Origin of the sequence: Epilithonimonas tenax DSM 16811, from assembly GCF_000428485.1 — a bacterium.
GTDB lineage: Bacteria > Bacteroidota > Bacteroidia > Flavobacteriales > Weeksellaceae > Epilithonimonas > Epilithonimonas tenax.
The window spans coordinates 1-57,671 of record NZ_AUAA01000020.1 but is presented as its reverse complement, the minus strand read 5'-3'; the positions used below and the strand labels follow the sequence as shown (position 1 = coordinate 57,671).

Sequence of the window (57,671 nt, the reverse complement as noted above, 5' to 3'; positions counted from 1 at the left end):
TAAAAGATCCGGGTGCAATTCTAGTCATTCTTTTATTAAGTATGATCCTGTGTTTCAGTTTATTAAAATCAAAATATTTCTGGGCAGTTTTGTTTATGACCATCTATATCTTTTTGTCTTTCAATTTTTTACGACCAGGAAATGTCAATGTCATTTTTAAAGACAGAATTCTTGATACTCTGATTGGTGGCGCCGTAACATTTTTAGTCGCCTACTTTATCTTGCCGGTTTGGGAACATACGCAGAATCTGGATCTGATGAAAAAATCGTCCAAAAGCAATCTGGATTATTTCCGGGCAATCATGGATCATTTCCTGAAAAAACACATGCAGGATCAAGACTTCCGAATGCACAGAAAAAATGCAATCATCGATCTGGCCAATCTTTCGGATAACTTTCAAAGGATGATTTCTGACCCCAAAAATCAGCAAAGAAAGCTGGAAACCGTTCATCAGTTTGTCACCACAACGCACCTCATCACCGCTTACACTGCATCATTATCGCAATACGCAAAATCCGGTCACGACTTCCCGGAAATTGATTTTCAGAATTGGAAGATTAAGATCTCTGCAGAATTATTAAGAACATCGTCCTTACTCTTTCAAAAAGATCTGGACGAACAAACAAGGATTGAAAGTCACATCAAACCGGAAGATCACGTTTCCGATTTATTGGAAAAAAGAAAAGCAGAGCTGGAAAATCAGGCGATTTCTGACGACAGAATTTTCACAGTCAGTCATTTAACTGAAATCAAAAATATCAAGGAACTTTTGGAATTAATTTATGACGTCGCAAAAGATCAAAGAAAAATCATAGAAGAATATCTCATCTATCAATCTACGACTGCAAAACAGTAATGATCAAAGAAGCTGATCTTCGCATTGAAGAAATCTTCATTCTCATCATCGTAAACTCTGCATTTCACAGATAGTTCTTCTTTCAGACTGAAAGGCAAAACGTCATAATGCTTTTTCAGTGACCAATGTTTGCTGTGATGGATTTTGTAGAGCGCTTCTTTCACGCACCAGATTGCAGTCAGAAAATCAACTTCCTCAGCATCATCAATGAAATGATTCTCGTGAAGAATGAATTTGTGACGTATATTTTTGATCTTATCTTTGCGTTTTTCAATGTCAATTCCAATTTTATTTTTTGAAATTGCCAAACCTGCCAGCGGAAAAGAATGACTCACAGAGATCTGCAGATCATTCGGAAAAAGATAAGGTTCGCCGTCTTCTTTATATAAAATCTTATAATTGGGCATGATCGATTTCAGCATTTTTCTGACCATCAGCACTTCCGCTATTTTGTTGGGATGATAACCCAAAATCTTGTTCTGATTTTCCGGCTCCAACAGAAGTTCAGGATTCAGATCTTCATCCCTATCGTACTCCCAGATAAGAATGGTGGCAACATCGTCGGAAAGATCTTTGTAAAGTGGCATCACATAGTATTGTTCTGCTAATGTAATAAAAACAAAGCGATTTCGAAAAATTAAAGAAAATAAGTGTGAACTTAAAAATTCCTTAAATTTTCATATTTAAGATCTTGTTAACAGATAACAAAGTAAATTTGCAGTACCAAAATGAAAAAAGGAATTGTATATTTATTGATGGGTATTTTTCTGCTGTTTACAGTAGAGAACAGGCAGACTCTTGATTTTCAGCAAGATTTCGGAAGTCAGAATATATCTTTTCAATTCTTTTCATTTGCCAAAAAGCACCACCGCAATCATGCTTTGGAGAGAAATTCTTTGCAGCAGATCAGCGATTCTCTGGATGCTCCGGAAGAATTTGACCTTGGCCTTTCCAACGCCTTCAGTGCTATTGCAGTTCTCGCTGTTTTCGGCTTTGGTTATCTTTTGCATTGGTATTTCAGACGCACAAAACAGAAATTCCACGAGCCGGCAACGATTATATACGCGATAAAAAGGTTCATTCTGCTGCGTTCTATACGTATTTAAATTTCACTTTTTCAAAAACAAAATTTACCCTTATTCCAAAGTGGTAACATCCCTTCTTGTTTTTGAAATTTTCCCGTATTCAATGTTTTACTGTACTGATGGTCTTTTTGGTCATTAATTCAATCCTCAATTAAAAAAATAAAAATTATTCAAAATGAAAATTATGAACAATAGAGTCACAATTTCTGTTGCTCTCAGCGCACTGCTGACGATCTTGAGCTGTAAAGATAAAAAAGAAGAGAAAGAAGAAAAAGTCGTTTATCCTGTTACCACAGTTGTACAAATGGACACCGTCATCACAAAAGATTATGTGGCGCAGATCCAATCCCTGAAAAACATAGAGATCCGTGCTCAGGAAAAAGGTTTCCTGGAAAAAATAGATGTTGATGAAGGCCAATTTGTACAAGCAGGACAAACGCTTTTCAGAATTATGCCTCAGATCTACCAAGCCGAACTTCTGAAAGCGCAGGCCGAAGTAGAACAGGCAAAGATAGAATTGCAGAACTCCAGCACATTGGCCAGCAACAACATTGTTTCCAAAAACGAAAGAGCGATGTCAAAAGCAAAACTGGACGCAGCCAACGCAGAAATGAAACTGGCTCAGATCCACCTCAACTTTACGAATGTGAAAGCGCCTTTTTCAGGATTTATTAATAGGATTCCGTTGAAAGTGGGAAGTTTGGTTGACGAAGGTGATCTGTTGACAAGCCTTTCCGACAACACCGGAATCTATGCATACTTCAACGTTTCCGAACCGGAATATCTCAATTATCAGACGCATTCTGCAGAAAGAGGAAATGACCAGGTTTCTCTCCTGATGGCCAATGGCGAACTGCTTCCAAACAAGGGAACGATTGCCAACATCGAAGGTGAGTTTGATAATGAAACCGGAAACATCGCTTTCCGAGCCAAATTCCCTAATCCACACCAATTACTGAGAAATGGCGAGACCGGAAAAGTACAGATGACTGTCCCACTGAAAAATGCGCTCATCATTCCTCAAAAAGCAACTTACGAAATCCAAGATCAGATCTATGTTTTCCTGGTTGATAAGACTGGAAAAGTGCATTCTAAAAACATAAAAGTAGCTTACAATCTTCCAGATCTCTACGTGGTTTCTGAAGGATTGACGGCCAATGACCAATTCCTACTGGAAGGTGTTCAAAAAGTGAAAGACGATCAGAAAGTGGAAACCAAATTACAAGATCCGAAGAAAGTCTTACAATCATTAAAATTAAAAGCAGACTAAATGCATTAATGATAAGCGATGATTGATAAATGATTTCAGCTTAATGTCTATAATCTTTTTGTCTCCCATCTATGATCTCAAAAAATAATTCTTTATGTTTAAGAAATTCATACGCAGACCAGTTCTGTCCATCGTGATCTCTTTGATCATCGTATTTCTGGGGATTTTATCTTTGGTAAAATTACCCGTCACCCAGTTCCCATCGATCTCTCCGCCAAAAGTAAACATCACGGCAGAATATCCGGGAGCAAACAACGAATTGCTCATCAAATCCGTGGTAATCCCAATGGAAAGAGCACTCAACGGAATTCCCGGAATGAAGTATATGACGTCCGACGCAGGCAATGACGGTGAAGCTTCCATCCAAGTGGTTTTCGATTTGGGAACAGACCCGAATGTTGCGGCAATCAACGTTCAGAATCACATCTCTTCTGCCATCAACAAATTACCGCCTTTGGTAGTTCGTGAAGGTGTGAAAATCACCCGCGAAGAACCGAATATGCTAATGTACATCAACCTTTACAGTGATGATCCGAAAGCGAATCAGAAATTCCTTTTCAACTTTGCAGATATCAATCTACTTTCTGAACTCAAAAGAGTTAAAGGTGTAGGAGAAGCTGATATCCTCGGAACCCGTGAATACGCCATGCGTGTTTGGCTAAAACCCGATAGAATGACGGCTTACAACATCTCAGCCGATGAAGTAATGGAGGCTTTGAACTCTCAAAGTTTGGAAGCTTCGCCGGGAAAAACAGGTGAAAGTTCCGGAAAACGTTCCCAGTCTTTTGAGTATATTCTCAAATATCCAGGCCGTTACAGCAACGAAAAAGATTACGGAAATATCATTTTAAAATCAAGTTCTAATGGCGAATTTGTAAGACTGAAAGACGTTGCTGATGTAGAATTCGGAAGTTCAATGTACGACATCTACTCTACGTTGAACGGAAAACCATCGGCCGCTGTTACCATAAAACAATCTTATGGCTCCAATGCCAGCGACGTTATCAAAAACGTGAAAGCATTGATGGCTGACCTCGAAAAAAATAACTTCCCAAAAGGAATGCATTACGAGATCAGTTATGACGTTTCCAGATTCTTGGATGCTTCGATAGAAAAGGTAATCCATACCTTATTTGAAGCCTTTATCCTGGTGGCGATTGTGGTTTTCCTATTCTTGGGCGACTGGCGCTCAACATTGATTCCCACCATTGCCGTTCCGGTATCTTTGATAGGAACCTTTGCCATCATGTCCGCTTTCGGAATTACATTAAATTTAATTTCACTCTTTGCTTTGGTCATGGCTATAGGGATTGTCGTGGATGATGCGATTGTTGTGATAGAAGCTGTCCACGCCAAGATGGAAGAGAAACATCTCTCGCCGCTCAAGGCAACAGAGGAAGCGATGCACGAGATCAGCGGTGCAATTATCGCAATCACTTTGGTAATGGCTTCGGTCTTTATTCCGGTGGCATTCATGTCTGGTCCAGTCGGTGTTTTCTACCGTCAATTCTCTATTACGATGGTTTCATCTATTATTTTGTCAGGTGTTGTGGCTTTGACTTTAACGCCGGCTTTATGTGCATTGATCCTGAAAAACAACCACGGAAAAGAGAAAAAGAAAACACCGGTTACGAGATTCCTGGATGGATTCAATAACATTTTTACTGTGGGCGCAGGCAAATACCACCACCTCCTGAATAAAGTTGTAACGAAAAAAATGATCACGCTTCCTTTGCTGCTTCTTTTCTGTCTTGGAACGTTCTTTTTGAGTAACAAACTACCGACAGGATTTATCCCAAGTGAAGATCAGGGAATGATTTACGCCATTATCCAAACACCTCCGGGATCAACGCTTGAGCGAACCAATCAAATTGCATTACAATTACAAAAAGCTTCTGAGGATATTGATGGCGTTTCATCTGTTTCGTCTTTGGCTGGTTATGAGATTTTGACGGAAGGAACAGGCTCTAATGCAGGAACTTGTCTAATTAATCTAAAAAGCTGGGACGAAAGAAAAGAATCTGCTAGCGAAATTATCGAACAATTAGAACAAAAAGCGAAAGAAATCCCCGGAGCAAACATCGAGTTCTTCCAACCACCATCAATTCCTGGTTATGGGGCAGCCGGTGGTTTTGAATTAAGACTTTTGGACAAAGCCGGAAGTGGCGATTATCACAAAATGGAAACCGTAAGTAATGACTTTGTGAAAGAATTGAAAAAACGTCCGGAACTTGGTTCTGCGTTCAGTTTCTACTCCGCGAGTTTCCCTCAGTATATGCTGAAAATAGATAATGATCTGGCTGAGCAAAAAGGCGTGACTATTGAAAAAGCAATGGATAATCTTTCCACCTTGATCGGTTCCAATTATGAAACCAGTTTTATCCGATTCGATAGACCTTACAAAGTGATCGTGCAGGCAAGTCCGCAATACCGTGCACTGCCAAGTGACATTCTGAAACTTTATGTCAAAAATAACAAAGACCAAATGGTGCCTTACTCGGACTTTATGCATCTGGAAAAAGTATACGGATTGTCTGAAATCACAAGACACAATATGTACAACTCTTCTGAGGTCAGCGGAACGCCGGCGCTTGGTTACAGTTCGGGAGATGCAATCAAAGCAATTCAGGAAGTGGCAGACAAAACCTTGCCCAGAGGTTTCGGAATCGATTGGGCAGGAATTTCTAAGGATGAAGTTTCCAGAGGAAATGAAGCCATCTATATTTTCCTGGTTTGTCTTGGATTTGTTTACCTGATTCTTTCCGCACAATACGAAAGTTTTATTTTGCCGTTACCTATTATTTTGTCTTTGCCAACGGGAATCTTCGGAGCATTTTTATGTTTAAGTCTCTTCGGATTGGAGAATAATATTTATGCGCAGGTGGCGATGGTAATGCTCATCGGACTACTAGGTAAGAATGCCGTTTTGATTGTGGAATTTGCGGTTCAGAAAAAAGCGGAAGAAGGACTTTCTACAAAAGAAGCGGCTTTGCAAGGTGCATCTCTCAGATTCCGTCCGATTTTGATGACGTCATTTGCGTTCATCGCAGGATTGATTCCATTGGCTTTGGCAACTGGACCGGGAGCCGTTGGAAACAGAACAATCGGAACAGCTGCAGCTGGCGGAATGCTGATCGGGACCATTTTCGGATTGATGATTATTCCTGGATTGTACTACATCTTCGCCAACATTGCTGCGAAATCCAAACTGACTTATTATGAAGAGGAAAATCCTCTCACAGAAAACACAGAACCTTACCAACACGATGGAAAATTTGAAGACAAATAAAAATATAATAGCTGCTGCATTCATTTCATTAGCATTGATTGGATGTAAAGCACCAATAGCAACCCAAATCCAGGATCAGGTGAAAGAAACGATTCCTGAAAATTTTAGCAATCAGACAACTGCTGGAAACAATTCCGGGATCACACCCTGGAAACAGTTTTTTACAGATCCTAATCTTGTCAATTTAATAGATGAAGCGCTGAAAAACAATCAGGAATTGATGATCACATTGCAGGAAATCGAAATTGCGAAAAGCAATGTGCTTTACAAAAACGGAAAACGGAGTCCCACAGTTGCTGCAAGATTAGGAGCTGGCATGGAAAAAGTTGGAAGATATACAAGTACCGGAGCAGGAGACGCTTCCACAGAGATCACCGACGGAAAAGAAGTTCCCGAGAATTTGGAGAACTTTGAAGGTGGATTGGTCGCGCATTGGGAAATCGATATCTGGCATAAATTGAGAACCGAAAAGAAAGCGGCCGTCGCCCATTATCTCTCCACGGTGGAAGGCAAAAACTTTGTTCTTTCTAGTTTGATCGCTGAAGTTGCCAATCATTATTATGAATTACTATCACTTGATAATCAGCTCGATATCATCCACCAATATATGGATCTACAGAAAAAAGCTCTCGAAGTGGCAAAGATCCAAAAGCAAGCAATGGCTGCAACGGAATTGGCGGTTAAGAAATTCGAGGCCGAACTAGCAAAATCCAACGCTACGGAATATGACTTGAAACAACAAATCACAGAAAAGGAAAACGAGATCAATGCTTTGCTAGGACGTTATCCACAACCTATCGTAAGAGCGAAAGAGAGCTTTATGTCCATCATTCCTCAAACGGTTTACACGGGAATTCCGTCCCAATTGTTGGCCAATCGTCCGGACATCAAACAAGCCGAACTGGAACTGGAAGCGGCAAAACTGGATGTGGAAGCGGCAAGAAAAGAATTCTATCCAAATCTTGAGATCAATGCGGCTCTTGGTTTGGACGCTTTCAATCCTTCCTATTTGGTAAAATTGCCAGAATCTATTGCCTATAATCTAGTTGGAGAATTGGCTGGTCCGCTGATTAACAAAACTGCAATCCAGGCGCAATTCAAATCCGCAGATGCGAAACAGATCCAGGCTTTGTATGAATATGACAAAACCATCCTGAGCGCCTATATCGATGTCGCCAACCAAATGTCTAAAATCAAAAACCTGGATCAATATTACGAGATGAAAGCCCAGGAATCGAAAGCTTTGGATGACGGTATTGGGATCGCCAATCAATTATTCCGAAACTCCAGAGCAGATTATCTGGAAGTTCTGATGAATCAGCGTGACGCACTGGACGCCAAAATGGAACTCCTTGAAGCTAAGGAAAGACAGCTGAGCACGGTGGTGAACATTTACAAAAGCTTAGGTGGCGGTTGGAAATAAGAAGCTAATGGCAGCTAGATCAGCTTTTTTAAAATCCATTTTACACCATTTATTTATAGTTGCAATGCTCTCAGAATTGTTTAGGGAGCATTTTTTCATTTGTTGTGGCCTTGATAAGAGTACTTCACAAAGCATGAAAAAGAACATCCAACCGATTTAAAACTGAAATTAGAAAATCAAATTCTTAAATTTGGAAATTATTATTCCTTACATAACTTTAGGAATAAAGAATACAGCAGGATCTACGAAGATGATTATTCTTCAATTAAAACCTGCTTCAAATATTTTAAAAATTAAAAATAGCTAAATGAAACGAGTTGTAATAACCGGAATGGGAGCCGTAACACCATTGGGAAATGATGTTGATACTTTTTGGAACAATTGTATTGCAGGAGAAAGTGGCGCTGCAACCATCACGCATTTTGATCCGGAAAAATTCAAAGTGAAGTTTGCCTGTGAGGTCAAAGATTTTGCTCCGGAAAAGCATCTGGACAGAAACGAGATCAAACGCAGTGACCTTTTCACCCAGTTCGCCATCTATGCTTCTGCAGAAGCGATGGAAGATTCAGGTTTGGATCTTAGCAGCATCGATCCGTTCGACATCGGTGTCATCTGGGGAACAGGACAAGGTGGCATGCAAACTTTTGAAGATGAGGTGACGAACTATGTTTCGGGCGACGGAACGCCTAGATTCAGTCCCTTTTTCGTTCCGAAATTGATTGCCAATATGGCTTCCGGAATGATCTCTATGAAATATGGACTTCGTGGGATCAATTACACAACGGTTTCCGCCTGTGCCACGGCAAACACAGCCTTTATGGATGCTTTTAATTACATCCGTTGGGGGAAAGCCAAGATCATCGTAAGCGGAGGATCAGAAGCGCCAATTACACCAGCTTCGGTCGGCGGATTTTCATCTATGAAAGCTATGTCCACCAGAAATGATGATCCCAAAGCAGCCAGCCGACCTTACGATACAGGACGCGATGGATTCATCATGGGAGAAGGCGCAGGCGCACTGATCCTGGAAGAATACGAACACGCCAAAGCCAGAGGTGCCAAGATCTATGCAGAATTGGCAGGTGCCGCAATGACCGCCGACGCTTATCACATGACAGCGCCACACCCAGAAGGCATTGGTGCGGCAAAATCTATGGAATTGGCTCTCCAAGATGCAGAAATCAATCCCGAAGATGTGGATTACCTGAATCCTCATGCGACCTCTACACCACTTGGAGACTTAGCAGAGCTAAATGCCATTACTAAGGTTTTCAGAGGCAGTAAAAATCTCGATATCAGCGCAACCAAATCTATGACGGGACATCTGTTGGGAGCCGCAGGAGCTGTTGAAGCGATATTATGCATCAAGGCAATGCAAAACAATATCATCCCGCCAACGATCAATATTTCAAATCTTGATACAAACATCCCGGAAGGCATCAATATCGTGACTGGCGCCAAAGAAAAAATGATTAATATCACAATGAGCAATGCCTTCGGTTTTGGCGGTCATAATGCCACACTGGTTTTTAGGAAAATAGAGGGTTTTAAAAACCAAAATTAAGGCCTTCCTCAAGTTTTGATCTCATCATCATATTTTTATATCTTAATTATATATCGTAATTTTGCACTTTAGTTTTAAAGAACTGATTTTTAAATTTATTTAATTATAAATATGAGTACAACAACACAATACGTTCCTTATCAAGTTAAGGATATTTCCTTGGCAGAATGGGGAAGAAAAGAAATCACTTTGGCTGAAGCTGAGATGCCAGGTTTGATGTCTATCCGTGAAGAATTCGGACCATCGCAACCTCTTAAAGGCGCAAGAATCGCAGGATGTCTTCACATGACAATCCAGACTGCCGTTTTGATCGAAACTTTGGTAGCGCTAGGCGCTGAGGTGACTTGGTCCTCTTGTAATATCTTCTCTACTCAGGATCATGCTGCTGCTGCGATTGCTGCTGCAGGCATCCAAGTTTATGCGTGGAAAGGCCTTAACGAAGAAGATTTTGACTGGTGTATCGAGCAAACCCTATTCTTTGGTGAAGACAGAAAACCATTGAATATGATCCTGGATGACGGTGGCGATTTGACCAACATGGTTTTTGACAGATATCCGGAATTAACAAAGGACATCAAAGGACTTTCTGAAGAAACCACCACCGGTGTTCACAGATTGTACGAAAGAATGAAAAACGGAACTTTGGTAATGCCTGCAATCAACGTTAATGATTCGGTTACCAAGTCTAAATTCGATAACAAATACGGCTGTAAAGAATCTGCAGTAGATGCTGTAAGAAGAGCGACAGACCTTATGTTGGCTGGAAAAAGAGTGGTTGTTTGCGGATACGGAGACGTTGGAAAAGGAACTGCTGCTTCTTTCAGAGGTGCTGGTTCTATCGTTACGGTAACGGAGATTGACCCAATCTGTGCGCTTCAGGCTGCAATGGACGGTTATGAAGTAAAAAGACTGGACACTGTTGTTGACAATGCAGATATCATCATCACGACGACTGGAAACTTCAACATCGTGAAAGGAAACCACTTCCTTAAAATGAAAGATAAAGCAGTCGTTTGTAACATCGGTCACTTCGATAACGAAATCGATATGGCTTGGCTGAACGAAAACTACGGTCACACAAAATCTGAAGTGAAGCCTCAGGTGGACATCTACACCATTGAAGGTAAAGAAGTCATTATCCTTGCAGAAGGCAGATTGGTAAACCTTGGTTGCGCAACTGGTCACCCAAGTTTTGTAATGTCTAACTCATTCTCCAACCAGACTTTGGCTCAGATCGAACTTTGGACCAACTCTGCAGCTTACGGAAACGAAGTTTATATGTTGCCTAAACATTTGGACGAGAAAGTAGCTGAATTGCACCTTAAGAAATTAAGCGTGGAATTGGAAATCCTTACACCAGAACAGGCAGATTACATCGGCGTTGACGTGAAAGGACCTTTCAAACCAGAATACTACCGTTACTAGCCAATGGCTTTTAACTTATAGCATATTTGAACGCTTCAGAATTTTTCTGGAGCGTTTTTTATTAATATTTAGGAGCTATTTCCCGCTATCCGCTATTACTCCTCGCAAACCCGCCTGCCCTGAGCCCGCCGCAGGGCTTGCTGTGGGGTAACCGCTACTATCGGGGCTATTCAGAAGTTTTGACATTGATAACCACATTCAACACAAAACCTCAATAACCCCTACCCATTTGCCAAAAAACGAATATGTTTGATCCAGGTAAACATCAAAAAACATTAAGCAATCACCAAACAAAGAGCTTCCCTGCCTTCCTAGCAGCATCGGACGTGGCTCTGGGAGCAGGTGTGATCAGCTTCATCACAGGACTTGCAAGAGCATAAATGGGAACTCAATGAAAAACGATACTACTTCACCATCCTACTCTACGGTTTGTTTACAGTAATATCTCTTCGGAAAGCCGCTTGTGACAAATTGGAAAACATCAAAGTCACCGGTATCTATTATGGACTTTGCTGGTGTGTGATTTTATCCTCCATTGTTTTGCTCGTGATCGGACTTTGGAACGCTATGATCCTGCCAAGTGAAAAAGGTTTTTATACATTTGCATTTCTTCTCCAACTTTTCGGAGCCATTGCCTTTCAGAAAAATGCGCGTGATAATATGATGGAAGAATCATTTAACATCCATATAAAAATACCGACCTCTCAATATTTGATAGGTTTTGCTTTTTAGAGTCACCAGATTACACTAAATTGCCGATTCAAAAATTTCAAAAAAAATGGAATATTCTCAACTGGAACCCCAAGTGATCTGGAAGAACTTCGCAGCACTTAATTCTGTTCCAAGACCTTCAAAAAAAGAAGAAAAAGTCATCAAATTCATAAAAGAATTCGGAGAAAATCTGGGATTACCAACAACAGTTGATGAAGCAGGAAATGTCATCATCACAAAACCGGCAACGCCAGGAATGGAAAACAGACAGCCGATTGTGATGCAATCCCATTTGGATATGGTGTGCCAAAAAAACAACGATGTCGATTTTGATTTCGAAACACAAGGAATCCAGATGTTTGTAGATGGTGATTGGGTAAAAGCAAAAGGAACAACATTGGGCGCAGACAACGGTTTGGGCGTGGCCACAATCATGTCTATCCTAGAAAACAATGACATTGCCCACCCGGATCTGGAAGCACTCTTCACCATCGATGAAGAAACCGGAATGACTGGTGCTTTGGCCTTGAAACCAGGACAGTTGAAAGGCGAAATATTATTAAATCTTGACACAGAAGAAGATGATGAGATCGACATCGGCTGTGCCGGCGGTGTGGATGTCACTGCTAGCGCCAAATTTAACTTAGCAGAAGCGCAAGGCGACATTTTCAAGATCGAGATCAAAGGTCTGCAAGGCGGACATTCCGGAATGGACATTATAAAAGGACTCGGTAATTCTAATAAATTGTTGGGAAGAATGCTGTTCCCCGGTTTAGAACATCAGATTCAGCTCATATCTATTGACGGCGGAAGTCTTAGAAATGCCATCCCGAGAGAAGCGATTGCTACCTTTTCCGTAGAAAATGCAGCTGAGTTTTTGAAAAATGCAGAACAGTTGAAATCCGATATTTTGGAAGAATTTGCTTCCTTAGAAAAAGACCTCGTGATCAACATCGAGACAACTACTTCTTCCGAAAAAGGAATTTCGAATAATGATTCAAAGAAAATCATTTTTGCAATCACCGCCGCACACAATGGCGTTTCCCGAATGAGTCCAGATGTGGAAGGTTTGGTAGAAGCCAGTAACAACCTGGCAAGAGTCGAACTGAAACACGGCGAAATCAAAATCCTTAATCTTACGAGATCCTCGGTAGAATCTACCAAATGGGAAGTGGCCAATCAGCTGAAATCTGCCTTTGATAGCAACGGTTTGAAAACAGAATTTGGCGGCTCATATCCAGGCTGGAAACCAAAACCAGATGCGGAGATCATCCAAGTAATGATAGATCTATATGAAGACAACTTTGGTGAAAAACCAATGGTTGTGGCTTGCCACGCGGGCCTAGAGTGTGGGATCATTGGCGCCAACTATCCCAAAATGGAGATGGTGAGTTTTGGACCAACCATCAAAGGTGCACATTCGCCAGACGAAAGAGCCCATATCGCATCGGTGCAAAAGTTCTGGAAATACACGCAGGATATCTTAAAGAACATTCCGATCAGAAAATAGTGATACAACCTGTTAAACTATCATAGTGATTTCCCAGATACCAAAGTGGGTAATTTTGACGAAATTCGCAAGGCATTTTTCCGCCCCTTAGGGTTGGGAATAAGAAAAATGTCCAGAACATTTTATTATTTAGACTCTAATAACAACAGCAATCAGCCAATTTACTGATTGTTGTTTTTTTTTGATATTTTAGCACAAAATACAACCAAAACACATTTATCTTTAAGATATATTTAAAACATCAAATACTTTAGCATATCATTTAATCAATTTAAATAAAATAAAACAATTACTCTGTATTGGGATACTGGGTTTGTTATTAAGATCTACGGCTGATTACACGGCTTAGAACTACATTTTAAAAAAAAATTAGAGATGATTGGGGAAAATCTGAGTTTGGTCACCTTCAACCCCAACAGCAATCTGACGTCATCTTCTGCAAAATCTATCTTTTCTGAAGACGGAAAATTCTCTGATGAAAAATACAAAATGTTTTTCAATCCTATTCCTGTAGAATTTGGCGGTTATTTTATTTTAAAACCGGTATTTTATTATTGATTTCGCTTCTCAGAAAGAAAATAAAAATAAATTGCATCAATCCTACGCTGGTCGTGACAGGCTCAAATTCAATAAAAAAAGTACCCAAATAATTGAGTACTTTTTATACTTTTCAACAATAAATATGATTAATGTCCAGAATGACCATCTTCTCCGTGAGCGTGACCGTGCGCCAGTTCTTCCTCTGTTGCAGGACGCGCGTTCAGGATTTCCACATCAAAAAACAGACTTTTGCCTGCCATTGGATGATTAAGATCTACCACAACAGCTTCTGTTGTTACTTCTACAACCATTGCCTGAAAATTATTGCCGTGATTATCAGAAAGTGGCAAAACAGCGCCTACTGGAGGCATCTCCTGACCTTCAAACATATCCAGAGGCAACTGGGTAACCGCTTCCGGATCTCTTTCTCCATAACCTTCGCTCGGCGCAATTTCAAAGGAGGCTTTCTCTCCAATAGCCAGATTTTTGATTTCTTCTTCAAATTTCGGAATCATCATTCCCACGCCATAAAGAAATGTTAAAGCATTTTCAGCAGAAGTTTCTTCTACAAACACTTTCTCTCCATTTTCATCATTAGTATGCAGAACGTATTTTACGGTTACTACATGATTTTTGTCTAATGCCATTTTTAATTATTTAATATTACAATTTTTTGAAGATAACATTCTTGATGTATCCTTAAGCAAAATTAAGCTTTTGAAACTGAAGTGCAGAAAATTTCGAAAATAAAACTTCTTTTGATTTTTTTTCTTTTCCGAAATTTTTCTTGAACTTAGCAGAATGGCAAAACTCAAAACCCTCTATTTCTGTCAGAACTGTGGCGCACAGTACTCGCAATGGCACGGGCAATGCAAAACCTGTGGCGAATGGAACACCCTGGTGGAAGAAATCGTTGAAAAAACCACCAAATCAATGGCTGTAAAATCAAAGTCGTCTATCATTAATATTATTGAGGTAGAAGCCATTGAGGAACCAAGAATCATCACACCTTCCGAAGAACTCAACCGCGTTTTGGGCGGAGGCATCGTGCTCGGATCCGTTACTTTGATTGGTGGCGAACCAGGCATTGGAAAATCCACACTGCTTCTTCAATTGGCTTTGAAGATGAAGAAAAAAATCCTGTATGTGTCCGGCGAAGAAAGTGCTTCCCAGATCAAGATGCGTGCAGACCGTTTGGCTGAAGCCAAAAATCCAAATTGCTTTCTCTTTACAGAAACTTCTTTGGAAAAAATCATTCATGAAGCTACGAAACTCCTGCCGGATTTTATGATTATCGACTCTATCCAGACTTTGCAATCCCAGTTGATAGAAAGTTCGCCGGGAACCGTTTCCCAGATCCGGGAATGTTCTAACGAGATCATCAAATTTGCGAAAGAAAACAACATTCCGGTTTTTCTAGTAGGCCACATTACCAAGGACGGCCAGATTGCCGGACCTAAGGTTCTGGAACATATGGTAGATGTTGTTCTTAATTTTGATGGCGACAGAAACCACCTTTTCAGATTACTGCGAGCCAACAAAAACCGTTTTGGCTCTACATCGGAAATTGGCATCTATGAGATGATATCGAGTGGCCTTAAAGAAATTAAAAATCCATCAGAAATCCTGATTACTAAAAAATTTGAAGAACTCTCCGGAAATTCTGTAGCGGTGACTTTGGAAGGCAATCGCCCGATGCTTTTGGAAATCCAGGCTTTGGTTTCCACCGCGGTTTACGGAACGCCACAGAGGAGTTCTACGGGATTCGATTCCAAAAGACTGAATATGCTGTTGGCTGTTTTGGAAAAAAGAGCAGGTTTCCAACTCGGGTCCAAAGATGTCTTTCTTAATATCACAGGCGGAATCAAAACCGATGATCCGGCTTTGGATCTGGCAGTTGTTGCCTCCATCCTATCCAGTAATGAAGATATTGCAATCTCAGAACATTATTGTTTTGCAGGAGAAATTGGTTTGAGTGGTGAGATACGGCCTATTGCGCAAGTGGAACAACGTATTACTGAAGCCGAAAAATTGGGTTATGAAAAAATCTTCATTTCCAACCTCAACAAGCTTCCAAAGAAAAAATTCGGGATCAAAGTGGAAGAAATTAGCAAGATTGAGGATTTTGTGGAATCATTATTCTAAATTAATTCTGTAAATTTAATTTAGATCTAAATTAAAAACATGAAAAAAAACATTAATATTATAATGTCGATCATTGCGGCTGGAGGTCTTATTTATGATTCTTATTTGGGGATCACAACACATTTCACTAATGGATTTATTGGAATTATAAGTTTTTTCTTATTCAGTATTTTATTCCTGAGCAAATTTACGAAGTATCCTTTATAAAAAATGAACTATCTGGCCCATTCTATACTCTCATTTACTGACGGACAACTCGTTGGCAATATGATTGCGGATTTCATAAAAAACAATGAGCGGGAAAAATTCCCTTTAAAAATTCAGGAAGGGATCAAATTGCACCGTGCCATTGATACTTTTACCGACTCGCACCCGGCAGTATCGGAAGCCAAAAAGATATTCAGTCCTTTGGTAAGGCTGTATTCCGGTGCTTTTATAGATGTGGCCTTCGATTATTTTGTGGCGCAACTGTATACAGCATCCGAATTAAAAATACATTCTTCCAAGGTCTATAAGATCTTGTGGGAAAATGAACAATGGCTTCCCGAAAACTACAAAAAAATACTTGTAAGAATGGAACAAGATGACTGGCTTTCCAATTACAAAAAGGATCAGGGCATCCAATTCAGTATGCATAATGTTCTGCATAAAGCAAAATATCTGGAAAAAGATCTACCTGTTTTTGACTTATTTCTTCAGAATAAAGACAAACTTCAATTTTATTTTGACCAATTCTTCCCAGATATCCTGTCGGATTGTGAAAGCACATACACACGGATTGGGTAAGCATTGTTAAATCGATAAATAATCATTATTAATACCCGATTATCTTTGATTTTTTAATAGTTTTGCAATGACTTAAAAGCCGTGGGACTACAACATAAATTATTACTACTCATTCTATTCATTTCGTGTATAACCAAAACGAAATCTCAGGCATACACTCCTGAAAAAATAGACCAAATGATTGCTGGCACCTTCCAACTTGCCGACAGAAATCAGGCTTTAAAAACAGGATTAGACACCTATAAGATCTCTGACAATGAGAGCTATTATCTTGGTAAAGCCAAATCACTGAAGGTGATCATCAATGCTTATCTTGGACTTGGGGAACAGCAAAAAGCTTTAGAAGCTGCAGACAAACTGCTAGAATTGGCTACCAATGAAAATGACGAATACCACTCTGTTCAGGCTCTAATAGCCAAAGCTTTGGCCTATTCTTACCTTGGTTTTTTTGACAAAGCATCCGAAACGAGTAAAAATGCAGAACAACTTTGCAAAAAAGTCAAAGACAATGACGACTATTACAGCTCTATGGGTCAAATCTATGCTGGAAGAGCAGAAATCCTGAACCTTCAGTACATTACGCCACAAAAGACCATCATTTATGACCTCAAAAGTGTGGACTATTACAAAAAAATAAAAGATCAGACAAAAAGGAACGGTTGGCTGGCCATCCAGTATTCCAGCGTTGGTTCTACTTACATAGATCTGGACCAGCATCAAGAAGCACTGTTCTACAGTCGCAAAGCATACCAGTTAGCCAAGGCTGAAAACGACTCTATCAATCAAGCTTTTGGGATGTACGGTATTGGCAATACGTATTTGCAAATGAACAAGACGGACAGTTCTTCCTATTACTATAAAAAAGCACTTCCTATTTTTGAAAAAGCCCAGGACATTTACAGATTACAGTATATTTATAATGATCTGGCAACCATTTATGAGAAAATGGGTGAAGACAAACTGTATAATTACTACTCAAAAAAATCTAAGGAACTCTACGATATCATCAGGAAAAAAGAAAAGATAGAGACCGATAAAATTTCCACCAATATCATCCACGACGAAAAAACAATCTGGTACAAAAACCTGTATTTTATCATCATAGGGCTTGTCATCTTTTTCGTTGTTAAAATGTATTTTACAGTGAAGTATTTCAAAAGATACCAGAGAGAAAAGAGAAAAAGAGAAAAGACGAAAATCCATCTTCTTGAAAAAGAAAAGGTCCTTAATCAATTGGAATCAAAAGTAAATGACTCTTTTGCAGAATTAGTAGAATTAGCAAAGTCCAATGACTCTTCTTTCCTTAGTCGTTTCCAGGAAATCTATCCTAATTTTTACAATAAATTAACTTCCTATTATCCAGAAATGACGAGTGGACAAGTAAAATTCTGCGCACTTCTAAAGCTGAATTTTTCCACAAAAGAAATCGCACAATTCAGTAATATCTCCGTAAGGAGTGTAGAAATGAAAAAAAGCAGACTGAGGAAACAGCTCAGTATCCCTTCCGATATAGATCTTAATAATTGGATGATGAATTTTTAACAAGACCGATGTTCTTTTTAACACCTAAAAATCAACACCTTACCTATTTGTAGTATATTTGTAGTAGCCGTTTTGTTGTTTGGTATGCAATAAAATAGCAATATTTACATCAGATTGAAAAACAGTACTGAGTACTGAGAAATTGATTTGTTAAGAACAATTCAAAAAGATTCTAAAAACACAAGAAACGTAAGATGAACAGATTAACTTGATTAATTTGTTCGTGATGAAAAGCGGCTCATTTTAATGAACTAATCTTCAAGAAAATAGCTTACACAAAAAAGTTTCGGATTACTTAATCTGAAGCTTTTTTAAATTAAAAACAAAAACCAATCGCACCATAGGTGTTTCTGCAAGGACAGATTCTATATTACAGATCGATGGTGTCACATTTTTTTATCCGAATTAGAATTGCTGATAAAGGTAACGATCCGGATAAGCCAGTCTTTCACTTTTCCTTTCGCCACTGATGACAATATGAATGATATTCATCTGATCATCGAACAAGTTGTAGAGCAGGCTGACTGCGGTTTCGACTTTTTTCGGCATAGCAAGAGGATCGGACTCCAGGTAGACATTCACGCTTTCGTGGTCTTCCTCGTATCCCACATAATTCATCTTGATCAACTTGTTATCTGATTTGAGTTTGAGATATTCTGCTGCGTACAGCTCCAATTCTTGATTGATCTCAGCTTTGTATTTCGGATCAAGAAAATGGACAGACTTTCTATACTTCTTATTGAGCGCATTCTCCAGATCGTCCATAAAAAAACGGCCTGTAACCTCGAATGTCTTTGATTTTGTATTGTAATTAAACTCGACAGACCCAACGTGGTAAGGATGCCAACGAAAAGAAACAAGAGAAAAGAACAAAGAACAAAGAATTAGCACTACGAGCGATTTTTTCATCATCAAAACTTAATTGGAAATCAAAATTAATGATTATTTTCGTACAGTTTTCAGAAATTAAACAATGAAGGATTTTCTATTTTATTTGCAGCTGGGTTGGGATCATATTATTTCTCTGGATGCACTTGATCATCAGCTTTTTATTTTGGCGTTGATTGCAGCTTACAGTTTCAAAGATTTTAAACGATTGTTGATTCTGATCACGGCTTTTACTATTGGGCATTGTATTACGCTGGCTTTAGCAAGTTTTGATATGATGCGTGTCAAAAGCAGCTGGATAGAGTTTCTCATTCCCTGTACCATTGTCATTACAGCTTTGGATAACATTTTGTTTAGAGGGAAACGTCCTTACCAATATTACTTTGCCTTATTTTTCGGATTGATACACGGGATGGGATTTGCGAATACGGCGCGGATGATGCTGGCCAAAGAGCAGAGTATTACGGTTCCGTTATTGGGATTCAATGTGGGATTGGAATTGGGACAAATTGTGATGGTTTTGCTCATCCTGGTGATCTTGACGCTAGTCACAAAATTCACGAAACTGAACGAAAGAGATTGGCTTCTGATCACCTCATCTGCTGCAGGAGCATTGGCGTTGCAAATGGCGCTGGAAAGAGTGCCGTTTTAATTAATAACTGATTGTTGATAAACGATAATTGATCTAAAAATTACCGATTGATCATAGAATCATCTTTTTCAGTAAAAACTTGACCTGTCTATCATCTGTGCAGCCCGACTTGAACGGAGCTCATTTTTTCGGCGTTGGCAAAAGACTGGGCAAAAAATAGCGGGAGTGGAAGGCGGAAAAGCTGCCCAAATTGAAACCGTTATTTACTTCAATACCTTCCAACGTGGGATGATGGCCAATAATCCAAGTCCGATGTACAGAAACAGAACTGTAACGTCCGAATATAAGAAGGTGCTGAGAAAATAGTTGTGAAGCGCGAAATGGATGGCTACAAACAGCGGAAAAAGAATGACGCCTGCCTTTCTGTAAAGCAAGATCAAAATCCAGCTCACCACCACCAAAATATCTACACCAAAAGTATAGTAGAAAAAATGACCCGGAATATTGATCTTCTCATGAAGTGTATATTCTGCGTAATCCGTATTGATACTGAGGAAATACACCAAGATAATCAATCCGAAAAACAGGTAATAATCTTTGTTGGTTTTGAAACTTTTGTCCACTGAATTCATCTGATAAAAATATAAAAAAAGAGCTTAATAAATAAGCCCTTTCTATAGAAATTTCTATTACTAACTATATACTAACCGCGTTGATCAAACGGTTCTTATCACTGATGTACTCTTCCATAGAGATCATACTTTCTGTTCTCATAACATCCTGGATATCATCTATCTGATAGATGATTTTTTTAGCATCTTCTGTATTTTTCGCTTTCATTTTGCAGAAGATATTGTATTTTCCTGAGGTGACACTCGCTTCTACCACATTAGGAATGAGCGCCAACTGCTTCAACACCTCTTGTGTGTGGTTTGATTTTGTAAGCAAAATACCGATGAATGCAGTGAAGTTGTAATCCAACTTGCTGTAATCTATGCTAAGAGAAGATCCTAGGATGATGCCTGCGTCTTCCATTTTTTTTACTCTTACGTGGATCGTTCCTGCAGAAACATCCATTTGCTTAGCAATTTCTGTAAAAGGCATTCTGGTATTTTCTACTAAGAAATCAAGGATTTTTTTATCGATATCGTCTAATTGATAGTTCATTATAATATTGTTATTTATTTAAAATATATCTAATTTTTTTGCAAATTTAGAAAAAATTAATTTAACTAAAAACAAATATTAAAACATTAACAGCTTTTAACAAAAGCATCAAAAATGCTGATAATTATCATTTTATTGCCTTCTTTTTTAAAGAATCTTCTTTATTTACCTCCGTCTCTGCAGAGTCTCTTTTTATCCTTTCGCGTCTTTTAAAGATATATTTGAGAGAATTAAAACTTTTACTGTACACAACCCCAATGCCATAACTCTGGTTAAGTCCATTGCCTGTTCCCAAACCTAGATTGGATGGTTTGGAGTAAGCCCTTAGCAATCTGCTGCCATTATTAAGGCGGCTCCAGTCATACTCAATCGTTCCTTCTGCCGACAACAAATTGTTACCTGTATTATCTACCCTTGTGACCGGAACTCCCAGTCCTGTTTTCAATTTGATCCGTGGCGACAATGCCAGACTGACGCTTGTATTGGCACGATCGGCCGTATTAGAGTTGATGTCGCCGCTGATATAATCCAGATTAACCTGGAATGCACTACTGATCGTATTAAGAACAGAGCCCAATTGTTTGAACAACATATTGTAACCGGTGTTGATCGCAGTATTCTGCAAATTAAAATCCAATCCACCGTTATTCACCACATTGAAGCTGTTAAGAACCAGCACAGATCCAAACTGAATGGTTCGCTCGTCCTGATTACTCATTTTTGTAGCCAGCGTTTCCCTTACCTCCGATGAGCTATCTGGAGCAGACACCCCAAATTCTATTTCGGGTTTTGTAAGTGTATTGGTAATCTTGGTGGTCAGCACCACATTTATTGGTTGCGTAAGAGACATTCCGAGGTACTCACCGGCATTTGTAATAGGTCTTGCATAGTTTGCGGTAATATCTAGATCAGGAGTCATTGGGCTTCCACTCCACCGTATAATACTGTTTTTTGCAATTTGAAAGGTCCTGTCCAGGATGGCTTTGGAGACAAACGTTCCGTTATCAACAGTGTAAGTACCGTTCATTGAAATGTTTCCACTTCTTTCCATTCTGAATTTCAAATGATTCGCATCACCTTTTACAGCAATACTTCCAACATCATCTCCTACCAGAACATTCACCAATGTTCCTTTATCTACTGATATATCAAAGTCCATCAACATATTAGCGCCGGATTTTTTCTTTTTCTCCACAGAAATACCGCCTTCACCATCTCGTTTCAAAAATCTAAGAATTTTAAACTCGTCCACATTCGCCTTGGATGCACTATTGAATGTAAATGTGCTGTTGTTAAGAACTTTGAGCCCGTCATTCGGTGTACTGATCTCCAGTCCTGAAACTGGTCCACTCACATAGACATCGCCCTGACCGTATACCCGGCCCCAAAAGAGATCATTGTCATCCTGGCTATTATTGATCACCAACAGATTATCTGCACGCATAATTAAGTTGATGCCTAAGGATGCCAGGGTTTCGAACTGTATAGATCCGGAGATATTCCCTTTAGAATTAGCTCTCCCGTCTTTTATTCCAATATTATTAAGCAAAGCCAGGCCTCTCGACAGATTGATCACCGTATCATCAAACGAATAATCTACACCTGTGAATAATAATTTGAGCCCAAATCCCTTCAAGGCGATATCACCACTGTAATCTATATCATTCAAAGCACCAGAAATCTTCAGGTCGCCTGTTGCTTTTCCACGGAAATTGCCAAAGATCTCTTTCACAAATTGCTGGGCAAAGGCAAGATCAAATTCATTCATTTTAGCATCCACGTCCAGCACTGGCGACGATGGATTATTATCAATCGTTCCTGTGACATCCAATGTGTTCTGACCCAAAAATTCTGAAGACAAAGCTTTGATACTGACATCAAAAACATTAGGCTTTTCACTTTTAGTGATATTGGCGTCCAAATTCCCCATCGCTTTGCCATTCATAAAAATATCATTTACCGTCAGCGCGACCAAGGGCTCCAGGTTATTTTCAGATTTTTTGATTTGGATGGTTCCGTTGGCAGTTCCTTTTATATCTAATGCATTCTTGTTGTTTCCAAGAGCAAGCAGTTTGGAAATATCAAGATTTTTGACTTCGGCATCCGCTGTGAAATCCTTTGCGGATTTGAAATCTGCATTCTTGACAAGAAGTTCACTTTCGTCAGAATAAACCCGGAGATTCTGGATCACAAAATCCTTTTCTTTTTTACGATACGTAACAGAGTGATTCAGCTCCGGACTGGTATCAATACTCCATGCCACATTGTTTAAGTTAACAGTAGTCGGCTCAAACCGCAATACATAATCTCCCGCCACATTAGTAGTTTGATTGATATTGACTGCATATGCTTTCATTTGTTTTGCAGCCTCGTCCTCCAAGCTTCCTAATTTGAAAACCGTTCCGATATGAAGAACCTGAGAATTTTCATTATTGGCAGTCAGCGTTACATCCTGCAGTACATTTTTTCCGTATTGTGCTCTCTTGACGCTGGCGAGCAATTGTTGTGTCAGATCTCCGGTATTGACCCTCAAACTGATACTATCCACCATTGCACTGTCTTTTACCTTATCAAGGTCCGGCTGGTAAGTCGCATCGGTCTCTGCAAGAAACTTTTCAGCTTCGCTAAGTTCTTTCTTGTTTGTGATGACATATTTGATTTGAGAAGCATCTGCATTCAGCACCAAATCATTCGTATTTCCCACATAACTTCCTGCAACTCTGGCACCGTCTTTCAGTTCCAGATCTGGCACGAAGAAAGAAACCAAACCTTGCTTCACATCAAAATCAAAATCAAAACTCTGGCCGTTGTAAGTTTTCTTCGGCGGATTGCCTACAAGGATTTTATTAAGACTATTGGTGATCATATTCCCGATATCCTCCAGATCAAATCTTCCGGAAATCTTGCCTGTAACAGCTCCCGGCGCATCTACAGAAACAATCCGGTTTCTGTTTTCAAAAAATGCTTTCAGTTTGGAATCAGGAATATGAAGTTTTTGCTTGCTTGAGTTGAGTGTCAGTCCTCTTATATCTGCGTCAAGATTGAGATCATTTAGATTCGTCATAGACCATTTTCCGTTCACAAGTCCGCTTACCGAATTGGTATCGCCTGCATTGATCCCGAAATATTTTAGATTGACATACTTGATGTCCGCTGCAAAATCTGCAAACAGTCTTTTGGTAGAGAAATCTACAATACCCTTGAAGGTTCCTTTTGCATTAGGATCATTGGCATCCAGATTCCCCGTAAATCGTTTTTTATTAAGAACACCATCTATGGCGATATTATTGAGGTTTTTTCCCATCAATTCGATATGTGCAACGTCAGATTTGGTTTTGACATACATCGTATTGACATCGAAACCCTCACCCTGCATATTGAATTTTCCGGAGATCAATCCTACTTGTTTATTCTTGGTCAATGCCGTTACATTGAGATCTTTCACATCTACATAACCTCTGTACTTAGGACGTTTTGTGCTGTAATCTGCCAGATTGAAATCCTTCATCTTCGCCTGACCAATTCCTGTAATGACCTGTCCGCTGGCATAGATCTGTTTTGGATTCACCTTTACAGAACCGTTGTATTTCATTCTTCCGAAGTCATCCGCAATATTCCCAAGTTTTGCAGCAATGAATTTTGGTAAAGAAGCCTTCAGCGCTTTGTAGGTAAAATCAGCAGAAACATTCTTACTTTCGATAAAGAATTTCTTATCAATAACGCCTGTCAATTTCAGATTCTTGGTATTAAGATTCACATCCTGCGAACGGATCAGAAAATGATTCAGGGCAAAATCATTCAATGGCCCAACCATCGTCCCGGAAATATTGATGGGCGTGTAATTATCCCAATCTGTCATAAAATAACTGAGGTCATAACCACTGATCTGACTCCCGGGATTTATGGTCATATCCCAACTCACTTTTCTACCGAAATCGGCAAATCTCGTTTTTGGATCCAGGTTCATCACAGCTTCACCTTGCAACAAAGAATGGTTTGTATTGATGGTCAGATTCCCGAATTTCAAATGTTTGTTTGTAATCTCAAAATTGGTAGAAAATGTATCCACGAGGTGCTCTTTGCCGTAACGTTTTGTAATGAGACTGAAGTTTCTGATATCAGCAAAAACATCTGCGCCTTCTACTTTAAGAGAACTGACGTGCATATTGATCTTTTTTGCATCCAGCCATCTTCCTGCTTCCCCGGGACTGTTTTCGTTGACGATTGTGGAGACGCCGTTGATCAGATCAATCTTCATCCCCATTTTGAAAGGCTTTTTTTTCGGATCACGCGGTTGACCGTCATTGAAGTTATCCACGTACCTTATAAAATTACTGATGCTGTCTCCTTTATAAGTAATCACGCGAATCACAGGATCAATAATCGTTGCCTGATTGAATTTGATATCTCTCGTATTGAAAGCCAACGCAAACCAATCAGAATCAACACGCAATTCTCTGGCTTTTACGAATTCATAGTTTTTGTAATCTTTCAGTGTCAGACCTTTGATCGTGACATCGCCAAAGAAATTAACGTCTATATCATGCAAAGACATTCTCATTTTCAAATCTTTATTGAGAAAACCAATGGCCTGATCAGCAATGTAACGTTTGGTAACAGGAAGATTGATGGCAATGAAAAGAACAACCACCAGTCCGATGATTCCGAAAAATATAAAGTTGAGGATTCTCCAGAAAAGCGGTGTTCTTTTCTTCTTGACGGGCTGGTCAAGAGTTGGATCTTCGTTTGTTGTGTTTTTATTTTCTAAATTTGCCATCTATTATGAGTGCATCTATTATTTTAGGTATCGAGTCTTCTTGTGACGACACTTCTGCGGCCATCATCAGCGGTAGCAAAATCCTGTCCAACATTGCTGCCAATCAGGCTATCCATAACGAGTATGGCGGTGTGGTACCCGAGTTGGCGTCCAGAGCGCATCAGCAAAACATCATCCCTGTTGTGGAAAAAGCATTTTCCAAAGCAAATATACAACAAAATGACATTTGCGCGATTGGTTTCACGCGCGGCCCTGGACTTTTGGGATCTCTTCTGGTTGGAACTTCATTTGCCAAATCTCTGGCGATGAGCCTGGACGTTCCTTTGATAGAAGTCAACCATTTGCAGGCCCACATTCTCGCTCATTTTATTGATGATGCCAATCCAAAGCCACCCACTTTTCCTTTCCTTTGCCTGACGGTTTCCGGCGGCCATACAATGATTGTTTTGGTTAAAGATTATTTCGAAATGGAAATCATCGGCAAAACGATAGATGATGCAGCGGGCGAAGCTTTTGACAAAATTGGAAAGATCTTCGACCTCGATTATCCTGCCGGCCCCATCATCGATAAGTTGGCTAAGGAAGGAAATCCCGATGCTTTCCAGTTCAACAAACCGAGGATGGAGAATTATGATTACTCATTTAGTGGGATCAAGACTTCGGTGTTGTATTTTATTCAGAAGGAAGTGCGGAAGAATCCGGATTTCATCAAGGAAAATCTGAATGATCTTTGTGCATCTGTCCAAAGATCCATCATTGAGATATTAATGAATAAATTAGAAAAAGCTTCCGTTGACCTTCATATCAAAGATGTTGCAATTGCCGGCGGTGTTTCTGCCAACTCAGCGTTGAGAAAAGCAATGGAACTTAATCAAGAAAAATTGGGCTGGAATATCTTCATCCCAAAATTTGAATATACAACAGACAATGCAGCGATGATTGCCATCGTTGCCAAACTGAAATATGAGCGTGGCGAGTTTACGGATATCAGGACTACGGCGACTGCGAAGTATGATTTGTAGGAAAGTTGGAAGCTGGAAGTCAGAAGATTTCAATTCAATATTTTAACAAAGTTAATATGATGAAAAAGATTTTTGTTTTAATTCTATTCCTTCAATTTGTCACATTGTTTTCGCAGAAAGTTGAAATTAATAATTGTAACCTCAAATACGAAATTGATACGATTGGACTTTCGAAAACTGGTATATTAAAACTAAACATTACAAATAAAGAATCTCAAAAATTAAAAATCTCCGACGTCTTTCACGAAGTATATATACAGCCAATCGAAGTGGAAAAATTTGAAGCTAGCTTAAATAATTTTGATAAAATTCAAAAATCAATTATAGATGTAAATTGTTTGGATTGTTTTGGTAAATTCAAGAATTTAAAACCAAATAATTCAATCTCTTATTCTATTAACATCAATGAATCCAAATTTTTCAAAAAAGTTTTGAAACAATCAAAAACTACTTATCGATTTAATATTTGGTTTGATACAATTGATCTGATAAAATATTCCAAGTCTCAAAAATGCTTTGCTCAAAATTTTACCTCTGAAAAAATCATTTACACAACAAAATAGACACAACGTTACAGTAGAAATAGCTTTGGCTAAATATAACTTATGAAAATATTACTAGAAGAAAAACAACTCGGAACACATTCCAAAAAGAATTCAAAATATTACTGGATTTTAGAAACGATTACGGGAAAAAATGAAAATGCAGAAGAATCTGACGATTATGAACTGACAAGCTCTGAGACCGGTTATATTCAAAATATCAAAGAAGAAATTCTGGAAACCATCAATTCCGAAAATGTTTTCAGCTTTCCTTACGAACCAAAAGAAGGCGACTTTTTATCCATTAAAAACAACTTGAGAAAATTTGAATACTTGAATCTCATTTTCATCAATGGCAGCTGGAAAGAAGAGGTTTATAGGTGTTCTCTGCGGGAGTGTGATATCGATATTTATACGACTATGAAAACAGGTGTTGCATTTCTGAGTGAAAATGAAATCTCGTTTTAAAAACTTCAATTACAAAATCTTCGCTACCATAATTTTTCGCATTGAATTTTAAACTTTAAAACTTATTTTTGTATCAAAATAAAAAGTTATGGCTTCAGGATTCTTCGCAATCTTAGATGATATTGGCGCATTGATGGATGACATCGCAGTCACCAGTAAACTCGCAACAAAAAAAACAGCCGGAATCCTCGGCGATGATCTTGCGGTAAATGCAGAGAAAGCAACCGGTTTCCTATCCTCCCGTGAACTTCCCGTGCTGTGGGCAATCACCAAGGGTTCTTTCATCAACAAAGTGATTATCCTTCCTGTGATCTTCCTGCTCAATTATTTCTTCCCGGAAGCCATCAAAGTAATTTTGGTTCTTGGCGGGATTTATCTGGCTTACGAAGGAATGGAGAAGATTGTAGAATTCCTTTTCCACAGGAACAAAACAAGCGAGGAAGTGATGGCAGAAAGCACTCTGGAAGAGGAAGAAGTCAATTCCGAGAAGTCGAAGATCAGCTCTGCGATCAAAACAGATTTTATCCTTTCTCTGGAGATCGTCATCATCGCATTAGGAACGGTGATTGAAAAAAAGCATCCGCTTCTGACGCAGATCCTCAGCGTATCTTTTGTTGCTATCATCGCAACAGTAGGCGTTTACGGGATCGTAGCACTGATTGTAAGGATGGATGACGCGGGATTTTTCCTGATGAAAAAGTCCAACAACAAAGGGTTTATCTCAGGTCTTGGACATTTTTTGGTAAAAGCCTTACCTATTGTAATCAAGGTTTTGGGCGTAGTGGGAACCATCGCTTTACTTTTGGTTTCAGGTGGGATCTTCCATCATAATATTGAATACATCCACCATTTGATACTAAACTATATTCCGGAAAACTTCCCATCCACCGTTACAGAATTTGGCTTGGGCGTTGTGTTTGGGTTGGCAGCAGTTCTGGTGATGACCGTTGGGAAGAAAATATTGCAACTGGTAAAACCGATGAATCGTTGATTCGTGAAACGGTTTATAAAAGGTAGAATATGTATCAATTTTATTTTGAGAAATTAGAAGTCTGGCAAAATTCAAGAAAATTGGTAAAAGAAATTTACCTGATCATATCTCACTTTCCTGAAAATGAAAAATTTGGAATTACCAATCAAATAAGACGAGCGTCCACAAGTATTTCAGCGAATATTGCAGAAGGCTTTTCGAGACAATCCACTAAAGAAAAATCCAGATTTTTAAACATCGCATTTGGATCAACAATGGAAGTTATCAATTTTTTAATTCTATCAAAAGATTTAGATTTTATAACAAGTGAAAGTTATGATCAATTACGGGAAAGAGCAGAATTTATTACCAATCAAATTAATTCTTTGCATAAATCCATCAGTAAATAGTAAAGTGATTGACATCTTAAATTAATTTTTGATTGAAATACTTTACAAATAACAATTTTACAAATTAACGATTTAACGATTTAGCGACTTAACGATATAACGATTTAGCGATTTTACCAATAAATAATTTAACTATACAACGACAAACCACATGAAACTTTTCTTTGGACAGGTCTTTCCCGAAATTTTAATCGATATTGATGAGCAACAGCACATCGTAAAAGTCCTGAGAATGCGTGAAGGTGAAGAGATTTTCTTAACTGACGGAAAAGGCAATCTTGCCAAAGGAACTTTAATTTTCGAAGGGAAAAAAGTAACGCTCAATGTGTCCCAAGTTCTGGAACATCTTCCTGATTTCTCACCAAAACTGCACATCGCGATTGCACCCACAAAAAACATCGACAGGATAGAATTCTTTCTGGAAAAAGCCGTAGAAATGGGAATTTCTGAAGTCAGTTTCATCCTCACAGAGCAAACCGAGCGTAAAAATATCAGCATCGATAAACTGAGAAAACAAGCCATCGGTGCTTCCAAACAAAGTCTGCGTTCGCATTTTCCTAAAATCAACGACCTTCAGAAATTTTCTGAGTTTATGAAAACGCTTGACCCGAAAACGACTTTTGTAGCACATTGCAATGAGAATTTGGAAAGAATTAATTTGAATCATATACCGAATCTTGATCACTACACTTTTCTGATTGGCCCGGAAGGCGACTTTTCTGACAGGGAAATCCAGCTTCTGGCAGAGAAAGGCATCAAAGCAGTTTCATTAGGAAATCAAAGGTTGAGAACAGAAACAGCAGGCATCTTTGTCGCAGCTTGGAATTACGATAAAATGTTTTAAATTTTACTAAATTTCCCCAATGAAAAACCTAGCAACAAGCATTTGGGAAGTCGAAACTTTTTACAGAAAACGGGATGTCATCATCATTGGTTCGGGATTCACCGGACTTTGGACCGCTATTGCTATCAAGGAAAAGCATCCTAAAAAATCGGTATTGATGATTGAGAGACATCCGATTGCAGCGGGCGCTTCCACACGAAATGCTGGTTTTGCGTGCTTTGGAAGTTTGACAGAAATCACCGCTGACTCCAAGAAAATGGGTTGGAAGAAGACCTTGGAATTGGTAAAAATGCGATATGAAGGCTTGCAGAAAATCCAACACTATTTTTCTTCTGACGAAATTGATTTTGAGCTTTGCGGTGGTTATGAAATCTTAAATGATAAATCTACTTTGGAAAAATTAGTTGAAGTCAACCAACATCTTTTTCCGATTACAAAAACGGAAAACACTTTTAGCATCGCCAATGAAAAGATTAAAGAATTTGGATTGAGAAAATCCGAATTTTTGGTTGAGAATCTTTGTGAAGGAAGTCTGCATTCCGGAAAATTACTGAGCAAATTGGTAGAAAAATGCCACCAACTGAAGGTGGAATTTCTCTGCGGAACCGAAGTAGAATCCGTTTCAGAAAATGAGAATGAACTTGAAATTAAAATGGATGAAAATCTTAGTCTCAAATCTGATAAAGTCATTTTCTGCACAAATGCTTTCAGTTCGAAATTTCTTAAATCTGAAGAAATCATTCCTGCAAGAGGACAAATCATCTTAACAGAACCGATTGAAAATCTGAAACTAAAAGGAACATTCCATTACGACGAAGGCTATTACTATTTCAGAAACTTAGGAAACCGAATTCTTCTTGGTGGCGCAAGAAATCAGGATTTCGAAAAGGAAGAAACAACCGATTTTGAAACGACAGAATTTCTACAAAACCATCTGGAACAATTTCTAAAAGAAGTGATTTTACCCAATCAGGACTTCAAAATTGCAATGCGATGGTCGGGAATTATGGCAATGGGAAATGAGAAAACGCCGATTGTAAAACAGCTTTCCGAGAGACAATTCTGTGCTGTTAGACTTTCCGGAATGGGTGTTGCGCTGGCGCCGAAGATTGGAGAGATGGTTTGTGAGTTGGTTTTTTAAAACTCATTTTCTCTTTCAAACTTTTCCAAAATCTCTTTTCCGCTTTTGATAGAATTGACTGCCCAACGAATCCTTAATTGAAGTAATTTTTCTTCTGATAATTTATAGTCGATGTTTGAGCTTAGGAGTTTTTGCTTGAGCTCGTACATACAGATGGCGGCCGCTACAGAAACGTTGAAGCTTCTCGTGAATCCGAACATTGGGATGGCCAAGGTTTCATCTGCAAAGTCCAGCAATTCATCTGTAGTTCCTTCCCACTCTGTCCCGAAGACCAGTGCCAATGGTTGATCCACTTGATAATCCGGAAGCATTTTCGCATTGTTTTCTGCGGAAACTGCGACAATCTTGTAACCTCGATTTTTGATATTCTGTAAGGATTCTATCGTTCTTGGCATTTTCTCTACCTCCACCCAAGTGTCTGCGCCTTTAGTGACTTTGAGATTGGGTTCAAAGAAGTTTTCTTTTTCCATTGCCACGACTTTATGAAATCCGCAAGCTTCTACCGAACGGACGATGGCTGCTGCATTCCGGAACTGGTAAATGTCTTCCATCACAGGCAACACGAAGTCTGAGCTTTCCTGAGCAAAGTGCTCGATTTTCTGAAGACGTTCTGGTGTGAGGAATTGCTGGAGATATTCGTAGGTGGAATTTGGGTTCAAGGTTTTGGGTTTAAAGTTCAAAGTTGAGTGGGTAAATTTCGGGAATTTTATTTTTATAAATTGTAAATTTTAAATGCAAAGTTCGCAAAGATTTTTTGACAATATTGAAAATATTTTCAAGGCTAGCAAAGGTACTTCGACAGGCTCAGTATCAACTTCAAACTCAGCAAAGAATCAAAAGTACATTTATAAGATAAGTAACATTTGGATAACGAAACGCCTAGCCCCGATGGGAACGGCATCCTTTTTTGGCTTGCAGAAATTTGTTTTGGTGATCAAACTTCGAAGCCAAAAAAGATATAGTGGACAGCGGGAAGCAGCTCCAAATAAAAATATTAAGTAACTGTTCGACGTAGTCAATAAGCTCCTAAAAAACTTTCAATATTTAAGTAAATTCCATAAAAAAAAGCGGTAAAAAATTACCGCTTTCAAAAATTATTTCTTTTTGTTGGATTGCTGCACTTTCTGTTGTTCCTGCGCTTTCTCCATCATCTCTCTCATTCTCTGTTGGAATTTACCTTCTTTCTTCGGTTCCTTCTGTTTGTTGGCTTGGATCTGTGCGTGGATCTTTTTCTCATCCAGGATAAAATATTTGATGACCAAAATAATCACGATATTAATCGCATTGGAAACAAAATAATACCAAGACAGACCAGAAGCTGAGCTGTTTAGGAAGAACAGGAATGTGATTGGGAAGATGTACATCAACACTTTCATATTCGGCATCCCTTCCTGCTGTGGTTGTTGGATATTTCCGGAAGTCATTACGGTATAGATCAGGATCACCACGGTACAGGCCAAAGCGAAAATACTCAAATGCTCGCCCAGTAACGGTACGTTGAAACCAAATTTGATTACATCATCGTAAGCCGTCAGATCCGGTGCGAACCAGAAGCTCTTGCCACGAAGGTCTATCATATTCGGGAAGAATCGGAATAGTGCATAGAACAATGGGATCTGAACCAATGCCGGCAAACAACCTGCCATTTGATTCACGCCGGCTTTTCTGTAAACGGCCATTGTTTCCTGCTGTTTTTTCATTGGATCTGCATCCTTGAATTTGGCATTCACCTCATCGATTTCCGGACGGATTACCTTCATCATTGCACTTAGTTTGTGCTGTTTGAACATCACCGGTGATAAGATCAATTTGATAATAATTGTCATCCAGAAAATTGCCCAACCTGCAGCGATGCCCCAGCCGGAAAGCAAATTGTACATCGGCATAAACACGTGACGGTTCAGCGATCCGATGAAAGACCAGCCTAATGGAAGAATCTCGTCGAAGTTTTTGTCATAAGATTTCAGCAAATCCATATCCAACGGCATAAAATACCAAGTGAATTCCTGATTCAACTCATTTCCGGCAAGGTTCACCTGACCGTCAAAATTGAATTTCTTAAGAAAATCGCCTTCCGCAATAGCTTCCTGACTTCCTTTTGATTTTGTAAATCCGTTCTTGGCCTCAATCACGGCTGAGAAAAACTGCTGTTTTACACCAATCCAGTTAAGGGTTTCGTCCGGCTCGTCCATCTCAGAACGCGCGTCGTAATCGTAGTCTTTATAATTGTTGAAAGAGTAGGCAAACTCTGTGTGAGTCTCCTCCTGCGATCTTCCTTTTTCTGCACCTTTCACCGTGTAATCCCAAACAAAATCGGCTTTGCCATCGTTTACCAATGTAGCCAAACCTTGTGTTTTCACCTGGAAATCTACCGTGTATTTTGCTTTGAGTGTATAAACAAACTGGATCACGGCCGTTCCTATTTTTGAACTTAAGGTGACTGAATTGCCCGCCACCGTGGGTACAAATACCAAATCTTTGGTATTGAAAACCTTGTTGGTTTTGTCTTTGAACTGGAAACCATAGCTTGCATTGTTGTTATTGAAAAGATACAACGGTTTTCCGCCAAATGCTTCATATTTATTCAGTTTTACAGAACTCAACTGTCCGCCAATGCTGGAGAATTCAAGCGATAGCTCATCATTCTGAAGATTAACTTTCTGAACTGATGCCGGCGTAACCGTTGCTGCGTTCAGATTGGTCGCAACCGGTTTTGCTTTGGTTGTCTGTTCTGTTTTTTTGGCATCAACTGCCAGTTTTTCCTGTTCGGCCTGTGCGTTTCTGTTTTGGAAGTAAAACATAAAACCGATAAGAATCATAGAAAAAACACCGAAGCTAATGAGCTGGCTTTTATCTAATCCGTTGTTTTGCTGCATTATAGAATTTAGTTTAAAGTTTAAGATCTGAAGTTTGATGTGATCCTTCGACTCCGCTCAGGATGACATTTCATCAATTCAAAATCTACATCATTTTGGTCTGCAAAAATAGGATTTATTTTTCAGATTCTGTTATAAAGACGGTTAAGGAACGGAATTACTTTTGTGATCTTTCATTATTAAAATGATAAACTGATTTATTTTATTTAAATTAGAATCTTAATCATAAAAAAAACTAACCATTAAAAGAACTCAATGAAAAACATCACTTTACTATTATTCCTAATTAGCGGACTATTTTACAGTCAAAAAACACATCGTTTTTTTTATGAAGTCCATTTTAAAAGAGATGCTTTAGGAGCTTATCCTGCAAAAGATGTTGTGGTTTTGGAAGTAAATAAGGATTCGAATATTTTTCTCAGCAATTCTTATCTCGTAACAGATTCTATTAATAAAATTCATAAGGACACTATGGAATTTGCTGATCCTGATTTCACACAAGTTATTAAATATAACAAAAACGACAACAGTTTTGACCTTCTTTATGTTCTTTCTATGGCTTGTTATCAGATCAATAGCAAACGGAAAATAAACTGGTTAATTTCTAATGAAAAGAAGAAAATTGGCAATTTTGAAGTCACGAAAGCAACTGCAGAATATGGCGGAAGAAATTGGACTGCTTGGTTTTCACCGGACATTCCTTTTCCATATGGACCTTATGTATTCTACGGTTTGCCAGGACTGATTCTCGATATTTCGGATGATAAATACAATTACCATTTTGCCTTTATTCAAAACAAAAAATACGAATCCGAACTTAATTCCGAACAAATCATAAAGGACTTATTTGGAAATTCGATAATTAATATTAAAGAAAAAGACTGGGGAAAAGTTCAGGTAAATTACTATAACAATCCGCTTGCTGAATACAAAAACGGTACTGCTTTTATTACAAAAGAATCCGGGGAAAAGTTTACTGCTAATGATTATCGGGATTATGAAAAGCAACTTCAAAAACAAATCAGGCAATTAAATAATCCGATAGAATTGAACGAAAAAATTATTTACAAATAATTAAAAAAACAGCTGCGAAAATTAATTCACAGCTGTTTTATTTTTATTAAAAAAGTATTATTTTCCTTTTACTGCGGCGCTGATAAACGCTTTGAACAAAGGATGCGGCGTCGCCACCGTACTTTTATATTCCGGGTGATACTGGACTCCAATATAAAATGGATGATCTTTCATTTCCAAAGTCTCAACCAATTCTGTTTCCGGATTGAAGCCTGTTGGCACCAATCCTTTTTCCTCAAAATCTTTTTTGTAATCACTGTTGAACTCGTATCTGTGACGGTGACGTTCCGAGATGGTTTTTGCACCGTAGATTTCTGCCAATTTGGAACCAGTTTTCAATGTACATTTCCAAGCGCCAAGACGCATCGTTCCACCTTTATCCACTACATTTTTCTGTTCTTCCATCAAAGAAATCACTGGATCTGGCGTGGAAGTATCGAATTCCATACTATTGGCTTTGCTGAGTTCCAAGACATTTCTAGCGAATTCTATGGTCATAATTTGCATTCCCAGACAAATTCCCAACAATGGAACTTTGTTCTCTCTTGCATATTTGGCTGCTTGAATTTTACCTTCGATTCCTCTGTCTCCAAAACCTGGTGCAATGAGGATTCCGTCTACGCCAGATAATAATTGTTCAGCACCTTCTTGCTCGATATCACCACTGTAAACCCATTTGATCTTGACTTCGGTTTCCATATCGGATCCTGCGTGAATAAAGGCTTCGGCAATCGATTTGTAAGAATCCTGAAGAGAAACATATTTTCCAACCAACGCAATTTCGACGGTTTTTTTTGGGTTTTTATATTTCTTAAGGAAGGTTTTCCAGTCTTTCAGGTTGGGTTCTTTTCCCACAGGAAGATTTAACTCATTTAAAACAACCTCGTCGAAATTTTGTTTCTGAAGATACAATGGCACTTCGTAGATCGTATCCATATCGATACACTCGATCACGTTTCCTAAGCCGACGTTACAAAATTGCGCCAGTTTTGCTTTCTGCTCTTTTGGAATGGTGTGCTCTGTTCTGCAAACCAAAACGTCTGCCTGGATGCCACTTTCCATTAATTGACGAACGGAATGTTGGGAAGGTTTTGTTTTCAACTCTCCACTTGAAGCCAAATAAGGCAACAATGTCAAATGGATCACCATCGAATTGTTCTTACCTAATTCCCACTGCAACTGGCGAACACTTTCTATGTAAGGAAGAGACTCTATATCACCCACGGTTCCGCCGATCTCTGTGATGATGATGTCATAATCCTTTTTGGAAAGCATCTTGATCCTGCGTTTGATCTCATTGGTAATGTGAGGAATGACCTGAACGGTTTTTCCCAGAAAATCACCTTTACGTTCTTTTTCGATAACGGTTTGGTAGATCTTACCTGTTGTTACGTTGTTGTTTTGGGAAGTTGGACTGTCTAGGAATCGCTCGTAATGTCCAAGATCAAGATCTGTCTCTGCGCCGTCTTCGGTCACATAACATTCGCCGTGTTCATAAGGATTAAGTGTTCCCGGATCGATATTGATATAAGGGTCAAGTTTTTGGATAGTCACTTTAAAACCTCTCGATTTTAATAAAAGTCCCAAAGAAGCGGAGACTATTCCTTTACCCAGTGACGATGTCACACCTCCTGTCACAAAGATGTATTTCGTTTCTTTTTTACTCATTAGATTAGGTTTGTGCAAAGTTAAACTATCTGAGGTGAAAAAGCAATTCTGAGCCAAAAAAATAACATCTGCGGGTCGACGTCTAACCGCTCACGCCTTACAAATAGATGAAAAATAAGGACTATTCTTTCACAAATTGGAAAAATTTGATCAAACCATTCAAAATCCTTTATTTTGAATGAATTCTGACATAAGGAATTTCTGAATTTTCTAAAAAATACAGGAGAACCACGCATGGACATTAGAAGAATTCCTAACCGCTTTGGATGACATCAAAAAAGTCAGTCATTACGAACACTGCTAAGCATTCTAGCGTTTGAAAAATCTGTCAATCTGTCCAAAAAAGTCGGCGACCTTGTCCCGAGTGAAGAAATTTAGTCAAGTTTTTCGGACAATTATATCGCACTTCAAGATTGGAACAATTATGAAGCGAACAACCAAATGGACACCGAGACCAGATTTGCAAGAGAACAAAGCGAACTCGAGAAACGCAACCAATTATTAATTGAAAATCTGAATCCAATAAACAAAATCACCAATTAAGAAATGAAGAATATTTTCGACCAAAACGACACAAGCCATTTCATCAAGCGGATCAATGCACTTACGGAAGACTCTTTTCCAAAATGGGGATTGATGTCTGTTGACAAAATGCTTGCCCACTGCAACGTGACCTATGAACTGATCTACGAATCAGAAAAACACAAGAAACCCACTTTTATCACAAAATGGATTCTGAAGAACTTTGTAAAACCAAAGGTAACAAACGAGATTGCCTACAAACAAAATCTTCCTACCGCAGCAATGTTTGTGATTACAGACAGTAAAAACTTCGAGGACGAGCGCAAACGCATCATTGGTTTTATTCAGAAAACACAACAGTTGGGAGCAGATGCTTTTGAGGGCAAAGAAAGTTTCAGCTTCGGAAAACTGACTGCCAAAGAATGGAATAATATGATGGCAAAACACCTGGATCACCACCTGAATCAGTTTGGGGTTTAAAATCACTAGACTTCCCCAGACTACTTTGCCTGATTTGGGCAGCTTATCCGCCTTCCACTCCCGCTTTTTCTTTTCCGTCACCTTCGACTTCGCTCAGGCAACGGAAAAGAAAAGAGCTCCGTTCAAGTCGGGCTGCGGATTCCACATCAAAACAAGATTGGTCAACCATTTCAACGTTTGTTGTCATTAGAAAATTAATGCAACAAAGACAAAGCCAGTCATCAACCTTATTATAAATTCATCAAAAAAAAAATGAAACTTTTCACACCCATCACATTCAGAAATATAGAACTGAAAAACCGAATCGTAATGTCGCCAATGTGTATGTACTCTGCGGAAGACGGTCTGGCAAATGACTTCCATTTTGTACATTATGGCAGCCGTGCACAGGGCGGCGCCGGATTAATCATCACAGAAGCCACCGCAGTAGAACCACGCGGCAGGATCACCAACCAATGTCTCGGCATCTGGAATGACGAGCAAGCTTTGGCTTTGAAAAAAATAGTAGATTTTGTCCACCAGAATTCAGAAAGCAAAATCGGTATCCAGCTGGCTCACGCTGGCAGAAAAGGCTCTACTTGGGAAAACCGACAAATCAGTATAGAAGAAGGCTGGGAAACCATCGCCCCAAGTCCGATTCCTTTCCATCATTCCGAAAGAATCCCGCATGTCTTGACTATCGAAGAAATTAAAGAACTTGTAGAAAATTTCCGAAAAGCAGCTAGAAGATCTGTTGAAGCAGGTTTTGATGTCATAGAGATTCACGGCGCACACGGTTATCTGATCCATCAATTCCTTTCACCACTTTCCAACACCAGAACGGATGAATACGGTGGAAATCCTGAAAACAGGGCGCGATTCTTAATGGAAATTGTAGACGCTGTGAATGCTGAAATCACAGAAGACGTTGCACTTTTCGTCAGAATCTCCGGAACAGAATATGCAGAAAATGGTTGGGACATCAAAGACAGCGCAGAACTTGCAAAAGTTTTGAAAACCAAAAATGTAGATTTGATAGACGTTTCCAGCGGCGGCAATATCAACGGTGTCATCATTCCTTTGAGTCCTGGTTATCAGGTTCCATTAGCAGAAGATGTCAAAAAAATGGCCGAAATAGATACCGCAGCAGTTGGCCTTATTACCACAGCAGCGCAAGCAGAAGACATTTTGGAAAGTGGAAAGGCAGATCTTATTTTCGTAGCAAGAGAGATTTTGAGAAATCCTTATTTTGCTGTTCAGGCAGCTTGGGAAAACAATGAAGACAATTTCTATCCGCATCAGTACCTGAGAGCGAAACCTGTGAAGTAATTATTGCTTCAAAAGTTTTATAAACAAGCCTCAAAAGGTAAATAAAAAAAACGGCTTAACATATTTTGTGAAGCCGTTTTTGATATCGTTAATACTGAAAATTCCTAAAAGCTTCCAGCGTTTTGTCAATCTCTGTATCCCCAATTGCTGACGAGATAAACCAAGTCTCATAGCCACTTGGCGGAAGATAGATCCCTTGTTGCAAAACCTGATGGAACAGGTTATTGAACAAACCAATATTGGAATTATTAACTTCAGTAAAATTGCTTGCAGAAGTTACATCAAAGAAAATAGACATCATACTTCCTTTTCTATTGATCCTGTGTTTTATCCCTTTTTCATTCAGGATTTTACCAATTTCGAAATCTAAGGTTTCTGTTGTTTTATCTAATTTTTTATAGAAATCTGGATCCTGTTTGATCAATTGCAAAGTTTTGAGTCCAGCTCTCATTGCTAATGGATTTCCGCTCAAAGTTCCTGCCTGATAAACGTTTCCTCTTGGTGAGAGACAATTCATAATCTCATTAGGTCCCGCAAAAGCACCTACCGGCAATCCGCCGCCTATCACTTTTCCGAAAGTCACCAGATCGGCTTTTACATTCAATGCTTCCTGAGCACCGCCAAAAGCCAATCGGAAACCCGTCATCACCTCATCAAAGATCAAAACAGTTCCGTTCGCATCGCAAATTTTTCTAAGGTTTTGCAGGAATTGATTTTCTGGCAAGATGCAACCCATATTTCCGGCAATTGGTTCTACGATGATGGCCGCAATTTCACCTGGATTATTTTTAAAAAGATCTTCTACTTGTTCGAAATTATTATATTCGGCCAGCAATGTATCTTTCGCTGTACCTTGCGTGACGCCAGGAGAATTCGGGCTTCCAAAAGTTGCCATTCCACTTCCCGCCTGAATCAAAAATGAATCCGAATGCCCGTGATAACAACCTTCGAATTTGATAATCTTTTCTCTATTTGTATAACCTCTGGCCAATCGTACTGCGCTCATACAGGCTTCGGTTCCGGAAGAGACCATTCTGACCTGGTCTATATTCGGGACATTTTCCACAATGTATTTCGCAATCTCGGTTTCCAGTTCTGTTGGCGCTCCAAAGGAGAACCCTTTCTCAGCCTGCAGTTTCAAGGCTTCCAAAACTTCAGGATGCGTGTGACCCAAAATCGCAGGTCCCCAGGAATTGATGTAATCGATATAAGTGCTGTCGTCTTCGTCTGTAAGATAAGCGCCTTTCGCAGACTTCATAAAAAGTGGAACACCGCCCACAGATTTGAAGGCACGAACTGGCGAATTCACGCCGCCTGGAATATATTTGTACGCTTCTTCAAAAAGCGCTGAACTTCTTTGGTATAACATTTTGTTGAAAGTTTTTGGTTGATAGTTGTCAGTTTTACATCTCATTTCTGACATCTAAAGTCGAATTTCTATTTAGTTTCTCGGTTTTTTACTTTGCAGATAGATCAGTTGCCCGGATCTTGGTTCTTGTCCTTCATCCATTCTGTTTTTCGAATATAATTTTTTCAGTTTGATCCCAAATTTCTGAGCAATATCGTGCATCGTTTCACCAGTTCCGGCTTTGTACGTTTGTTTGTTTCCGGATGAATTTTTACTTTCTAAGAAAACAATATCATTTTTCGCCAACTTAGAACTTTCCAGCTCATTGTACTTCATCAGGCGTTTTTCGCTGATCCCGAATTTTTTAGAAATTTCGGAAACATCTGCATCTACAGGCATTACGAAAAATTTCAGTCCATCATTCGGATGATTCTTCACCAGGATATTTTTAAGAAGCGCTGCTCTTGTTTTGGAATCTACAATATCAGAAACTTTCGATTGTTGATTCGCATAAGAACCCTGCGTATAATCCACTTTAATAGTTGGCGGCGTCACTCTATCATTTTGCTTTTCCTGACTTAGCTGAGCCATAAAAACCGCATCATTGTTGAGAGACGGATACAATTTCAGGATCGCATAATAGACCTCATCTTTGCTCGTATTATCGAATTCATACAGCTTATAACGCTCGATCTTATCAATTAAAATATATGCATATCTAGGATTGGTAGCGTAACCTGCTTTTTTCAGGCCGTGCGCCCAAGCTTTGTAATCTTTCGGATTCAGGTCAAAGAGTTTGGTGTAATACTTTCTGGTCGCCAAAAACACCGAGTGGTCTTCGTAAGACTGCTTAGGATCTTCGTACACACGAAAACATTCGTTTGGTGCATCATCCGTATGGCTCATGGTTTTGCCGGTCCAGTCTTCCTTACATTTGATCCCGAAATGGTTTTTTCCCAACTGTGCCAATCGGCTTTGTCCGCCTCCTGTTTCCAAAAGCCCCTGCGCCAAAGTGATGCTTGCCGGGATTTTGTATTTTTCCATTTCTTCTACCGCGTACGGTGCAAATTTCTGGATGTACTGGTCTTCCGTTTTCCAGGTTTGCGCTTTCACCAAGCCTAAAACACTCACAAAACCAATCACTAATAACTTTCTCATATTTATTTTTTACAAAATACTTTTATTTTTCAGGAGCTTAATCCCGCTTGCAGTTTATCCTGAGCTTGTCGAAGGGCTATATCTTTTTTGTCTTCGAGGTTTTGTCAATCATACAGCCTTTACAGAAAGACAAAAAAGGATGCCACTGCAATCGGGGCTATGGGATTCTACCAATTTTGAACTTTTTATCAGAATTGAAACTTTCCAAAATCTATTAAATTTCTTCCTTTACTTTTTAATAATTGATTTACTCCTTTAATTCCTTGCAATCCGCCGGTATGAAAAGCCAGAATTTTTGAACCTTTCGGGAAAAATCCTTTTTCTGCCAATTCAAAGATGGTTTGCATCATCTTTCCTGTATAAATTGGATCCAAAGGAATCTGATATTCTTTATAAAACCAATTGATAAAACGGACATTCTCATCTGATATTTTACCGTAGCGGTTTTCATCGGCATCTTTCAACTCAAAGTTTTCTTTTCCGCTCCATGGGAAAATAGTTGTCTCTAAAGAATCATCTCTTACCACCTTGATGCCTAAAACCTTCTGATGCGCTTCCGCAAATTTGGAAATCCCGGCAATTGTTCCGCCAGTTCCAACAGCAGTGCAAAGATAATCAAAATCTTTGGTGTCATTTCCCAATATATATTGCATACCTTGTACGGCCGATCCATTGCTTCCACCTTCTGGAATAATCAGTGCATTTGGATATCGATTTGAAAATTTTCCCGTGACTTTTTCTTTATTTTGATAATCTGCTCTTGAGACAAAATAAAATTGCATTCCGTTTTTGGAAGCTTCGGAAAGTGTTGGGTTTTCTTGCCAGTTATTTTTTAACTCGTCTCCTCGGATGATTCCGATTGTTGAGATTGCAAACTCTTTTCCGAAAGCAGAGACTGAGGCAATGTGATTGGAATAGGCGCCTCCAAAGGTGATTAACAAAGGATTGACCGGATGTGTTTCCAGATATTGATTGACATTAAAAAAGAGTTTCCAGAATTTGTTTCCGGAAATTTTGGGATGGATAAGGTCTTCTCTTTTGATGAAAATCCGGACATCAAAATTGGTTTTCAATTCTGTGATGGGGATTTTATGTTCCGGGATCTTAAGCATCTTCAAAATTACTTAAGTTTTTGTTTAGAACCCTTATTACCCAATAAAAAATAAAAATTCATTGACAGGCCGCTCCTAATGTAGCTATATTAAATCCTATCGGGATCTAATGTTAACAAAAAAGTAAATAGGCCGCTCCTCTGGAGCTCCACTTCTAATAACAACTAATTTCCTATTAACAATCCGCTCCCAATGGAGCTGTAATTAATCCTATCAGGATTTACTGTTAATAGAAAAAATGGATTTAATAAGCGTAAAGCTCCAGAGGAGTGGCCTGTCTATTCATCTCATCAGCATTGAGTTCTTTTTGATTAGACAACAAGGGTTGAGAAAGAAAGATTTGAAGTAGAGTAAGATCTAGTTAATTCTAGTTTCTTTAAGGTCAAAAAATGGGTTTTTATAAATTCACTAAATTATAAAAATCTAATACCTAATCATTTAACAGTTTATTTTTCTTTCCTAAGGAATCTCAAACTCTTAAAATCAAATAGTTTATTTCTACGGAATGACAAAAAAATCGCTGATTCTAGCGTTGTGATTAAAAATGAATTTTCATAATTGATTGTTTTATCTCTCGCAGATTTTTTAGAATTTGAAAATGAACTGAAAAACTTGAGATAAAACCCATAGCCCCGATTGCAGTGGAAATCCTTTTTTGCGTGGACTTCGCTGAATCGTGATTACAGAACGTGATGCAAAAAAGATTGCAGCGGAAAGCGGGATCAAGCTTCTAAAAATTTTGCAAACAAAAAATCCACCGATAATGGTGGACTTTGTGCGATATAGTTGCTGAGAATTATTTTGTTCTCTCGATGATTTTTTTCACTGCTTTTACGACAGCTTCTGCATCAATTTGATATTTTTTCATTAGTTCTGCAGGTGTTCCTGACTCGCCGAAAGTGTCGTGAACTGCCACAAATTCCTGAGGTGTAGGCCGTCTTCTGGCCAAAACGCCAGCGATAGATTCGCCCAATCCGCCAAGGAAATTATGTTCTTCCGCAGAAACCAGTTTTCCGGTTTTTTCTACAGACTTGAGGATGATTTCCTCGTCCAAAGGTTTGATTGTGTGGATATTGATGATCTCACAAGAGATGCCTTCTTTCTCCAACTCTTCTGCTGCTAGCAATGATTCCCAAACCAAATGTCCTGTTGCAACGATGGTCACGTCTGTTCCTTCCTGAAGCAAAATTCCTTTTCCGATCTCGAAAGGCATATCTTCCGGAATGAAAACGGGCACTACTGGACGTCCGAATCTCAAATAAACCGGGCCTTCGTGTGCTGCTGCGGCCAGAGTTGCTGCTTTGGTCTGGTTGTAATCGCAAGGATTGATCACGGTCATCCCAGGGAGCATTTTCATCATTCCGATGTCTTCTAAAACCTGGTGTGTTGCGCCATCTTCTCCCAAAGTAACGCCGGCGTGGGAAGCGGCAATTTTCACATTCTTGTTGGAATAAGCGATGGACTGACGGATCTGATCGTACACTCTGGATGTTGCAAAATTGGCAAAGGTCCCAGCAAAAGGAATCTTGCCATTGATCGTCAATCCAGCTGCCAAGCCCATCATATTAGCCTCGGCAATACCAGTCTGGAAAAATCTTTCCGGTGCTTTTTCTATGAATTTCTCCATCTTCAGAGAGCCGATCAAATCTGCGCAGAGCGCGACAACATTGGGGTTGGTGTCAGCCAATTCTGCCAAGCCAGCTCCGAAGCCTGAACGTGTATCTTTTTTTTCTGTGTATGTATATTTCATTTGATTGTAGGAATAATAGATTAATAATCAGCTGGTGCTTCAAGGTATAATTGTTTGAAAGCGGTGTCCAACTGCTCGTCGTTCGGTGCTTTTCCGTGCCAAGCGTGACTTCCCACCATATAATCTACACCACTTCCCATTTCTGTATGAAGTAAAATAACGACAGGTTTTCCGTTTCCGGTTTCTGATTTTGCTTTGTTCAAAATAGCAATCACAGCTTCCAGATCGTTACCGTTTTTCTCTTCTAAAACCAACCAACCAAATGCTTCCAACTTGGCATGCAAATCTCCTAGTGACAGTACATCATCTGTATCACCATCAATTTGTCTCCCGTTATAATCTATGGTTGCAATCACGTTATCCACTTTTTTTGCAGCGGCATACATCAATGCTTCCCAGTTCTGTCCTTCCTGTAATTCACCATCGCCGTGAAGTGTGTAAACTAAAGAGTTGTCGCCATCCAGTTTTTTACCCTGAGCAGCGCCTAAGGCCACAGAAAGGCCTTGTCCCAAAGAGCCAGAAGCGACCCTGATTCCTGGTAATCCCTCGTGTGTTGTTGGGTGACCTTGTAGTCTGGAATTCAGTTTTCTGAAAGTTGCCAATTCTGCAACCGGGAAAAATCCGAATCTTGCCAAAGTACTGTAAAATACGGGCGAAATATGACCATTGGAAAGGAAAAACAAATCCTCATCCTTGCCTGCCATTGTGAACGGCAGTTTGTAGTCCAAAATTTCCCCATAAAGTGCTACGAAATATTCTGTACAGCCAAGAGAACCTCCTGGGTGACCGCTGTTTACAGCATGAACCATTCTAAGAATGTCTCTTCTGATCTGCGTTGAAAGGCTTTTCAACTCTTCAATAGATTTACTCATTATATAAGATTTACTTTGATTGCGAAAATACATTTTTTTTACGAGTAAAACCAATTTGAAAACAACTTATGCCGTGAGAATGATTCATAAATAACAGATTTTAATCTTTAAATTTTAGACAAAAAAAACTCCAATGCGAACATTGGAGTTGGGATATTTTTTGATAGCAATTATTTCAAATTGAAATTAAAACCTACAATTACAGCGCCTACTGATTCTTTTCCAATAACAGGTCTGTCATTGTAATATCTTCTGTTATCTCCTGAAATACTTTGGTACCCTACATACAATTCACCAGCCGGCATATTATACATAAATTTTGGCACCGCATACAAACCTCCATCGACGTTATCAGCAGTAGATATGGCATACCCTAAATCTAAGCCAACCGCTATTGGCGCTCCAGAGAAAGAGTATTTACCAGACACCGCAACAGGAATGAATCCAAAATCATCAGTTTTTACTGATCCTCCTGGATAATCATAACTTTTACCTATGTAATGAGAATAGCCAGTTGCTACACCCAAATCAAAACCTTTGGCAAGATTCCATCTGTATGCGGCATCCAAACCTAAAGTAAATGGAGAGTTACCAGTTGTTGGAGCGCCCATATGAGCGCCTAATTTAAAACCTTCCTGTGCTTGGGTAAATCCAAAAACAGCGGTTGCAGCAGCTAAAAAAATCTTTTTCATAGTTTAAAAATTTAATTTACACACAGACATTACCAACATCCGTACCAAAAACTAAATTTTTATTTTCTTTCGATACTGTTATAGGCCATGATGATCTTTTTCACCACTGGATGCCTTACCACATCTTCTTCTGTAAGATGTACAAATCCAATTTCTTCCACATCTTTTAGAATGGTCATGGATTCTTTGAGACCGGACTGCTGATTTTTTGGTAGATCGATCTGGCTGGGATCACCTGTGATAATAAATTTTGCATTCATCCCCATTCTTGTCAGAAACATTTTCATCTGGGAATGCGTAGTATTTTGCGCTTCATCGAGGATAACAAAGGCCTCATCCAGTGTTCTGCCTCTCATAAAGGCCAAAGGCGCTACTTCTATGATTCTTTTCTCCATATAACCTTCCAGTTTTTCGTGTGGGATCATATCACGAAGTGCATCGTACAAAGGTTGCATGTAAGGATCAAGTTTCTCTTTAAGATCGCCGGGAAGAAAACCAAGACTCTCTCCCGCTTCTACCGCTGGTCTGGTTAAAATAATCCTTTTCACCTCTTTATCACGAAGTGCTCTGACCGCCAGTGCTACACTGGTGTAGGTCTTGCCCGTTCCGGCGGGTCCAATCGCAAATACCATATCTTTTTTCTCAGATACCTTCACTAGTTTTTTGAGATTGGTGGTTTTGGCTTTGATGACTTTTCCATTGACACCTTTTACAATGATATCCTGGTCAAAGACCAATTGTTTTTCGGAATCGTCTTTCAGCTTGAGAAGTGATTCTAATTGTTTTATCTCTAAAGAATTGTGTTTGGAAATATAATCCGCAACATCATCTAATTTTTTCTTCAGCAGATCCAAAGTTTCACGATTTCCCATTGCAAATACAAAGTTGTCTCTGCCGGTGATTTTGAGCGTTGGAAAGCTAGATTTTATCAAATTAAAATTTTGATTCTGAACACCATAAAATGTTTTGGTGTTTATGCCTTCAAGTTCATAATTTATTTCAAACATAAATAAAATTAGTGGTTAGTCTAACAAATATATGAATAGATTTGACATCTTTTGAGGCTTTAAAAATTGAATTATATTAAATTTGCAATAAATATTAAAAGATGTCAGTTATCACCCTCACTTCAGATTACGGACTTGTGGACCACCGCGTCGCAAGCATGAAAGGCAAAATCCTAAGCTGGAGCGAAGTTGTCAAAATAGTGGATATAACACATAACATTGCGGCATACAACCTTTTACAGACAGCCTACATCGTCCGCAATGCCTATCAATTTTTCCCGGAAGGTAGTATTCATATTATTGCTGTTGACAGTTTTTACCACAAATCGAGAAAGAATATCATTACCAAAATCAATGGTCACTACTTTATCTCTGCCGACAATGGGATTATAAACCTGATGTTTTTTGATATAAAACCGGAAGTGATTTATGAAATCACTTTGAACAATCGTTTTGATGACAAAGTCATTTTCCCTGCGACGGAGATTTTTGTTCCTGCGGCGATGCACCTGTACAACGGTGGCTTACCCGAAGTTATCGGAAGAAAGATCAATGCCATAAAAGAGGTTTCTTTCCCACGAGCAATCTACAATGAGTCGGAGAAAATGATCATTGGAGAAGTGATGTATATTGATAATTTTGGCAATGTGGTTTCAAATATCAACAGAAAGTTTTTTGAGAAATATGCATCGATCTCGGACAATTTTACGGTCAAATTCCGGAATATTGTGTTATCAAAAATATTAGATCAATACACAGATGTGGTGACCGATTGGGAAAGGGAACAGGAATTCCATGGGAAATCGTCTGTTCTTTTTAATGATACTGATCTTTTGGAAATCGCCATTTACAAAGGCAGTGTTTTGAATGGTGCATCTTCTCTTTTCGGGATGAGCACTGGTGAAAAAATCTTTGTAGAATTTCGATAAAAAAAAACCGACACTGCTGCCGGTTTTTGTATTGATTGATTTTGAATCAGCATTACTGCTTGATCATGTTTTTTCTGAAACTATCTTTTTCAGTTTTGATCTTCACCACGTAGTTTCCAGTTTTAAGTCTGGATACATCGAATGTATTGTTTGACAAACTTTCGCCATCAAACTCTTTTACCAATTTCGCAGACATATCATAAATCTCTACGGCAGCTATTTTTGCAATGCCAGTTAGCTTGAATTGGTTTTTAACCGGATTTGGAGATAATGAGATATCTTTGGAATTTGTCACATCGTCTATCGCAAGAACAGTACAGCTGAAGTTAGCTTTGAAACCTGGTTTAGTCATTCCAGTTGACGATTTGAAAGTGATCGTGATTGCCCCTGAAGCATGTGTTGATGCAAACGCTGGCGGCAAAGTACTACCGCTGATGGTTCCTTGGAAAGGAACGCCGGTTGACAATCCGTCTCTTACGATGATGTAATCGCCTTCGCTCATATCAAATTCAGTAAATGTAATGGTCAGCTTCTGAGAAGGATCGTTTGGATAAAACGTTTTTGTCCAGCTTTCGTTGTTGGAATAATTACCATTGTCACCACCAGTATCAGTCACTGTTTTACCACACCAGTTGTCGCCGGTTAAAATCACCACAGCTCTTTGATATAAAGGAGAACAGTCTGTACCAACTTCTACTTTGTAAAATATATTGGCTGCCAGACCTGTAACACCAAACACTTTTGCAGCCGTTGTTCCGGATTTTACAATTGTACCGTCCATTGTTGAAACCCTGTATTTCCAGGAAGTGGATGTATTATCTGTAATGGTAACTGTAGCTGCTGTTTCAGTAACATTCGTCACTGTCATGTTGCTCAAAGTCACAGCACAAGACTTGGAACAGTCACCACTCATACAAGCTTTAGAATCTATAGTTTGTCTGATAAGATCACCAGGCTGTGGCCCGAATCCATTCGCAAAGCTGATACCTACGGAGTTCACCAAATGGCAATAACTCATGATAGAACCTTTTGTAGTAGTAGGCAACGGACCATCACAGCCTTCATTATTACCCGAAGCAGGGCCGCAACCATCAATTGCCGTATCATTGCCATTCCAGGCGCAGGCATGGGTGTGTGGAGAACCTAGGTTGTGGCCCAACTCGTGTGTCATCGCTTCTATATTCCAAGAATAAGTAGGAACTGCAATATTCTGATTATTAACACCACAGTAAGAATATTTATAAGTTCCGCACAACGCATTGACATAAGCCACACTGGTTGTAGCAGGATTTCTGATCAGCTGTGCCAAATCTCCATTAAATGTCGTTCTTGTCGTACGGAACTGACTAAGAATGGTTCCTGGCGCACCAGAATAAGGATCAGTAGTTGTCCAGACAAAAATAGAGCTCATCGCTACATTCACGCTTTCATTATCATATAATGTTTTGATATTATTAAATAAAGCCGTCACCCAATTGGTTGTAGTTGTAACATTGGAACCATTTTGCGTGTAAGGACCATAACCTACTTCAAAATAAATCCTAACGCAGTTGGCGGTAAGTTTAGATGTTTTCTTACGAGGATCATAAGATATTTTTTGGCTGCCATTTTCCGGGAGTTCATCGGCACTGCACGAGAAAGGATTTTTTGGTTTTAGCTTCTGATCATTGTAAGAAACAAAATCCTGAGAGTTTTTGGTTTTTCCCACAACAACATTTCCTATTTCTAAGGAAGATGCAACACCTACCACATCGTTATCAAAGAAACTAAAAGCTACCACAGATGTGTTGTCGCCCTTCACAATACCCTGGTAGTATACTCCTGGCGTATAAGCTTTGATCCCTTTGTCCGTATCTACCTGGAAATCATTTGTAAGAATGTTATTCTTAACCAATTCTACAGTAAGTTCTCCATTTTCAAATGGAAAAGTAAGCTCCATCGCCTCCGGTCTTTCGGTTACGATAGTCTCCAGTTCAGAAGGCTTTAATTGCATCACTGCTACATCTGAGGCTTCTCTTTGATACACCAAAGCATTTTTGGAAGCAACATCTTTTGTAAAGGGGCTCAACTTCACAAAACTTTTCTTTTTCGATTTTTGATCTGCTACTTTCTGAGCTATTGGTTTCAAATTTTGTGAAAGTACAGAACCAACCAAAAAGACTGAAAATAACATTTGTAAAAGTCTCTTCATAATCTTATCATTAAATTTATTGCACAAAAAAAGCATTTTTTTTTCAAAATTGATCTCAAAAATACAATTTTAACTATTTTATAATAATTAAAACACCATCGAAAAAACAATTTAAATCCTTAAAAAAAAGAAAAATATTTTAAAAAAATCATCCAAATTGGATTTTAATTCAAAAAAAAGACAGCCACAAACCCAATCTGGTTATTTAAAATTTGTTCTTAAAGCTTTACCGCGCTAATTATTTTTACATCAAAAGTTTCTTTTCAGTTTTCCTTATTTTATATATTTAATTTCTAAGCTTCAATTATTTTTTTCGTATTTTATCTTCTACCAATAAAAAGTATCTTTGCAAAAAAATTCTAATGCTGTATTCCGTTATCAAAGCGATTCACATTATTTTTATGGTAAGTTACTTTGCCGGGGTTTTCTATTTGATCAGACTTTTTGTGTACTACAAAGACACAGACGAGTTTGATGAAGTAAAGCAGCAGATCCTCAGAAATCAATACATTTTTATGGCAGTCAGGCTTTGGAACATCATTACCGTTCCTGCCGGAATCATCATGCTGACTAGCGGCATCACTATGATTTTGCTAAATTCCGGATTGATGAAAACGCCTTGGTTCCATTTGAAACTCACCTTTTTACTTGGATTAGGAATCTATCATTTCTGGTGCTGGAAAAAAGTAAAGGAAATCAAAAAACTAAACGGTGCTGTTTTACCGACAAGCAATATCAAGCTGCGTCAGTTCAACGAGATTGCCACCTTTATATTATTTGCAGTCGTTTTCACAGTCATCCTAAAATATAACGTTATAGAATATGGGTGGCAGCTGCTTTTAGGATTTTTCGGGATCATTATTCTGATCACTTCCCTCGTGAAACTCGTGAACAAGAACAAAGAGTCAAGAAGCCAGAAAAAAGACCAAAATTAAAAACCATCCACTAACAACTGACAACCATTCATTATGATTGCAATATTCAAAAAAGAACTTTGGAATTTCTTCGGAAACTGGAGCGCATGGATCATCATCGCAGCTTTCAGTATCATCTCGGCACTTTTCCTTTTCTTCTTCGAGAATGATTTTAATATTTTCGATATCGGAAGCGCAACGATACAGAGTTTTTTCGTGCTTTCGCCGTGGCTTTTGATGTTCATCATTCCGGCAATCAGTATGAGAACTTTGGCAGAGGAGCAGCAATCCGGAACTTTGTTTTGGCTTTTCTCGCAACCGGTAAAGATTACTGAGATTGTGGGCGGAAAATTCCTTTCTGTTTGGCTGGTCGGTGTTTTGTGTCTCTTGCCATCCTTGGTCTATTATTACACGGTTTACGTTTTGGGCGTTCCGGAAGGTAATATCGACGGCAGTATGACTTTCGGAAGTTATATCGGATTGATTATTCTGATTGCTGCTTTTTCAGCGGTTGGGATTTTGGCATCATCACTTTCACCCAATCAGATTACGGCCTATCTTCTGGGCGTTTTCATCTGTTTCATTTCTTATTTCGGGATAGAGCAACTGGCGAGTTACAAATTGTTGGGAAGCGCAGATTACGTGTTGCAGAACATTGGATTTTACCAGCATTTTCTGGCGTTCACGAGAGGACAGATTGATACGAGAGATGTATTTTATTTTCTGTTTGTGATCTTCTTGGGATTAGGATTGGCAAGTTGGTTTGTCTGGAGAAAGAAGTAAAATTAAGAGACAAGAAAGAAGTAAAAAAATTCAAAACTTCTGATTGGAACGTTGAAAATGCAGCCCGACTTGAGTGAGAACGGAAGGCGGAAATAGCTGCCCAAACCTAAGGAAAGTGTTCGACGTAGTCCAATCATAAACAGTAAAACATTGAACGTCAAAAGACAATGAATAAAAAAAATAAAATTACACTTATCATTATAGCGGTTCTTCTGATCATCGGGATGAGCGGACTGGTTTACAAACGTTTCGATCTCACGGCAGAAAAACGTTATACACTTTCGGATTCCACCATCAGCGTTTTGGAAAATGTGAGCAAACCGATGACCATCGAAGTTTATCTGGATGGCGATTTTCCGGCTTCTTTCAAACAGCTTCAGAATGAAACTAAGTTTATGCTGGACGAGTTCCGAAAGATCAATCCAAAGATCGATTACAAATTCCGCGACCCAATTGCAGAGAAAATCCCTCAGGATACTTTGGCAGCAATGGGAATGCAACCTTCCATACTTCCAGATATGAAAGACGGCAAAGTGTCGGAGATCGTGATGTTTCCTTACGCCGCAATCAAATACAATGGCTACGGAACAGCAGTTCCACTCATTGTACAGCAATCTGGAATTGATGCAGCTACGCAGCTCAGTAAATCGATTGAAAATCTGGAATACAATTTTGCCTCAACCATCAAAGGATTATCCGAAGAAACAGCGAAGAACGTTGGCTTTTTGGTCAATCAACAAGAATTGAGTCCCGATGAATTCCGTGGTTTTATGGATGTTGCGATGGAAAACTACAACATTGGCCCAATCATTCCTGAAAACAAAACCGAACTATCCTTGGCCGATGTTCCGAAGCTGAAACAAATGGATGCTATCGTGATCGCCAAACCAAGAAAGGCTTTTACCGATAATGAAAAAGTCATTCTGGACCAGTATATAATGAATGGTGGAAAAACACTTTGGATGATAGACGCCGTGAATGCTGAGATGGACACACTTTTCCAGGCAAAAAAAATCATGGCTTACCCGATGGATCTTAATCTGACAGATTTTATGTTCAATTATGGTTTGAGGATCAATCCTGCTTTGACAAAGGATATGAAAAAGTCTGCGCTCATCAGAATCGTATCGGGTGAAGTGGCTGGAAATCCGCAATACAGCAGTTTTCTCTGGCCTTATTTCCCTTTAGGCATTGCCGACACTTCTACGCCGCTCAGTGTACATCCTGTTACTAAGAACATCAATCCTGTCAAATTCGAGTTCCCGACTTCTATTGATACTTTGGGAAGACCAAACATCAAAACGAAAGTTCTTTTTGAATCTAGTGAAAGAACCATCAGCAAAACAGTTCCGAATTATGTGGCACTTTCTGAGATCGTGCGTGCAGACAGCATCGGCGAGATGGAACGCCCTGCTCCACCAAAAATTTTCGCTGTTGCCTTGGAAGGCAAATTCACTTCCGCCTATTCTACAAGGAGTGAAAAAAATGCCTATCCAGGCTTCAAATCACAAAGCCCGGAGAACAAAATGCTGGTGATTGCCGATGGTGATATTGCCAGAAACCAGATATGGAAAGGAAAACCGCTGCCTTTGGGCGAAGATTTGCTTACAAAAGAACATTATGGCAATGCGCAGTTCCTCAGAAATGCTCTGGATTATCTTTTGGATGACAGCAATATGATGGCACTCCGCAACCGAACGATCGAAATCCGCTTATTGGACAGAGAACGCGTGGACGCCGAACGATCAAAATGGCAGTGGATCAACCTGCTTTTACCTTTAGGAATTTTGGGACTTCTAGGTGCTGTATTTTATTTTATCAGAAAGAAAAGATTCTCATAATCGAAATTAATTTATTCCCTCAACCCTAAAGGGCATAAATTGTTTTGCTTCGCTCCCTTCAGGGTTGGGGAGACAACGGAATTTAATTTACAATCATTAAAAATAATTGAATTTAATAATTATGAAAAACCTTCTATTAGCTTTAATTTCCGGTGTTTTGCTCGCCATTTCTTGGCCAACTTACGGCATTCCGTTTTTTATATTTTTTGCATTTGTGCCTTTGTTGATGATGGAGCACAACATTGCGAAATTCAGCACTATCAAAAGGAAAAGTTTAGCGATATTTGGTTTGTCTTATCTCACGTTTGTCATTTGGAACACCGTTACGACTGGCTGGCTTTACAATTCCAAACTTCCTGATGGCAGCAATTCTCTTTTGGCAGTTCTGTTCCCGGTTCTTACTAATGCTTTTTTTATGTCGATCATTTTCCACTTTTATCGGCTTTACAAAAGAAGTCAGGGAACTTATTTCGGGCTGGTATTTTTCGTGGTGATTTGGATGACTTTTGAGAAACTTCACTTGGTTTGGGAATTCACTTGGCCTTGGCTTAATCTTGGCAATGCATTCGCAGACTACCATCAGTTTATCCAATGGTATGACACTTTGGGCGCAACTGGCGGCAGTTTCTGGATTCTGATTTGTAATGTCTTGGCATTTTATACTTTTAGAATTTGGGAAGCGGGAAGAATCAGGAAATCATTGATAAAAAATGTATCGATGTTGGCAGGATTTATCATTTTACCAATGTTGATTTCTTTGGTTAAATACTACAATTACACACCAAAAACTATCGGAACTTTGAATGTGACAATGCTCCAGCCGGCTTTGGATCCTTACAATGAAAAATATCAGAAAGACAGCTTGACAATTGAAAGCGATCTTTTAAAACTGGCAACTGAAAATTCTATTCTAAAAGATAAAGCAGGAAATCAAAACATCGACCTTTATCTTTCTCCAGAAACATCTTTGCCAGGACCCGGTTCTATCAGTGAACGAGGATTTAATAATAGTTTGCTCATCAATAATATAAAAGTATTTCTTAATCAACATCCAAAATCCGTTTTTACAGGCGGCATTTCCAGTTATTATGTGTACAGAGAAGATGAGGAAAGGCCCGTCACAGCAAGTTATCTTGACCGACAAGGCATTTGGGTGGATGAATATAACTCTGCCATTCAAATCATCCCAAATCAGCAGCCGGAAGTCTATCACAAAGCAATGCTGGTTCCCGGCGTAGAGATTTTCCCTTACATCAATTTCTTTAAACCGATTTTAGGAGATGTGATGCTGAATCTTGGCGGAACCACACGTTCACTCGGTGTTTCCAAAGAACGAAAAGTCTTCGCAAATCCTTACAACAAATCCGTCATTGCACCGATTATTTGCTACGAAAGTGTTTACGGCGAATACGTGACAGATTATGTGAAAAAAGGTGCCAATCTTCTGACGATTGTAACAAACGATTCCTGGTGGGGCTATTCTCAAGGACATAAGCAATTGCTTGATTATGCAAAACTCCGCGCCATAGAAACCCGACGGGAAATTGCTAGAGCAGCGAATAGCGGAACAAGTGCTCACATCAATTCCCGAGGCGATATTTTGGATGATTTGCCTTACGGTGCAAAAGGTGCTTTGATAGCGAAAGTGAACCTGATAGACCACGAAACTTTCTATACTAAAAGTGGCGATTTCCTTTCCAGATTATCGATGTTTGTGATTGGTGCATTGCTTTTGTTTATTCCGGGGAGAAAGTATTTGACGAGGAAGAAGTAAATCAAGTGTAACAATTTAACAAACTATCAATGTAACAATTAGAGAATTGTTAAATTGGTACATTAGATGTTCGGCAAATATCTTTCCTTAATAATATTCAAATGGTGAAGATTGTGACCAACGGTCAATTTCCCAATTGTCTCCACTTTTATCTCATTTCCATTCACGATTCCAATCAGCTGCAAAGCTTCTGCGGGAAGGGTTTTAAAGAAAATAGACGACTGCTTTCTTGTCACTTTGAACTCTTTGATCAGACTTTTCAAAGTCCGGGTTTCAGCGTAAGAATTATCCGCCCAGCTTTCTTCATCAAAACCTGAAACCAGAGATTGGTCTTTTCTGGAAAATCTCATAGATCGATAAGCAAAGACTTTTTCCGTATCAATCAAATGTTGCAAAAGTGTTTTCAAACTCCATTTCCCTTCTGCGTAAGCAAAGTTTCCTTGTTCTTCGGAAAGTGATTCATAGATTTCCAATGTCTGTTTCCGTGATATTTTCAATTCCTCAATCCAATTTTCTGATGGAACAAGGTCAAGATAGCGCTGGATATATTTTTCAAAATCGGTCATAAGTGGCTTGATGGTTTTGGTTGATGGAATTTATTGTTTATGTCCTTCGAGAGCCTCAGGATGACAAGTGTTGTCAGGCTGAGGCGAAGTTTATCCTGAGCTTGACGAAGGGAAGCCTTTTTAATTTTGATGAAATCATTTATCATTTATCATTCATCGTTTATGATTCCACTTCCCACTCATAGAAATTGACCTCATCGTATTTTTTGAAACCTGCGCTTGGATATAATCGATTTCCAATCATATTTTCTTTGCTGGTTTCCAGGTACATGCCACAAGAATTAGATGTTCGACAAAGTTGTTTCGCTTCATCAATCAACGCTTTGGAGTAAGCTTTTCCACGAAATTCGGGATTCACGTAAAGATCATTCAAAAGCCAATAACGTTTCATTCTCGTAGACGAAAACAATGGATAAAGCTGTACAAAACCACCTAACTTTCCTTCTTCATCAACCACAAAAATCTCAGAATCTTTACTTTCCAATCTTTCAGAAATGAATTGTTCTGCGCCGGAAATATCCGAAGTTTTGTGATAGAACATTCTGTATTCATCAAACAATTGAGCCAATTGGGAAAGATCGTCAATCGTCGCTTTTCGTGTATTATTCTTCATTTTCATCTAAATTTTCATCATCTTCGTATTGTTCAAGGTAATAACTGAAGGTAAAATCTTCCACTTCTTCTTCCACATCTTCCAGCGTTGTCAAAAGGTCTTCAAAAGTTTCCAATTGGTCCACGCTCATATTCACAAATTCGATGTGAAGAGGCAATTCCAAACTACCCGAAATCACATCCGAAAGTGCATCCAGATTGTCTCCGAAATATTCCGGCAATTCCAATTTGGACTTCAATTCCGTGTAAAAATCCTCATCATCGCCGATGTTTGAAAAATCGATTAATATTTCTTTCATTTAGTTGTTTGTTGGTCATTAACAGTTATCAGTCCGAGGCTCTCGAAGCCTTCTGTACTTTTAAATTGGTCTTGATTTTTGTATCTTATTTTTATTTCTTTTCAAAACTTTTATAGTGGTTCTTTGTCAGCCAAACATCACCATCTTCATTGAAAACAATTCGGTCCGCACCACGGTTTCCACAATTGTAATTCACGTCGGCTTCGTAATAGTGTTCGCCTTTTGGCAAAGATTTTTCACGGTTACTGAATGGGTCACCACCAATCGCTTTTCCTGGCAGAACATCACAGAGATTTCCTTTTGATGCAATCCAACCTTGGCTTTTAGCTTCAGACTTTGTGATGTAGTATTCCGGAAGTTTATGGTTTGATTTGACGTAAGAAATAACTTTAGTTTCATTCGTCAACTCTTCTATTGAATTTCCTTCAGAAGGCTTTTCTGTAACAGAATCAACATCAGTTTTCTTCTGACTTTGATTTTCTCTAAGTTCTTCAGCATATTGATTTCGCTTTTCGATTTTATAATTCGTGATGAGGAACATTACCGATATTCCTGCAAAAGCACCAACCAGGAAGAACAAAAGGGTTTTCAGTTTTGGATTCATTGTAAAAAATTTCTAAGCTAAAATAATGAAAACCTTGATTTATAAAGAATAAAAAACAAATATTAAGAGCCTGTTTAAATTTTATTCAATAAATTTTTTAAAGCGGATAATTTGACCATGTTTTCTGAATTTTCCATCAGGAGTTCATAATTCCGACACAATCTTCTATCATTATCAAACCAAGCGAAAGTTCTCTCAATAATCCATCTTTTGGAAATAGGCTTAAAATCTTTTTTCTTTCCATCGTTTCTCATCACCACATTTATTAGATAACCAAACTTATTTTTTACCTGTTCTATGACTTCTCCTCTGTAACCTCCATC

52 protein-coding genes (1 of these 52 running past the window's edge) are annotated in these 57,671 nt (G+C 38.9%); 29 read left to right on the top strand and 23 right to left on the bottom strand.

The window, feature by feature from the left end; translation table 11 throughout:
* A protein-coding gene (locus F564_RS0111270) for an FUSC family protein (RefSeq protein WP_028122742.1) crosses the window boundary here: on the top strand, nt 1-857 show its 3' portion. It extends 1,399 nt beyond the left edge of the window; only the last 857 of its 2,256 coding nucleotides appear in the window; its start codon lies beyond the left edge, outside the window; it ends in the stop codon at nt 855-857.
* Here F564_RS0111270 and F564_RS0111265 read toward each other — a convergent pair.
* Nucleotides 833-1,444, bottom strand: a complete 612-nt coding sequence (locus tag F564_RS0111265; protein ID WP_028122741.1) for a 4'-phosphopantetheinyl transferase family protein — start codon at nt 1,442-1,444, stop codon at nt 833-835. The two genes, F564_RS0111270 and F564_RS0111265, sit on opposite strands and share 25 nt — an antisense overlap.
* A 141-nt stretch (nt 1,445-1,585) precedes the next feature.
* Here F564_RS0111265 and F564_RS0111260 point away from each other — a divergent pair, with 141 nt between their 5' ends.
* From F564_RS0111260 to F564_RS0111220, 9 genes are all read left to right on the top strand, one after another.
* On the top strand, nt 1,586-1,963 hold the full coding sequence (locus F564_RS0111260; protein WP_028122740.1) for a hypothetical protein: 378 nt from the start codon (nt 1,586-1,588) through the stop codon (nt 1,961-1,963).
* A gap of 163 nt (nt 1,964-2,126) precedes the next feature.
* Nucleotides 2,127-3,212, top strand: a complete 1,086-nt coding sequence (locus F564_RS0111255; protein ID WP_028122739.1) for an efflux RND transporter periplasmic adaptor subunit — start codon at nt 2,127-2,129, stop codon at nt 3,210-3,212.
* Nucleotides 3,213-3,306: 94 nt separating this feature from the next.
* Entirely contained in the window at nt 3,307-6,501 is a 3,195-nt protein-coding gene (locus F564_RS0111250; RefSeq protein WP_028122738.1) for an efflux RND transporter permease subunit, read from the top strand.
* A complete protein-coding gene (locus tag F564_RS0111245) occupies nt 6,479-7,924 on the top strand; it encodes a TolC family protein (RefSeq protein ID WP_028122737.1) in 1,446 nt (481 codons plus the stop codon). Before F564_RS0111250 ends, F564_RS0111245 begins: the two co-directional genes overlap by 23 nt.
* Nucleotides 7,925-8,231: 307 nt before the next feature.
* Complete coding sequence (gene fabF / locus F564_RS0111240) at nt 8,232-9,488, top strand: beta-ketoacyl-ACP synthase II (protein WP_028122736.1); 1,257 nt, start codon at nt 8,232-8,234, stop codon at nt 9,486-9,488.
* 111 nt (nt 9,489-9,599) lie between these two features.
* The gene (gene ahcY / locus F564_RS0111235; RefSeq protein ID WP_028122735.1) at nt 9,600-10,913 is read left to right on the top strand and encodes an adenosylhomocysteinase; all 1,314 of its coding nucleotides are present in this window, start codon (nt 9,600-9,602) and stop codon (nt 10,911-10,913) included.
* Between the two features lie 366 nt (nt 10,914-11,279).
* On the top strand, nt 11,280-11,645 hold the full coding sequence (locus F564_RS19155) for a YiaA/YiaB family inner membrane protein (RefSeq protein ID WP_316928800.1): 366 nt from the start codon (nt 11,280-11,282) through the stop codon (nt 11,643-11,645).
* A 46-nt stretch (nt 11,646-11,691) separates the two neighbouring features.
* A complete protein-coding gene (locus tag F564_RS0111225) occupies nt 11,692-13,134 on the top strand; it encodes an aminoacyl-histidine dipeptidase (RefSeq protein ID WP_028122734.1) in 1,443 nt (480 codons plus the stop codon).
* A gap of 375 nt (nt 13,135-13,509) precedes the next feature.
* A complete protein-coding gene (locus F564_RS0111220) occupies nt 13,510-13,692 on the top strand; it encodes a hypothetical protein (protein ID WP_028122733.1) in 183 nt (60 codons plus the stop codon).
* A 128-nt stretch (nt 13,693-13,820) separates the two neighbouring features.
* On the opposite strand, the gene F564_RS0111215 is transcribed toward F564_RS0111220, so the two are convergent.
* The gene (locus tag F564_RS0111215) at nt 13,821-14,321 is read right to left on the bottom strand and encodes an FKBP-type peptidyl-prolyl cis-trans isomerase (RefSeq protein WP_028122732.1); all 501 of its coding nucleotides are present in this window, start codon (nt 14,319-14,321) and stop codon (nt 13,821-13,823) included.
* Nucleotides 14,322-14,475: 154 nt separating this feature from the next.
* Here F564_RS0111215 and radA point away from each other — a divergent pair, with 154 nt between their 5' ends.
* The 3 genes from radA (at nt 14,476) to F564_RS0111195 (ending at nt 18,147) form a co-directional block, all read left to right on the top strand.
* On the top strand, nt 14,476-15,819 hold the full coding sequence (gene radA, locus F564_RS0111210) for a DNA repair protein RadA (protein WP_028122731.1): 1,344 nt from the start codon (nt 14,476-14,478) through the stop codon (nt 15,817-15,819).
* 210 nt (nt 15,820-16,029) lie between these two features.
* Nucleotides 16,030-16,605: an acyl carrier protein phosphodiesterase gene (locus F564_RS0111200; protein WP_028122730.1), complete on the top strand. Its 576-nt coding sequence runs from the start codon at nt 16,030-16,032 to the stop codon at nt 16,603-16,605.
* Between the two features lie 177 nt (nt 16,606-16,782).
* Nucleotides 16,783-18,147 carry a tetratricopeptide repeat protein gene (locus F564_RS0111195; RefSeq protein ID WP_028122729.1) on the top strand — a complete coding sequence of 455 codons (1,365 nt, stop codon included), beginning with the start codon at nt 16,783-16,785 and terminating at the stop codon, nt 18,145-18,147.
* A gap of 405 nt (nt 18,148-18,552) precedes the next feature.
* On the opposite strand, the gene F564_RS0111190 is transcribed toward F564_RS0111195, so the two are convergent.
* On the bottom strand, nt 18,553-19,059 hold the full coding sequence (locus tag F564_RS0111190; RefSeq protein ID WP_028122728.1) for a DUF6702 family protein: 507 nt from the start codon (nt 19,057-19,059) through the stop codon (nt 18,553-18,555).
* Nucleotides 19,060-19,120: 61 nt separating this feature from the next.
* Here F564_RS0111190 and F564_RS0111185 point away from each other — a divergent pair, with 61 nt between their 5' ends.
* Complete coding sequence (locus F564_RS0111185; protein WP_028122727.1) at nt 19,121-19,687, top strand: HupE/UreJ family protein; 567 nt, start codon at nt 19,121-19,123, stop codon at nt 19,685-19,687.
* Between the two features lie 203 nt (nt 19,688-19,890).
* Here the strand turns inward: F564_RS0111185 and F564_RS0111180 are convergent, their stop codons facing one another.
* The 3 genes from F564_RS0111180 to F564_RS19150 all read right to left on the bottom strand — a co-directional run bounded on the left by F564_RS0111180 (nt 19,891) and on the right by F564_RS19150 (nt 25,571).
* Nucleotides 19,891-20,259, bottom strand: coding sequence for a hypothetical protein (locus tag F564_RS0111180; protein ID WP_051259649.1), 369 nt, complete (start codon nt 20,257-20,259; stop codon nt 19,891-19,893).
* A 64-nt stretch (nt 20,260-20,323) separates the two neighbouring features.
* Nucleotides 20,324-20,794, bottom strand: a complete 471-nt coding sequence (locus tag F564_RS0111175) for an Lrp/AsnC family transcriptional regulator (protein ID WP_028122725.1) — start codon at nt 20,792-20,794, stop codon at nt 20,324-20,326.
* 127 nt (nt 20,795-20,921) lie between these two features.
* The gene (locus F564_RS19150; RefSeq protein ID WP_076605669.1) at nt 20,922-25,571 is read right to left on the bottom strand and encodes a translocation/assembly module TamB domain-containing protein; all 4,650 of its coding nucleotides are present in this window, start codon (nt 25,569-25,571) and stop codon (nt 20,922-20,924) included.
* 5 nt (nt 25,572-25,576) lie between these two features.
* Between F564_RS19150 and tsaD the strand changes: the two genes are divergently transcribed.
* The 7 genes from tsaD to F564_RS0111135 all read left to right on the top strand — a co-directional run bounded on the left by tsaD (nt 25,577) and on the right by F564_RS0111135 (nt 30,968).
* Nucleotides 25,577-26,593, top strand: a complete 1,017-nt coding sequence (tsaD, locus tag F564_RS0111165) for a tRNA (adenosine(37)-N6)-threonylcarbamoyltransferase complex transferase subunit TsaD (RefSeq protein WP_028122724.1) — start codon at nt 25,577-25,579, stop codon at nt 26,591-26,593.
* A gap of 56 nt (nt 26,594-26,649) precedes the next feature.
* Nucleotides 26,650-27,156, top strand: coding sequence for a hypothetical protein (locus tag F564_RS0111160; RefSeq protein ID WP_154656855.1), 507 nt, complete (start codon nt 26,650-26,652; stop codon nt 27,154-27,156).
* Between the two features lie 42 nt (nt 27,157-27,198).
* Nucleotides 27,199-27,603: a hypothetical protein gene (locus F564_RS0111155; protein ID WP_028122722.1), complete on the top strand. Its 405-nt coding sequence runs from the start codon at nt 27,199-27,201 to the stop codon at nt 27,601-27,603.
* Nucleotides 27,604-27,691: 88 nt separating this feature from the next.
* The gene (locus tag F564_RS0111150; protein ID WP_028122721.1) at nt 27,692-28,594 is read left to right on the top strand and encodes a DUF808 domain-containing protein; all 903 of its coding nucleotides are present in this window, start codon (nt 27,692-27,694) and stop codon (nt 28,592-28,594) included.
* 29 nt (nt 28,595-28,623) lie between these two features.
* A complete protein-coding gene (locus F564_RS0111145; protein WP_028122720.1) occupies nt 28,624-28,983 on the top strand; it encodes a four helix bundle protein in 360 nt (119 codons plus the stop codon).
* Nucleotides 28,984-29,134: 151 nt separating this feature from the next.
* Nucleotides 29,135-29,827, top strand: a complete 693-nt coding sequence (locus F564_RS0111140; RefSeq protein ID WP_028122719.1) for an RsmE family RNA methyltransferase — start codon at nt 29,135-29,137, stop codon at nt 29,825-29,827.
* A gap of 19 nt (nt 29,828-29,846) precedes the next feature.
* Complete coding sequence (locus F564_RS0111135) at nt 29,847-30,968, top strand: NAD(P)/FAD-dependent oxidoreductase (protein WP_034981410.1); 1,122 nt, start codon at nt 29,847-29,849, stop codon at nt 30,966-30,968.
* On the opposite strand, the gene F564_RS0111130 is transcribed toward F564_RS0111135, so the two are convergent.
* A complete protein-coding gene (locus tag F564_RS0111130) occupies nt 30,965-31,627 on the bottom strand; it encodes a TrmH family RNA methyltransferase (RefSeq protein ID WP_028122717.1) in 663 nt (220 codons plus the stop codon). The genes F564_RS0111135 and F564_RS0111130 overlap by 4 nt on opposite strands.
* 435 nt (nt 31,628-32,062) lie before the next feature.
* The gene (yidC, locus tag F564_RS0111120; protein WP_028122715.1) at nt 32,063-33,844 is read right to left on the bottom strand and encodes a membrane protein insertase YidC; all 1,782 of its coding nucleotides are present in this window, start codon (nt 33,842-33,844) and stop codon (nt 32,063-32,065) included.
* A 255-nt stretch (nt 33,845-34,099) separates the two neighbouring features.
* Between yidC and F564_RS0111115 the strand changes: the two genes are divergently transcribed.
* Complete coding sequence (locus tag F564_RS0111115) at nt 34,100-34,918, top strand: GLPGLI family protein (RefSeq protein ID WP_028122714.1); 819 nt, start codon at nt 34,100-34,102, stop codon at nt 34,916-34,918.
* Nucleotides 34,919-34,975: 57 nt separating this feature from the next.
* Here F564_RS0111115 and F564_RS0111110 read toward each other — a convergent pair whose 3' ends face one another.
* Nucleotides 34,976-36,586 (bottom strand): CTP synthase, encoded by a 1,611-nt coding sequence (locus tag F564_RS0111110; protein WP_028122713.1) that lies wholly within the window; start codon nt 36,584-36,586, stop codon nt 34,976-34,978.
* A gap of 546 nt (nt 36,587-37,132) precedes the next feature.
* Between F564_RS0111110 and F564_RS0111100 the strand changes: the two genes are divergently transcribed.
* The gene (locus tag F564_RS0111100; RefSeq protein WP_028122712.1) at nt 37,133-37,588 is read left to right on the top strand and encodes a DUF1569 domain-containing protein; all 456 of its coding nucleotides are present in this window, start codon (nt 37,133-37,135) and stop codon (nt 37,586-37,588) included.
* Nucleotides 37,589-37,631: 43 nt separating this feature from the next.
* Here the strand turns inward: F564_RS0111100 and F564_RS20610 are convergent, their stop codons facing one another.
* Nucleotides 37,632-37,775 carry a hypothetical protein gene (locus F564_RS20610; protein WP_154656854.1) on the bottom strand — a complete coding sequence of 48 codons (144 nt, stop codon included), beginning with the start codon at nt 37,773-37,775 and terminating at the stop codon, nt 37,632-37,634.
* Nucleotides 37,776-37,840: 65 nt separating this feature from the next.
* Here F564_RS20610 and namA point away from each other — a divergent pair, with 65 nt between their 5' ends.
* A complete protein-coding gene (gene namA / locus F564_RS0111090; protein ID WP_034981407.1) occupies nt 37,841-38,896 on the top strand; it encodes an NADPH dehydrogenase NamA in 1,056 nt (351 codons plus the stop codon).
* An 88-nt stretch (nt 38,897-38,984) separates the two neighbouring features.
* Here namA and hemL read toward each other — a convergent pair whose 3' ends face one another.
* The 7 genes from hemL to F564_RS0111055 all read right to left on the bottom strand — a co-directional run bounded on the left by hemL (nt 38,985) and on the right by F564_RS0111055 (nt 46,835).
* Nucleotides 38,985-40,265 (bottom strand): glutamate-1-semialdehyde 2,1-aminomutase, encoded by a 1,281-nt coding sequence (hemL, locus tag F564_RS0111085; protein ID WP_028122710.1) that lies wholly within the window; start codon nt 40,263-40,265, stop codon nt 38,985-38,987.
* A gap of 72 nt (nt 40,266-40,337) precedes the next feature.
* A complete protein-coding gene (locus tag F564_RS0111080) occupies nt 40,338-41,402 on the bottom strand; it encodes a glucosaminidase domain-containing protein (RefSeq protein WP_028122709.1) in 1,065 nt (354 codons plus the stop codon).
* Nucleotides 41,403-41,590: 188 nt separating this feature from the next.
* Nucleotides 41,591-42,514: a 1-aminocyclopropane-1-carboxylate deaminase/D-cysteine desulfhydrase gene (locus F564_RS0111075; protein WP_028122708.1), complete on the bottom strand. Its 924-nt coding sequence runs from the start codon at nt 42,512-42,514 to the stop codon at nt 41,591-41,593.
* A 796-nt stretch (nt 42,515-43,310) separates the two neighbouring features.
* Complete coding sequence (locus F564_RS0111070; RefSeq protein WP_028122707.1) at nt 43,311-44,264, bottom strand: transketolase family protein; 954 nt, start codon at nt 44,262-44,264, stop codon at nt 43,311-43,313.
* A gap of 20 nt (nt 44,265-44,284) precedes the next feature.
* Complete coding sequence (locus tag F564_RS0111065) at nt 44,285-45,136, bottom strand: transketolase (protein ID WP_028122706.1); 852 nt, start codon at nt 45,134-45,136, stop codon at nt 44,285-44,287.
* A gap of 170 nt (nt 45,137-45,306) precedes the next feature.
* Complete coding sequence (locus tag F564_RS0111060) at nt 45,307-45,828, bottom strand: hypothetical protein (protein WP_028122705.1); 522 nt, start codon at nt 45,826-45,828, stop codon at nt 45,307-45,309.
* A 59-nt stretch (nt 45,829-45,887) separates the two neighbouring features.
* Nucleotides 45,888-46,835 carry a PhoH family protein gene (locus F564_RS0111055; protein WP_028122704.1) on the bottom strand — a complete coding sequence of 316 codons (948 nt, stop codon included), beginning with the start codon at nt 46,833-46,835 and terminating at the stop codon, nt 45,888-45,890.
* Between the two features lie 101 nt (nt 46,836-46,936).
* Here F564_RS0111055 and F564_RS0111050 point away from each other — a divergent pair, with 101 nt between their 5' ends.
* Nucleotides 46,937-47,764, top strand: coding sequence for an SAM hydrolase/SAM-dependent halogenase family protein (locus F564_RS0111050; protein ID WP_028122703.1), 828 nt, complete (start codon nt 46,937-46,939; stop codon nt 47,762-47,764).
* Between the two features lie 52 nt (nt 47,765-47,816).
* Here F564_RS0111050 and F564_RS0111045 read toward each other — a convergent pair whose 3' ends face one another.
* On the bottom strand, nt 47,817-49,955 hold the full coding sequence (locus F564_RS0111045; protein ID WP_228373896.1) for a M12 family metallo-peptidase: 2,139 nt from the start codon (nt 49,953-49,955) through the stop codon (nt 47,817-47,819).
* 362 nt (nt 49,956-50,317) lie between these two features.
* Here F564_RS0111045 and F564_RS0111040 point away from each other — a divergent pair, with 362 nt between their 5' ends.
* The 4 genes from F564_RS0111040 (at nt 50,318) to lnt (ending at nt 55,267) form a co-directional block, all read left to right on the top strand.
* Nucleotides 50,318-50,890: a CopD family protein gene (locus F564_RS0111040; protein ID WP_028122701.1), complete on the top strand. Its 573-nt coding sequence runs from the start codon at nt 50,318-50,320 to the stop codon at nt 50,888-50,890.
* A gap of 33 nt (nt 50,891-50,923) precedes the next feature.
* Complete coding sequence (locus tag F564_RS0111035; protein WP_028122700.1) at nt 50,924-51,652, top strand: ABC transporter permease; 729 nt, start codon at nt 50,924-50,926, stop codon at nt 51,650-51,652.
* 167 nt (nt 51,653-51,819) lie between these two features.
* On the top strand, nt 51,820-53,493 hold the full coding sequence (gene gldG, locus F564_RS0111025; protein WP_028122699.1) for a gliding motility-associated ABC transporter substrate-binding protein GldG: 1,674 nt from the start codon (nt 51,820-51,822) through the stop codon (nt 53,491-53,493).
* Between the two features lie 121 nt (nt 53,494-53,614).
* Complete coding sequence (gene lnt, locus F564_RS0111020; RefSeq protein ID WP_028122698.1) at nt 53,615-55,267, top strand: apolipoprotein N-acyltransferase; 1,653 nt, start codon at nt 53,615-53,617, stop codon at nt 55,265-55,267.
* 62 nt (nt 55,268-55,329) lie between these two features.
* Here the strand turns inward: lnt and F564_RS0111015 are convergent, their stop codons facing one another.
* The 5 genes from F564_RS0111015 to F564_RS19145 all read right to left on the bottom strand — a co-directional run.
* Nucleotides 55,330-55,833, bottom strand: coding sequence for a DinB family protein (locus F564_RS0111015; RefSeq protein WP_028122697.1), 504 nt, complete (start codon nt 55,831-55,833; stop codon nt 55,330-55,332).
* Between the two features lie 160 nt (nt 55,834-55,993).
* Complete coding sequence (locus F564_RS0111010; protein WP_028122696.1) at nt 55,994-56,446, bottom strand: GNAT family N-acetyltransferase; 453 nt, start codon at nt 56,444-56,446, stop codon at nt 55,994-55,996.
* Nucleotides 56,436-56,744: a barstar family protein gene (locus F564_RS0111005; protein ID WP_028122695.1), complete on the bottom strand. Its 309-nt coding sequence runs from the start codon at nt 56,742-56,744 to the stop codon at nt 56,436-56,438. Before F564_RS0111005 ends, F564_RS0111010 begins: the two co-directional genes overlap by 11 nt.
* A gap of 91 nt (nt 56,745-56,835) precedes the next feature.
* A complete protein-coding gene (locus F564_RS0111000; protein ID WP_028122694.1) occupies nt 56,836-57,348 on the bottom strand; it encodes a ribonuclease domain-containing protein in 513 nt (170 codons plus the stop codon).
* A 74-nt stretch (nt 57,349-57,422) separates the two neighbouring features.
* Nucleotides 57,423-57,671, bottom strand: a 249-nt coding sequence (locus F564_RS19145) for a transposase (protein ID WP_034981403.1), incomplete at its 5' end; no start/stop codon positions are given.

Bases quoted from the DNA above. Each gene is read 5' to 3' on its own strand.
- F564_RS0111265 (WP_028122741.1), bottom strand. From the start codon at position 1,444: ATGCCACTTTACAAAGATCTTTCCGACGATGTTGCCACCATTCTTATC.
- F564_RS0111260 (WP_028122740.1), top strand. From the start codon at position 1,586: ATGAAAAAAGGAATTGTATATTTATTGATGGGTATTTTTCTGCTGTTT.
- F564_RS0111255 (WP_028122739.1), top strand. From the start codon at position 2,127: ATGAACAATAGAGTCACAATTTCTGTTGCTCTCAGCGCACTGCTGACG.
- F564_RS0111250 (WP_028122738.1), top strand. From the start codon at position 3,307: ATGTTTAAGAAATTCATACGCAGACCAGTTCTGTCCATCGTGATCTCT.
- F564_RS0111245 (WP_028122737.1), top strand. From the start codon at position 6,479: ATGGAAAATTTGAAGACAAATAAAAATATAATAGCTGCTGCATTCATT.
- fabF (WP_028122736.1), top strand. From the start codon at position 8,232: ATGAAACGAGTTGTAATAACCGGAATGGGAGCCGTAACACCATTGGGA.
- ahcY (WP_028122735.1), top strand. From the start codon at position 9,600: ATGAGTACAACAACACAATACGTTCCTTATCAAGTTAAGGATATTTCC.
- F564_RS0111225 (WP_028122734.1), top strand. From the start codon at position 11,692: ATGGAATATTCTCAACTGGAACCCCAAGTGATCTGGAAGAACTTCGCA.
- F564_RS0111220 (WP_028122733.1), top strand. From the start codon at position 13,510: ATGATTGGGGAAAATCTGAGTTTGGTCACCTTCAACCCCAACAGCAAT.
- F564_RS0111215 (WP_028122732.1), bottom strand. From the start codon at position 14,321: ATGGCATTAGACAAAAATCATGTAGTAACCGTAAAATACGTTCTGCAT.
- radA (WP_028122731.1), top strand. From the start codon at position 14,476: ATGGCAAAACTCAAAACCCTCTATTTCTGTCAGAACTGTGGCGCACAG.
- F564_RS0111200 (WP_028122730.1), top strand. From the start codon at position 16,030: ATGAACTATCTGGCCCATTCTATACTCTCATTTACTGACGGACAACTC.
- F564_RS0111195 (WP_028122729.1), top strand. From the start codon at position 16,783: ATGATTGCTGGCACCTTCCAACTTGCCGACAGAAATCAGGCTTTAAAA.
- F564_RS0111190 (WP_028122728.1), bottom strand. From the start codon at position 19,059: ATGATGAAAAAATCGCTCGTAGTGCTAATTCTTTGTTCTTTGTTCTTT.
- F564_RS0111185 (WP_028122727.1), top strand. From the start codon at position 19,121: ATGAAGGATTTTCTATTTTATTTGCAGCTGGGTTGGGATCATATTATT.
- F564_RS0111180 (WP_051259649.1), bottom strand. From the start codon at position 20,259: ATGAATTCAGTGGACAAAAGTTTCAAAACCAACAAAGATTATTACCTG.
- F564_RS0111175 (WP_028122725.1), bottom strand. From the start codon at position 20,794: ATGAACTATCAATTAGACGATATCGATAAAAAAATCCTTGATTTCTTA.
- F564_RS19150 (WP_076605669.1), bottom strand. From the start codon at position 25,571: ATGGCAAATTTAGAAAATAAAAACACAACAAACGAAGATCCAACTCTT.
- tsaD (WP_028122724.1), top strand. From the start codon at position 25,577: ATGAGTGCATCTATTATTTTAGGTATCGAGTCTTCTTGTGACGACACT.
- F564_RS0111160 (WP_154656855.1), top strand. From the start codon at position 26,650: ATGATGAAAAAGATTTTTGTTTTAATTCTATTCCTTCAATTTGTCACA.
- F564_RS0111155 (WP_028122722.1), top strand. From the start codon at position 27,199: ATGAAAATATTACTAGAAGAAAAACAACTCGGAACACATTCCAAAAAG.
- F564_RS0111150 (WP_028122721.1), top strand. From the start codon at position 27,692: ATGGCTTCAGGATTCTTCGCAATCTTAGATGATATTGGCGCATTGATG.
- F564_RS0111145 (WP_028122720.1), top strand. From the start codon at position 28,624: ATGTATCAATTTTATTTTGAGAAATTAGAAGTCTGGCAAAATTCAAGA.
- F564_RS0111140 (WP_028122719.1), top strand. From the start codon at position 29,135: ATGAAACTTTTCTTTGGACAGGTCTTTCCCGAAATTTTAATCGATATT.
- F564_RS0111135 (WP_034981410.1), top strand. From the start codon at position 29,847: ATGAAAAACCTAGCAACAAGCATTTGGGAAGTCGAAACTTTTTACAGA.
- yidC (WP_028122715.1), bottom strand. From the start codon at position 33,844: ATGCAGCAAAACAACGGATTAGATAAAAGCCAGCTCATTAGCTTCGGT.
- F564_RS0111115 (WP_028122714.1), top strand. From the start codon at position 34,100: ATGAAAAACATCACTTTACTATTATTCCTAATTAGCGGACTATTTTAC.
- F564_RS0111110 (WP_028122713.1), bottom strand. From the start codon at position 36,586: ATGAGTAAAAAAGAAACGAAATACATCTTTGTGACAGGAGGTGTGACA.
- F564_RS0111100 (WP_028122712.1), top strand. From the start codon at position 37,133: ATGAAGAATATTTTCGACCAAAACGACACAAGCCATTTCATCAAGCGG.
- F564_RS20610 (WP_154656854.1), bottom strand. From the start codon at position 37,775: ATGACAACAAACGTTGAAATGGTTGACCAATCTTGTTTTGATGTGGAA.
- namA (WP_034981407.1), top strand. From the start codon at position 37,841: ATGAAACTTTTCACACCCATCACATTCAGAAATATAGAACTGAAAAAC.
- hemL (WP_028122710.1), bottom strand. From the start codon at position 40,265: ATGTTATACCAAAGAAGTTCAGCGCTTTTTGAAGAAGCGTACAAATAT.
- F564_RS0111080 (WP_028122709.1), bottom strand. From the start codon at position 41,402: ATGAGAAAGTTATTAGTGATTGGTTTTGTGAGTGTTTTAGGCTTGGTG.
- F564_RS0111075 (WP_028122708.1), bottom strand. From the start codon at position 42,514: ATGCTTAAGATCCCGGAACATAAAATCCCCATCACAGAATTGAAAACC.
- F564_RS0111070 (WP_028122707.1), bottom strand. From the start codon at position 44,264: ATGAAATATACATACACAGAAAAAAAAGATACACGTTCAGGCTTCGGA.
- F564_RS0111065 (WP_028122706.1), bottom strand. From the start codon at position 45,136: ATGAGTAAATCTATTGAAGAGTTGAAAAGCCTTTCAACGCAGATCAGA.
- F564_RS0111060 (WP_028122705.1), bottom strand. From the start codon at position 45,828: ATGAAAAAGATTTTTTTAGCTGCTGCAACCGCTGTTTTTGGATTTACC.
- F564_RS0111055 (WP_028122704.1), bottom strand. From the start codon at position 46,835: ATGTTTGAAATAAATTATGAACTTGAAGGCATAAACACCAAAACATTT.
- F564_RS0111050 (WP_028122703.1), top strand. From the start codon at position 46,937: ATGTCAGTTATCACCCTCACTTCAGATTACGGACTTGTGGACCACCGC.
- F564_RS0111045 (WP_228373896.1), bottom strand. From the start codon at position 49,955: ATGAAGAGACTTTTACAAATGTTATTTTCAGTCTTTTTGGTTGGTTCT.
- F564_RS0111040 (WP_028122701.1), top strand. From the start codon at position 50,318: ATGCTGTATTCCGTTATCAAAGCGATTCACATTATTTTTATGGTAAGT.
- F564_RS0111035 (WP_028122700.1), top strand. From the start codon at position 50,924: ATGATTGCAATATTCAAAAAAGAACTTTGGAATTTCTTCGGAAACTGG.
- gldG (WP_028122699.1), top strand. From the start codon at position 51,820: ATGAATAAAAAAAATAAAATTACACTTATCATTATAGCGGTTCTTCTG.
- lnt (WP_028122698.1), top strand. From the start codon at position 53,615: ATGAAAAACCTTCTATTAGCTTTAATTTCCGGTGTTTTGCTCGCCATT.
- F564_RS0111015 (WP_028122697.1), bottom strand. From the start codon at position 55,833: ATGACCGATTTTGAAAAATATATCCAGCGCTATCTTGACCTTGTTCCA.
- F564_RS0111010 (WP_028122696.1), bottom strand. From the start codon at position 56,446: ATGAAGAATAATACACGAAAAGCGACGATTGACGATCTTTCCCAATTG.
- F564_RS0111005 (WP_028122695.1), bottom strand. From the start codon at position 56,744: ATGAAAGAAATATTAATCGATTTTTCAAACATCGGCGATGATGAGGAT.
- F564_RS0111000 (WP_028122694.1), bottom strand. From the start codon at position 57,348: ATGAATCCAAAACTGAAAACCCTTTTGTTCTTCCTGGTTGGTGCTTTT.